The following is a 49,924-nucleotide window of genomic DNA, read 5'->3' as shown; positions in this document are numbered from 1 at the left end:
CGCGCGCGGCGCTCGATTTGCGCACCACCCCATGACTCGAGTCGGGCACCTGGAGGTGTTCACCGTTCATCCGGCACTTGCACCCGGCACGCAGGCAATGCTTGGATGAAAAGAATCCCACCCGACGGTGTAACCCTGGCGGCCGATGCAACGAACTAACTCACAGGACGTGCTGAAAACACGCGAGTCCCAGTTGCAGGCCTTGTTGCTGCAAGGGCTGGCTGGCGACGCCGTTGCCTATCGCCAGTTCCTCACGGCACTGGCGGCCCATGTGCGTGGTTTTCTGCGCCGCCGCCTGCCCCGGCACCCGGCCGAGGTCGAGGACTTGCTGCAGGAGGTGCTGCTGGCGGTGCACAATGCGCGCCACACCTACCAGGCGCAACAGCCGCTCACCGCCTGGGTGCAGGCGATCGCCCGCTACAAGCTGGCCGACCACCTGCGCAGCCATGCCCGCCATGAGGCGCGGCACGATGCGCTGGATGACGACAGCGAACTGTTCGCCCACAGTGACGAAGAACCCGCCCAGGCCAGCCGGGACCTGGGCAAACTGCTCGGGCAACTGCCGGATCGCCAGCGCTTGCCCATCGTGCATGTCAAGCTGGAGGGCTTGTCGGTGGAGGAAACCGCACGCATCACCGGGCTTTCCAGTTCGGCGGTGAAGGTGGGCATACACCGGGGCCTCAAGGCTTTGGGCAGGTTGATTCGAGGTAAAGGCGAAGATGAAGACCGATGAACTGATCAGCCTGCTGGCCACCGCGCAGGGGCCGGTGGACCGCCATGCACTGGCGCGGCGCCTGGGGCTGGCGCTGCTCGCCGGCATGCTGGGCGCGCTGTTGCTGACCGTGGCGCTCTACGGCGTACGGAGCGACCTGGCCGAGGTGGCGCGCACGCCATTGTTCTGGGCCAAGGTGGCCTTGCCCACCAGCCTGGCGCTGCTGGGGCTGGGGTTGACCCAGCGCCTGGCCCGGCCGGGCGTCAGCGGGGGCGCGCTCTGGGGGCTGCTGGGGGCGCCGCTGCTGCTGGTCTGGCTGGGCGCCGCCATCAGCTTGCAGGGCGCCCCGCTGGAGGCTCGGGCCGACCTGATCTTTGGCCGCACCTGGCGCACCTGCGCGCTGAACATCACCTTGCTTTCGACACCCGTGTTCATCGCCGTGTTCTGGGCGCTGCGTGGCCTTGCCCCGACCCGCCTGCGCCAGGCCGGCGCCGCGGGCGGGTTGCTCGCCGGCGCCACCGCGACATTGGTGTACTGCCTGCATTGTCCGGAGATGGGCGTGCCGTTCTGGGGCCTGTGGTACCTGTTGGGCATGCTGGTGCCCACGGTGCTCGGCGCCGCGTTGGGGCCGCGTCTGTTGCGCTGGTGATCCGGGCGCTTCAGCCCACCCGGGCGCGGTGTCGCTTGTTGCGGTACATGTCGCTGTCCGCATGGCTGAGCAAGGTGTCAGCGTCCTCGCCATCCTCGGGGTAGAAGGCCAAGCCGATACTGCAGGACGGCATCCTGACCTCACCGAACCCCGCATCCAGCGGCTCGGCCATGGCCGAGGCGATCTGCTCCACTTTCTCGTGCACGGCGGTATCCGACGGGATATCCGTCAACAACACGATGAACTCGTCCCCACCCATCCGCGCCACCGTGTCCGCCTCGCGCACACAGGCCTGCAAGCGGCGGGCGATCATGCACAGCACGCGATCGCCCGCCGCGTGCCCATGGCCATCATTTATGCCTTTGAAGTCATTGATATCCAGGAACAGCAGCGCCAATCTGCGCTGGTGGCGATGTGCCACGCGCAGGGCCGAGGCCAGCCGGTCATTGAACAGCGAGCGGTTGGTCAGTTGGGTCAGCGGGTCGTGGTGGGCGAGGAAGCGCAGTTCGTGCTCGGCCTGGGCGAGGGCGGTGATGTTGCGCGCGACCCCGATGCGCGCGCCCACCTCGTCGGACCAGAACGCCGCCCAGAGGATATGCACGATGCCGCCATCCTTGCGCACATAGCGGTTGCGAAAATCGAAGTGGGGCGAGCCGTTCATGACCTTGACGATCGAGGCGCGGGTGGCCTCCAGGTCGTCGGGGTGCATGTAGCAGGTGATCGGGGTGCCGGTCAGTTCGTCGGCGCGGTAGCCGAGCAGCGCCTCGCAGGCATTGCTGACGAACACGATGGTGTCGTCCTGGTCGACCACGAACACGGTATCCAGCATCAGGTGGATCAGCTTGGGGTAGAGCGCTTGCAAGTCAACGGGCATAGGGCGGGGCGTCCGTCACAAAGTGCTCGATCATGGCCCGATCGCGTGGGTTGGCTTGAGCGCTCCTGCAGGCCAGCCCGGGATTCCGTTCGCCGCGCGGGGGACAGCATACACAGGGTGGTGCCCGGGCCACCACAGCGGCCCGGATAAAAATGCGCCACCCGCCGCGGGCGCAAGGCCAGGCAACTTCCGCGCTACGGTAACGATACTTATAGGTTACTGCGCGCACCGTTAGCCTGTCAGGCACCGCTGGAAGTTGTGCGGCTTTCGCGGCTATCGGAACTTATCAAATATAAAAACGGAACCGATGTTTCTAAATAATGCTGTGTGGCGAGTGCAGTGCTGCCCAGGGATGTATCTCACCAAGCCACTCGGCATACAGGCAACTTTCCATGTAAGGACGCAAAGGAAACTCATGCCATGGCTGAAGTGCAGGGCAAACAAGAAGATCGGGACCTTGTGGCGGTAGATGAAGTCAGGTCCGCGAAGGACGCGCTGTTGGCGAGCGCGACTTTCAGAAAGTCGCCACGCATGAGTCGCCTGCTGGATTACCTGGTGGAGCAGGCGCTCAAGGAATGCGCCCGCGATACCAGCGAGTACGCCATCGGTATCGGCGTGTTCGACCGCGACCCCCGGTACTACAGCCCGGGAGAGGATCCGGTGGTCCGTGTCCAGGTGGGTCGGTTGCGGGCCAAGCTCAAGCACTACTACGCCGTGGGGAACAACACCGCCGCGCTCGAGATCGTCGTGCCGCTGGGTTGCTACATGCCTGTGTTCCGGCGCCTGCGCCCGGTTACCTGTGGATTTGAGCAAGGCAGTGCCTTTTCCATCTGCCCCTTCAAATGCGTGACGCAAGCCGCCGAGTGGGAGTGCTTCGCCTTGGGGCTGCATGAGGAGCTGACGCACCTGCTGTACAAGAACCTGGGCCGGCGCATCATCGTCGAGCCTGTTGGCATGGCGCCGCAACCGTTGGCCGGCGGGCATCGCCTGGAGGGCAGCGTGCATGTCGATGCGCAACGCATCCGTACCAGCGTTCGCTTGATCGAAACGGCCACCGGTTGCGTGACCTGGTCGGAGCAGTTCAACGGTGAGGCTTATCTGGAAATCACTCACCAGGAAGCCTTGGCGTCCTCCATCTGCGAGGCGCTACAGGCATTTCTCGGCGCGTCGCAGCAGGAGCGGATGTGCTTGAGGTTGTAACTAAGGGCGTGTTGTTAGTTACGGTAACGCTACTTATCGAGTGGCCAGCAGATGTTTACGCTCCTCCCTGAGTCACAAGGAAAGCCAAGGATAGAAAGTTGCTCTTCGGTGACTCAGGTCGTTAGCCGGGAACATAAACGGCTGACATACATCAAGGCGTTAAGGAATGACAGGTGAAACCATGACCACGTTCTCCATGGATTTTGATTTTACTTCGGCCGACCAGAAGGCGGTGCTTAGTGCGTTGCAGGCCCAGGGCTACAGCCTGATGGCCTACAAGGGCGCGGTAGGGCCAAACCAGCTCACCGCCGGTGTGCCCACCTGGTTCTCCGTGCCGTTCGGCTCGATGTTCGGGCTGGTCGATATCGATTACACCCCGCAATACAAGATCTATGTCACCACCCAAGGCAACATCGCTGCCAACACCACGATCCAGATGCAGTCCATCTCCGCGGCGCTGGAGCTCGGCAATGCACAGACCTTCAACCCCGACGGCAGCTTCGTGGCGGGCGGCGTGTCGGGGGTGCCTGCCGACAGCCTGGGCCTGTTCAACAACCGGCCGGCCGGGACGCCGCCCTTGACCGTCGGCCTTGCGGGGCTGGTCAATACACCGAACGGTAGCCAGTACCTGCCATTCTGCGCCTTCACCCTGAACCCACAAGGTTCGATCATGATGAAGCCACTGGACACCATCCTCATGGTGGCGGCGCAACAGAGCCTGCAGTCGGGTAACGTTCAGGCCAGCGTGTCGGCGCCTGGCTGCACCTTCTCCTTCAATGCCAGCACCATCGAATACGATCTGCAGGTGCTGGCAAGTACCTTTGCCATCACCAACCTGCCCGGTACTCCGGCGGTGCAGCCGGTAAGCTCCGGCTCGACGATCGGCACCATCGTCAACTCAGGCAGCTGAAAGCACATCGCTTGATGCCATGACACCCGTATCCGCCCTTGGTGGATACGGGTGTTTTTCTTGGGAGAAGCCAATGAATCGATCCGGATTGATGTGCCTGACCTTCGCTGGGTTGTTGGACATGCTGGCGGCGGCGCCCTGCAGCGCCGGGACGCTGCAGTTGAACCTGAATGTCGACCTTGAGGCCAGGCAGTTCCTGGTCGACAACAACCAGTACATTGTCGTGGTGCTGCCTGACCCTGTTTCCGAGGGCACCAATGTCGTGGTGGCCCACACCCTGCAACCGATTGCCGACCAGACCACGCTGTTGTTCGACACCACCCTCGTGGCCTATGTGTCCCAGGGCGCCGTGGCGTACCCGGGCACCTTGACGCTGGGGCCCTGGTCCGAGGCGCTGGCGGGTAATACCTACAGCTTTGATGGCGTGCAGGTGAACGGCGATGGCACTGGCTTGGCGGGGTACGTCGGCATGTATTACGACGCGCCGCAGAATGCCCAGCCCATCGTCACGGGCGCGGCGAGTTTCATCTACCAGAAGGGTGACGAGAAGCCCGATAACCCTTCGCCCGTCAATTACGACAGCCTCAACCCTTTCCAGACACGTTACACCCAGGTGCTCGCGCCGACGGTCTGGGTGTTCGTGGCCAGCAATGTCCCGTCGGGCACGGTACTGCCCATGAGCGCGCTGCGGCCGGTGGCGCCCCAGACGACGAGCAAGTCGGCGCAGCTTTCGGCCAACGCGACCTTGCAGATTGGCCGTTACACGGTGGTGACCTTGAGTGCATCGAGCCCGCCAAGCGTCTATTTCGATGTGTCGATCAACGCCTTCGTGCCGGGGAATTACCCCCCGCAATCCTGAGTGGTCGGGGTTACGGTATCGATACTTACCGAGGGTCGGTGGGCGAATTACTGTCAGGGCGTGGGCAGCGGTACATCCAGCACCGTCACCTGCATCCATCAATGAGATAGGGAAGGAAACCAACATGACTGATGTTTATAGCGCCTCGCTGAACAAAGTAGTTGCAACCGGTAATGCCTACACAGGGGGTAACCAGAACTATGCGGTACCCAACTGCGTGAACGCGCCTGGACAGACCCTCGTCGTCGACGATCGCTACACCTTGAGAGACGGCAATCGCCCGCAGATTTCCGTCAAGTGCCTCACCTTGGGCGGTGGGGTGGGTGGCGCGGCCGCCACCTTCCAGGAAGTGTGACGCTGTGCAGGCGCCGCCCTCGCGGGCGGCGCCCGTACTCAGCGAGCATGGCGCCGTTTTCCGGCGAACCCGGTTTGCGCTACCTCAAAGCTCGGCCAGCACTTCGGCGGCGGTGGTCACCTGGCCGAAGTGGTGCTTCCACAGGTCGATGCCCAACTGGCCTGAGCGGTCCAACGAGGAGCCGGAGGTCAGGTCGGTCACCAGGGTTGGGTTGAGCCCCGCATCGAACAGGGCGAAGCCCGCCGCCAGTACGCAGGTTTCGGTCTGCAGGCCGCACACCAGCACGCGGTCGACGTTCAGGCCCTTGATGTAGGCGAGGGTTTCGGCGGTCTGCCCATAGCCGTGCTTGATGAACACTTTGTCGGCCTCGACCAGGGCCACGTCCTCGGTGGCCGGGTGCCAGCCGAGCTGGCGCTGGAACGGGGTAGCCTGCTCGTCGTGCAATTCGATGGAGGCGACGGTGGGGATGGTCGCCGACAGCCGGCGGATGCCGTCCACCAGTCGCTCGGACGGGCTGAAGGTGGATTGCACGTCTACGATGAGCAGTACTTGCCGCATTGATTTTTCCCGATCCAGGTACGAAGGGCGCCGAGTATAGCGCCGAGCGCCTCGTGGGGGGCGTTCGTCCTGGGTTTGAACGTGGTGGATACGCCGCAGCGAAGGGGCGCTCATGCAACGGATCGTGATTCTGGGCAACGCGGGCAGCGGCAAGTCGACCCTGGCCAGGGCGATTGGCGCGCGGTTGGGGTTGCCGGTGGTTCACCTGGACCGGTTGTTCTGGGAGCCCGGCTGGGAGGAGGCGGACGACGAGGTGTTTCGCGAGCGGGTGGTGCAGGCGCTCGCGGGCGGCAGTTGGGTCACCGATGGCAATTATTCGCGGCGCACCTTTGATTTGCGCCTGCCCCACGCCGACTTGGTGATCTGGCTGGATACGCCGCGGTTGACTTGCCTGAGGCGGGTCATCCAGCGTTCGTTGCTCAAGCCTGCGCGGCCTGATTTGCCGCAGGGGTGCAACGAGAAGCCGAACAAGGATTTTCTCGAATTTCTCAAGTTTGTCTGGCATTTCGACCGGGTCAGCCGGTTGGGGATCGAGGCGTTGCGGTTGGCCATTGGGGCGCAGGTGCCGGTGGTGCACCTGGGTAATGTGCGGGAGGTGGCGGCTTTTGTTGCACGGTTGCCTGGGGTTACGGCGGGGCGCGATGCGATGGGGTCGAGCGGCGCCTTCTAACGCTCCCTGCTATCGGATCAGCCACGGTTTAACTCCTCATCCGGACGGTTGGGCAACGTTTGATTAGCTTCGATAGCATTAATTGCAGCCTGTTCTCCTCGCTTGCTGAATCGTCCCTGACTTCTTAGACGCCTCCAAGTCCTACTTGCAGCCATAATGATGTGCACTTCATCTACGGTTCAGTGTTGGTCTCTACAAGGCCCAAGCCGTTGATCCATCCTATTCGCACCCGAATGGAAGCTGTTACCATCAGGAGAACGCATCATTTTTGTGTGGTTGGGGTGGGCAGTATGAACACCTAAGCCTTAGACTTAAGGAAATGCTGACACCTTACAGAAGGAGATAGATAAGTGCCTGAAAAGCCTACGTGGTATCAGTTTCAAGAAGACATCTGTTCTTATTTTAGATCCATTGGGGCGAGCGCTGAAACCAATGTCACCATGCAAGGAGTCAGAACTTCGCATGATGTAGATGTTTTGGTGAGGACGAAATATCTTGGCGAGGATTTGGTCTGGATTGTAGAGGCTAAGCAATGGAAAAGTCGAGTCAACAAGCTTCAGGTTTTAGCACTGAGAACCATAGTTGAAGATGTAGGCGCTGATAGAGCGTTTATTATCTCGGAAGTCGGCTTCCAAAGCGGGGCCTACGAAGCGGCAGAAAGCAGCAATGTAAAATTAAAAACTTACGAAGAGCTAAAGATAGATACTCGGCATTTTGTTGAGAGCGAAATAATTAAGGCGTATAAAAAGCGCCTCGAACTGATCGAGGCTCGCTACTGGTCTCATAAAAAATCAATTCGGAAAAAGTATGGTTTAAGGGGAGAGATTTGGGATTTTCCCGTAAATTTTTCAGGCATGGCACTATTGCAAACAGCCCAAGCGGCAATATTTTCAGCAGAAACCAATGATTACCCGATTAATCTGGAGACGTTCTTGGTTGAGAAGAAAGGCGACTTAATTGCGACAAACTTCCAGTAGCTTATAAATTGGCTGAATCTGAATCTTAACTTTATTGATGAGAAAATTTTAGTGGCGGAGATAGAAATGATAAGGCATGGCGACTTTGAACCCGACCTTTGCTTGCGAGATCGTCTCGAGGTTTCTCCGCTAAAGCTCTATGCGGCCGCCATCAAGAAAGAATAGAGGGGAGTAGGCTTTGCTTTAAGTCTTTTAAGTTGATCGCTAAGGCATAAATAAATAGTTTTGCTGTTTTTTTTTGGTTGGAGTGCGCTGGGCACCGGTGGTGGCAGATCAGAAGCGATTCCGCTTTACTGATAAGAAAATGGTGGCTTACGCCTACACTTAACCGTGATGAGGTCAGTGAAAACCAATTTGCCATAGAGTGATGGGTGATTGAAATGGTAAATGGTTCAGGTGGCATGGCAATGATTTAGTGAGCGACTCGAATGTATGCTTGTTATGATTTGGTCTATAAAAAATTATCACTACTAATACAAGGGCGATGGAGATTAACGCTCAAAAAATCACCTGTAAGGTTTTTATCTTACGTGGCCAAGGCTCAGCGGGCTTAGGTCAGCCTTTGCCTTACATAAAGATTATTTTCCCTAAAAAATCTCCTTCGTCATTTTCGGAAATTTCCTTCCCCCGCAACCATTGCGAACTAGTCCGCCCTCGCGATAAATTCTCCAAGCTGCAGCAAAACCTGCGGCCAGGTGTAGGAACCTGCTGGTAAACTTGGCGCACGCACTAGGCGCCCCATCACAACGGCTGGCGCCTTTTTTGCGCTTGCTGCGATGTCATGGCGGCTGTGTGTGGGCAGGCTTCGGCCTGGCCGGGTTCCAAGTTTCCCGGTATTCCTACCCCACGCACAGCTGCCACCCAATCCCGTAGGAAGGATCGTGGTAGCTCCAATCCAAAACTTGGAGTCTCATGCATGCTTATGCGCATTCTGAGCAGGATCCTCGCATCCGCTCTCCGCCGCCCAACCCCTGCGGTTACCCCGTCCCCAACCTTCTACCCGATCGATAGCCAGTCCCTCGCCACCCGCGCCAATCGGGAGGTGTCCCATGACTGACCGCGAACGGCTGTCTTCCCTCCAGAGCTACGTCTGGACCCTCGAACTGCTCGGTGAGGCGCTGGTCCAGCATGACGAGGTGCTGGAATGCGAGTACAACCCGCAACTGAGCTTCCGCAACACGGCGGGGATTCACCAGGCGATCCGGATCATCAGCCGGTTGGCCAGTGAACAGTTCGGCAAGCTGGAGGCGATGAAAGACGAACGTGTTTCTGGAGACTGATACTGCGCATCATTGGGGCCGCTTTGCGGCCCTTTCGCGGCACAAGGCCGCTCCTACAGGGGATCGCGAACTTCTGTAGGAGCGGCCTTGTGCCGCGAAAGGGCTGCGAAGCAGCCCCTCAAGCCGCCAACCGCCCGCTGGCGATGGCCTCCGACGCCGCCAGCATCGCCCGCAGCAACACCGCGCAACCCGCCGCCAGGTCCTGCGGCGTGGCGTTCTCGATCTCGTTGTGGCTGATCCCGCCCTCGCAGGGCACGAAGATCATCCCCGCCGGCCCCAGTTCGGCGAGGAAGATCGCGTCATGCCCGGCACCACTGACGATGTCCATGTGCGGCAAGCCCAGGCTGCGCGCCGAGTCGCGCACGGCATCGACGCAGCCACGGTCGAAGTACAGCGCCGGGAAGTCGGCGGTCGGGGTCAGCTCGAAACTCAGGCCGTGCTTGGCGCAGGTGGCGTCGATCACCGCGCGCACTTCGCTGATCATCGCGTTCAGTTGCTCGCCTTCGAGGTGACGGAAATCCAGGGTCATGCGCACTTCGCCGGGGATCACGTTGCGCGAGCCCGGGTAGGCCTGCAGGCAGCCGACCGTGCCGCAGGCATGGGGCTGGTGGGCGAGGGCGGTGCGGTTGACTGCCTCGACCACGGCGGCGGCGCCAACCAGGGCGTCCTTGCGCAGGTGCATGGGGGTAGGGCCGGCATGGGCCTCGACGCCGCGCAGGGTGAGGTCGAACCATTTCTGGCCGAGGGCCCCGAGCACCACGCCGATGGTCTTGCGCTGGTCCTCGAGGATCGGGCCTTGCTCGATGTGCGCCTCGAAGTAGGCGCCCACCGGATGGCCGAGCACCGCGCGCGGGCCGGCGTAGCCGATGGCGTCCAGCGCCTCGCCGACGCTCACGCCCTGGGCGTCGCGCTTGGCCAGGGTTTCTTCCAGGGTGAATTTGCCGGCGAACACCCCTGAACCCATCATGCACGGGGCGAAGCGCGAGCCTTCTTCGTTGGTCCATACCACCACTTCCAGCGGTGCTTCGGTTTCCACGCCGAGGTCGTTGAGGGTGCGGATCACCTCGAGGCCGGCCATGACCCCGAAGCAGCCGTCGAACTTGCCGCCGGTGGGCTGGGTGTCGATATGGCTGCCGGTCATTACCGGTGGCAGTTTGTCGTTGCGCCCGGGGCGGCGGGCGAAGATATTGCCGACCGCGTCGATGCTGACGCTGCAGCCGGCGGCCTGGGTCCATTGCACGAACAGGTCGCGGGCCTGGCGGTCGAGGTCGGTCAGGGCCAGGCGGCAGACGCCACCTTTCTGGGTGGCGCCGAGGCGGGCGAGGTCCATCAGCGATTGCCACAGGCGGGCGCTGTCGATGTGGTGCTCGGCGGATTGCAGGACTTCCTTGGCGAGGCTGGTCATGGGTGTCTCCTCAGGGCTTTGTTGTTCTGGTAGGAGCGGCTTCAGCCGCGATGCAGGCACCGCGGTATCCGGCACCCGCTGCGCGGGTGGTCGCGGCTGAAGCCGCTCCTACGGACGTCGTGTCAGGTCAATGGGTCAGGTTCTGGTCCAGGCGCGCCGGGCCGCGCAGCGCCAGGCCACCCAGGGCGTAGTAGAGACCGCCACCGAGCAGCGAGCCGGTGAACCAGCCGTAGTCGTAGAACCAGCTGAAGCTGCTGTTGCCGATGGCCATCACGGTCAGCGCCACCGGCACGGCGAAGGCGGCGAACCCGGCCCAGTTCCACGCCGGGTACACGTCGTCGCGGTACAGCCCGGCCAAATCCAGCTGCTGGCGGCGCACCAGGAAGTAGTCCACCACCATGATCCCGGCAATCGGCCCGAGCAGGCTGGAGTAGCCCAGCAGCCAGTTGGAATAGACACTCTCCAGGCTCAGGTCGGAGACGATCCAGCCAAGCTTCTTGAGCAGCTCGTGGCCCATCAGCGCCAAACCGATGAACCCGGTCAGCCACACCGCCCGGCTGCGGCCGATCAGGCGTGGGGCGATGTTCTGGAAGTCGTTGGTCGGCGAGACGATGTTCGCCGCGGTGTTGGTCGACAGGGTGGCGATGATGATCAGCGCCATGGCCAGGGCCACCCAGCCCGGGCTCTGGATATGGCCGATCAGGCTCACCGGGTCGGACACCGTCTGGCCCACCAGCGAGGCCGAGGCGGCGGTCATGATCACCCCCAGCGCGGCGAACAGGAACATGGTCAGCGGCAGGCCGAAGATCTGCCCGAGGATCTGGTCCTTCTGGCTTTTCGCGTAACGGCTGAAGTCGGGAATGTTCAGCGACAGGGTGGCCCAGAACCCGACCATGGCGGTGAGCCCGGCGCAGAAGTAGCTGACCACGCTGGCTCCCTCGGGGCGTTTCGGTGGTTGCGCCAGCAGCTCGGTCATCGACATGTGCGGCAGCGCCCAGAGCAGCAGGCCGACCCCGACCGCCACCAGCAGCGGCGCCGACAGCGTCTCCAGCCATTTGATCGACTCCGCGCCGCGCAACACCACCCACAGGTTCAGCGACCAGAACAGCATGAAGCCGATCACTTCGCCGGTGCCGCCCAGGGCCTTCCACTCGGGGAACAGCGAGCCGAGGAACAGGTGGATGGCCAGGCCGCCGAACATCGTCTGGATCCCGAACCAGCCGCAGGCCACCACGGCGCGGATCAGGCACGGCACGTTGGAGCCGAAGATGCCGAACGATGAACGCAGCAGCACCGGGAAGGGGATGCCGTACTTGGTGCCGGGGAAGGCGTTGAGGGTCAGCGGAATGAGCACGATCAGGTTGGCCAGCAGGATCGCCAGCAGCGCCTCGCCCACGCTCAGGCCGAAGTAGGCGGTGAGCACGCCGCCCAGGGTGTAGGTGGGCACGCAGATGGACATGCCCACCCACAGCGCGGTGATGTGCCACTTGTTCCAGGTGCGCTGGTGCACCTTGGTGGGGGCGATGTCGTGGTTGTAGCGGGGGCTGTCGAGGACGTCGCTGCCGGCGTCGAGCTCGTACAGGCCGTGCTGCTCGACCACTTGCGATCTGCTCTGCTGCATGGGGCTCTCCAGGTTCTTCTTGTCGTTGTTCGCTCATCGGGCTGAGGCGATGGCCGGAGTACACGCAAATATCCAGTACCGCACCTGCGGCCCGGCCAGGTGGTTGTGGCCTGCGTCTTCAACAAACGTGCCGGGTCGGCCAGTGCCTTCCCGGCGGGCCGCCGCCGACCGGAGGTAACTCACTGAGTTGCAACAGCATTCAGCAGCACTGGGGGCGATCACTCGCCGGGTGGTGCGTCGGTGGGTCCACAGACACCGTGATTCAACGCGGTGCAGCCTGGAAATTCGCTGGCGCGGCCTGCGCCTCCCCACCCGGTTTCAAGCAGCTGAATTTGCATAAAAAATCTTGACCAATTTGGCTTCCTGTCAAGTGCGTCAAAATGGTGAAGGGGTGTTCCGTTTTGCTGATTTCAATTAAATAAATATAAAAATCAGTAAGTTATTAGTTTGGTGATTTGCATATATTTTTTCTTGATGAATATTCGATCAGCAACTAGCCTCGATTCTTGTCAGGCCTGACAGGATTGATCCGAGCCCGCAGGCACTGGCCCAAAAAAATTCCAAGAACCGGCCAGAAGACCGGTCAGCCTGCGAGGAAAACGGCATGTCCCTGTTGATCCGTGGCGCCACCGTGGTCACCCACGAAGAGCATTACCCCGCCGATGTCCTGTGTGCCGATGGCCTGATCCGCGCCATCGGTAAAAACCTCGAAGCCCCCACCGACTGCGAGATCCTCGACGGCAGCGGCCGCTACCTGATGCCCGGTGGCATCGACCCGCACACCCACATGCAGTTGCCGTTCATGGGCACCGTGGCCAGCGAGGACTTTTTCAGCGGTACCGCCGCAGGCCTGGCCGGGGGCACCACCTCGATCATCGACTTCGTTATCCCCAACCCGCAGCAATCGCTGCTCGACGCCTTCCACACCTGGCGCGGCTGGGCGCAGAAGAGCGCCAGCGACTACGGCTTCCACGTTGCCATCACCTGGTGGAGCGAGCAGGTCGCCGAAGAAATGGGCGAGCTGGTGGCCAAGCATGGGGTGAACAGCTTCAAGCATTTCATGGCCTACAAGAACGCGATCATGGCCGCCGACGACACCCTGGTCGCCAGTTTCGAGCGTTGCCTGCAACTGGGCGCGGTGCCCACCGTGCACGCCGAGAACGGCGAGCTGGTCTACCACCTGCAGCGCAAGCTGCTGGCCCAGGGGCTGACCGGGCCCGAGGCGCACCCGCTGTCGCGCCCCTCGCAGGTCGAAGGCGAGGCCGCCAGCCGCGCCATCCGCATCGCCGAGACGCTGGGCACGCCGCTGTACCTGGTGCATGTGTCCAGCCGCGAGGCGCTGGACGAGATCAGCTATGCCCGGGCCAAGGGCCAGCCAGTCTACGGCGAGGTGCTGCCCGGCCACCTGCTGCTCGACGACAGTGTCTACCGCGACCCGGACTGGGCCACCGCCGCCGGCTACGTGATGAGCCCGCCGTTCCGCCCGCGCGAGCACCAGGAGGCGCTGTGGCGCGGCTTGCAGTCGGGCAACCTGCACACCACCGCCACCGACCACTGCTGCTTCTGCGCCGAACAGAAAGCCATGGGCCGCGATGACTTCAGCCGCATTCCCAACGGCACCGCCGGCATCGAGGACCGCATGGCGGTGCTGTGGGACGCCGGGGTGAACAGTGGGCGGTTGTCGATGCACGAGTTCGTCGCGCTGACCTCCACCAACACCGCGAAGATCTTCAACCTGTTCCCGCGCAAGGGCGCCATCCGCGTCGGCGCCGACGCCGACCTGGTGCTGTGGGACCCGCAGGGCACGCGGACCATTTCGGCGCAGACCCACCACCAGCGGGTCGACTTCAACATCTTCGAAGGCCGCACCGTGCGCGGCATCCCCAGCCACACCATCAGCCAGGGCAAGGTGCTCTGGGCCGACGGCGACCTGCGCGCCGAGCCCGGGGCGGGGCGCTATGTGGAGCGGCCGGCGTATCCGTCGGTGTACGAGGTGCTGGAGCGCCGGGCCGAGCAATCAAGGCCGACGCCGGTTCAGCGCTGAGGACTTTTGGGGCTGCTGCGCAGCCCTTTCGCGGCACAAGGCCGCTCCTACAGCAGAACGCGATCCCCTGTAGGAGCGGCCTTGTGCCGCGAAAGGGGCGCAAAGCGCCCCCTGATAACAACACACATGTACCTGTTGACTGCCATCCCCAGAACGGACCGATGCCTGACCAGCATCGTGTTCAATAAAAAAGCGAGAGGCTACCCACCGTGATCGACGCCCTGAACCATTTGCCGCGCCCCCGTGCCGGCGCCGACCAACTGGCCGAGCGCTTCACCGACCTCGCGGCCCCGCTCACCGCCCGCCAGGCCGCCCTCGAAAGCGCGCGCTGCCTGTACTGCTACGACGCGCCCTGCGTCAACGCCTGCCCCAGCGACATCGACATCCCCTCGTTCATCCACCGCATCAGCGACGAGAACCTGCAAGGCGCCGCCGAGCGCATCCTCTCGGCCAACATCCTCGGTGGCAGTTGCGCCCGGGTGTGCCCGACCGAGATCCTCTGCCAGCAGGCCTGCGTGCGCAACAATGCCCAGGAATGCGCACCGGTGCTGATCGGCCAACTGCAACGCTACGCCCTGGACAACGCCCAGTTCAGCGAACACCCCTTCAAGCGCGCGCCCGCCACCGGCAAGCGCATCGCCGTGGTCGGCGCCGGGCCTGCGGGGCTGTCCTGCGCCCACCGCCTGGCCATGCATGGCCATGACGTGGTGGTGTTCGAGGCGCGGGAGAAGGCGGGTGGTCTCAACGAATACGGCATCGCCCGCTACAAGCTGGTGGACGACTACGCCCAGCGCGAAGTGGAGTTCCTGCTGGGCATCGGCGGCATCGAGATCCGCCACGGCCAGCGCCTGGGCGACAACCTGGCGCTGGGCGAGCTGCACAGCCAGTACGACGCCGTGTTCCTCGGCCTTGGCCTAAATGCGGTGCGGCAATTGGGATTGCCGGACGAAGAGGCCCCTGGCCTGCTGGCCGCGACCGAATACATCCGCGACCTGCGCCAGGCCGACGACCTGAGCCAGTTGCCATTGGCCGACCGCTGCCTGGTGATCGGCGCCGGCAACACCGCCATCGACATGGCCGTGCAGATGAGCCGCCTGGGCGCCCGCGACGTCAACCTGGTGTACCGCCGTGGCGAGGCCGACATGGGCGCCACCGGCCATGAGCAAGAGATCGCCAAGCACAACCAGGTGCGCCTGCACACCTGGGCGCGGCCCGATGCCGTACTGCTCGATGACCAGGGCCGCGTGCGCGGCATGCGCTTCGTGCGCACACAGCTGGTCGATGGCCGCCTGAAGGATACCGGCGAAACCTTCGAACTGGCCGCCGACGCGATCTTCAAGGCCATCGGCCAACGCTTCGACGACGCAAGCCTCGGCGACCCGCTGGCCGCGCAACTGGCCCGCGATGGCGAACGCATCCGCGTCGACGATCACATGCGCACCAGCCTGCCGGGCATCTACGCCGGCGGCGACTGCACCGCCCTGGGCCAGGACCTCACCGTCCAGGCCGTGCAACATGGCAAGCTGGCCGCCGAAGCCATCCATGCCCAACTCATGCTCAACGTGGAGGCTGCGTAAATGGCCGACCTGTCCATCGTGTTCGCCGGCATCAAGGCGCCCAACCCGTTCTGGCTGGCCTCCGCGCCGCCCACCGACAAGGCCTACAACGTGGTCCGCGCCTTCGAGGCCGGGTGGGGCGGGGTGGTGTGGAAGACCCTGGGCGAGGACCCGGCGGCGGTCAACGTGTCGTCGCGCTACTCGGCGCACTACGGCGCCAACCGCCAGGTCCAGGGCATCAACAACATCGAGCTGATCACCGACCGTTCGCTGGAGATCAACCTGCGCGAGATCACCCAGGTGAAGAAGGACTGGCCCGACCGCGCGCTGATCGTGTCGCTGATGGTGCCGTGCGTGGAGGAATCCTGGAAGTTCATCCTGCCGCTGGTGGAGGCCACCGGCGCCGACGGCATCGAGCTCAACTTCGGCTGCCCCCACGGCATGCCCGAGCGCGGCATGGGCGCCGCGGTCGGCCAGGTGCCGGAGTATGTGGAGAGGGTCACCCGCTGGTGCAAGATCCACTGTTCGCTGCCGGTGATCGTCAAGCTCACCCCCAACATCACCGACATCCGCCAGTCGGCGCGCGCCGCCCACCGCGGCGGGGCCGACGCGGTGTCGCTGATCAACACCATCAACTCGATCACCAGCGTCGACCTGGACCGCATGGTCGCCTACCCCATCGTCGGCGACCAGAGCACCCACGGCGGCTACTGCGGCTCGGCGGTCAAGCCGATCGCCCTGAACATGGTCGCCGAGATTGCCCGCGACCCCGAGACCCGCGGCCTGCCCATCTGTGGCATCGGCGGCATCGGCACCTGGCGCGACGCGGCGGAGTTCGTCGCCCTGGGCAGTGGCGCGGTGCAGGTGTGCACGGCGGCGATGCTGCATGGCTTCCGTATCGTCGACGACATGAAGGACGGCTTGGCGCGCTGGATGGACCAGCATGGGCACGCCAACCTCGAGGCCTTCCGTGGCCAGGCCGTGGGCCACACCACTGATTGGAAGTACCTGGACATCAACTACAAGTCGGTGGCGCAGATCGACCAGGCCGCGTGCATCGGTTGCGGGCGTTGCCACATTGCCTGCGAGGACACCTCGCACCAGGCCATCGCCAGTACCCTCAAGGATGACGGCACCCACATCTACAGCGTGATCGAGGAGGCGTGCGTGGGCTGCAACCTGTGCCAGATCACCTGCCCGGTGGAAAGCTGCATCGAGATGGTCGCGCAGGACACCGGCAAGCCGTACCTGAACTGGACCCAGGATCCGCGCAATCCCTATCGCGAGGTGGGCTGAGAAGGGTGAGGGTGTGATCGGTACCTGGCAATTCTGTCAGTAGACGCTCCACGGGAATGCAAGCAGTCTGCCCCCGTGGGGCGCCGTCTCGAGAGTCCAGGGGATGATGGTGGCGCGCTCCGTCGGCAACCGGCGACAAGCGAGGAGCGTCATGATGCGCGACGACCTGGAGGCAAGATTCCTGGAAACCGAAGGTAGGCTGGAGCAGCTTCGCACCAGTCCACCGCTGGAATTTCGGGTACTGCTTTGGACGCTGCATCAGCAGGCAACGTGCGGCGACCGCGATGACGCCGAGGCGCTGGCCGTTAGCTGTAGCTATGAGGACGACATCAAGAGGCGCGGTTGGGGAGCGCTGAAGGGGACACCCAAGGACGCTGCAATGTGGTTGTACCTTTGTCTGGCCGATCTGATTCGAGATTGACCTTCATGGCGATGTCTGCGCAGTGCCTGGCACCGGCTTTGCCGGTGTTCGCCGGCAAAGCCGGCTCCTACAAGAAGGGCTGATCACTGTGGTATTGCTGTTTCGTGCAGGCAGTGCCATGTCACGGCTTGATTGCTGCACTCGATGATCGCCAATGACCAGCGGGCCTGCTCCACCCCCTGCAAACGATGGGTCTCCTTGTAGCGCACGGCCACATTGTTCCCCGCCTGCCATACCACCCGCACATCGCCGACGACGATCTCAAGCCCCGGCCGGGCACCGGCCGCGCGGTGGAACAACTGCTCCACCTGCTGGCGATCAAACACGCCACCCGCCGTGCCGACCATGCTGAAGTCATCGGCAAACACCGCCATCAACGCTTCAAGCGTTGCCTGGGTCTCGGTGGCCGGGCGGGTGAAGACCTCCTGGATCAGTACATGGACGTGATGGATGCTGTGTGCTGCGTGGAAAAGGGTGTTATCGAGCATCGCGGATGTTCTCCTGGGGTAGTGTGCGTAGTCGTGTGAGGGGCAGCAGCCCGAGCAGCGCCGCCAGGGCGAAGGTCAGGTGATAGGCATCTGCAGGCGGCAGCAGATTGAAGATCATCAGCAACAGCGCCGCGCCGAGGCTGAACGCCATCTGCCGGTTGAGGTTCCATAGCACGCTCGCCTGGTGGGTCTGCGCGCCGGTGAAATCGAGCAGCGCGGTGGCTTGCGCAGTGTTGGCGCCGAGGCCACCGCCGATGCCCATCAGGCCATAGACCGCGATCAGCATTGGGGTATCGGTATTACTGTCGACCAGCACCAGCAGGGCGATACCCAGGCTGTGCAGGAGCATCCCGAGCAGCAACAAGCGCCGCGCCCCGACCTGGTTGTAGACGCGACCGACCAGCAGCATGGCGGTGAAGGCGCCAGCGGCGTAGACGATCATGAACATCCCGGTGGCCCGGGCACTCAGGCTCAACACGTCCTGCAAATAGAAGATGTTCAGCAGGTTCACCCCGGTGAACAGGCCCGGGATCGCATGGTAGACCAGCATCGATACCTGCAACCGTGCATTGGCCAGCAGCTTCAGCTCGACGATGCCATGCCGCGAATGCTGGTAGTGACGTTGGTACCGCAGCGCGCATGCCAGCCCCATTGCCAGGCAAGCCAGGGCCAACCAGGCCGGGTGACCAGCGCCGTAAAGCGACAGGCCCAGCAGCAGGCAGGCGAGGGCGCCGCTGACCAGCAGCAGCCCGTTGAAGTCGGGGCGTGGCACTGCCGTACCGGGCGCTTCGCGGATCCACCACCAGGCCAGTCCGGCCGTCAGCAACGCGAGCGGAATGCTCGCCTGGAACACCCAGGGCCAGTTGCCGCCATCGACGATCAGCCCGCCCAAGGTAGGCGACAGCGCCGGTGCGATCAGCGCCACCGCCATCACCAGCGTCGAAACGCGGGCGCGCTGCGGGCCTTGGAACAGGTTGAAGGTCAGCGCCTGGCCCACCGGGATCAGCAGGCCGCCCGCCAGGCCCTGGGCGAAGCGCCAGGCGACCAACGCCGGGAACGAATCGGCCTGGCCACCGCCCCAGGCGGCCACGGCGAACGCCAGCATCGACAGCGCCAACAAGCGTCGCGCACCCCAGCGGCTCGCCAGCCAGGTGCTGACCGGCATCACCAGCGTCAGCCCGAGGATGTAGGCATTGCCCACCCAGGCACTGTTGGCGCTGGCAATGGAAAATTCGGCCGTGATCCGTGGCAGGGCCACGGCCGGCATGAAAATGTTGATGCAGTCGATGAAGAAGCCCATCAAAAAAACGCTTGCCACGCGGTATCGGTAGGTCATCGCCACTCCTTGTTCGGCGCGCAGCCTAGGTGGCATGGACGCTCCCTGTCGATGTCGCTACCCTTGAAACTCTGTTTGATGGAACTGAACAATGCCGCGCACGGCCCTTCACACCCAGCTCAACCGGGTGCAGACCTTCCTCGCCGTGGTCGATGCCGGCTCGTTTACCAAGGCCGCCGACACCCTGGGCATCAGCAAGGCCATGGTCAGCCAGCACATCAAGGCGTTGGAGGAAGCGCTGGGGGTGACCCTGCTGCTGCGCAGCACCCGCGCCATCGCCCTGACCGAGTCCGGCCAGGCGTTCTACGACGACTTCAAGGTGATCGTCAGCGATGTCGAAAGCGCCTTCGACAACGTCATGCAACGGCACAACGGTGTGGCGGGGCGCCTGCGCATCAGCACCACCGCCGAATATGGCGAGCGCTTCATCCTGCCGCTGCTGCCAGCGTTCGCCGCGCGTTACCCGGCGCTGTCGCTCAGCTATGAAACCGATTCCTCCCTGAGCGACCTGATCGCCGAACGGCTCGACCTGGTGGTGCGCCTTGGCACGTTGCCGGATTCGAACCTGCGCAGTCGCGCGCTGGGTGACTACGCCATCGTGCTGGTGGCCTCGCCGGACTTTCTCGGCAGGCATGCGCTCGGCAAACCCGATGACCTGGCGGGCGTGCCCTGGATTGCCAACAGCAACCTGCACAACCCGACGCGCTGGACGCTGCTGTCGGCCGACGGCGAAAACGTGAGTGTGGGGGGCGTTGCGGCCTACCAGTCCAATGCCGCGCAGGGTGTCCGGGCAATGGCCTTGGCCTCCCTGGGGGTCGCCGTGCTGCCGGCCTGGTTGATCGAGCAGGACCTGGCCACTGGCAGCTTGCGGCGGGTGCTGCCCGGCTACAGCCTGCCGAAGCAGCCGATCAGCGTGGTGTACCCGAACGGCAGCCATGTGCCGCAGCGCACCCGGGTGTTCATCGACTTTCTCTGCGAGCACCTGGGCCGCTGAAGGGGCGGTTCAGGGCTCCAGCCCGATCCCGCGCAGGATGACACCGGTCACCGTCTGCACCGCGCTTTCGAAGGCCGGGTCCGACAGCGGTTCGCCGCCGTTGAGCAGCGTCACCTGGTAGCCGAAGTCGGCGTAGTGCTGGGTCGAGGCCCAGATCATGTACAGCAGCGCCGAGGGCTCGATCGGCAGGATGCGCCGGTCTTCAACCCAGGCGCGGATCTTCGCTTCCTTGAGCTTGGCCCAGGGCACCAGCGAATCGTCCAGGTTCGCCCCCAGCAGCGGCGCGCCGTGCAGCATCTCCTCGGCCCAGATCTTCGAGCCCAGCGGCCGCGAGCGCGAGTGGCCCATCTTGGCGCGGATGTAGCTGGTCAGCACCACGCGCGGGTCGTCGAAGCGCTCGAAGCACAGCGCGTCCTGTTTCCACATGTCCAGCAGGTCTTGCAGCACCGCGCGGTACAGCTCGTCCTTGGTGCTGAAGTAGTAATGCAGGTTGGAGCGCGGCAGTTGCGCCAGTTCGGCGATATCGCCCATGGACGTGCCGCGGTAGCCTTTCTCGGCGAATACCTGCTCGGCGGCGAGCAGGATCTTCTCGATGTTGCGGCGGCGGATCTCGATCTTGTGGTTGGCCATGGGCGGTCCGAAGCGGCAGGGACCGCCCAAGGCTATCAGTTTTGCAGGTGGATACCGAGCCCTTGCTCGCCGGGGGCGAGGTCTTCGCGCAGGGTCAGCGCCGGGATCAGGTAGTCGCCGCCGTTCTGCCGGCGGAAGGGGATCGGGGCATCGTGCCACAAGCCGTCCAGGCGCTGCTCCAGCGCGGTGCACGCGGCGGCGAAGGCCGTAGCGTCGACGCGGCCGGCGCGGTGGATGACGAAGGGTGGCAGCACCTCGAAACCGGGGTAGAACAGGATGCCGTGCTGGATGGGGAAGAGGATGTCGTCCAGTGGGCCGTTGATGCCTCTGGGGGCATAGTGCGAGGCCCAGCCGCCGGTGGTGACCATCAGCATGGCGCGCTTGCCGGCGAAGCTGCCTTCACCGTAACGGTCGCCCCAGTGCTGGTCGGAGTGCTCGCCCACGCCATAGGCGAAACCATAGGCGTACACCCGTTCGACCCAGCCCTTGAGGATCGCCGGCAGGCCGAACCACCACAGCGGGAACTGCAGGATCAGTGCATCGGCCCAGCGCAGTTTTTCCTGCTCGAGGGTGATGTCGGCGCTCTGCGTGCCGTTGGCGAAGGCCTGGCGCGAATGCTCCGAAGGCTGGAATGCCTCGCCCGGTGGCATGGCGGTGTTGTCGGCGGCGTCGAGCACGGCCTTGAAACCCATGGCGTGCAGGTCGGAGACCTGCACGCTGTGGCCCTGGCTTTGCAAATAACGCACGGCATGGTCCTTGAGGGCGCCGTTGAGGGAGCGAGGTTCAGGGTGGGCGTGGACGATCAGCACATTCATGGTGGGGCTCCGGTAAAGGGGGATGGCCGCATCATGGGCTGCATCGAGGTATAGTTAAAATGAATGTCTGATATGCCAGGTATTGCCATGCACAATGATCTGAGGCGCCTTGATCTCAACCTGTTGGTCACCCTCGACGCCTTGCTCACCGAACACAATGTGACCCGCGCCGCCGAGCGCCTGCACCTGGCGCAGCCGACGGTGAGCGTGCAGCTGGCGCGCCTGCGCGAGCTGCTCGACGACCCGTTGCTGCTGCCTGGCCCCCGCGGCATGCGGCCCACGGCCCGTGCCGAAGCCCTGCGCGCGCCGCTGCGCCAGGCGCTGGAAGCACTGCACCAGGCTATCGCGCCGGCCACGCCGTTCGACCCGGCCCAGGCCCGCCAGACCTGGCGCGTGGCCGCCACCGACTACAGTGCCTCGACCTTGCTGCAACCGGCGTTGGCCACCTTGCGCAGCGAGGCGCCGGGCACGCGCCTGGCGGTGCTCGACCTGGTGCCCGGCACGCTGTTGCGCCAGGCCGAGCAGGGCGAGATCGACCTCGCCTTTCATATCGCCGAGCAGGCACCGGCCGGGTTGCGCCAGCGTTCGCTGTTCCATGAGCGCTATGTGCTGGCCGGGCGTGTCGATCACCCGCGTTTGAAGCGCCGGCCGAGCCTGGCGCAGTTCTGCGCGTTGGAGCAGGTGATCGTCTCGCCCGATGGCGGTGGGTTCGCCGGGCCGACCGATGCAGCCCTGGCCGAGCAGGGGCTGGCGCGCAAGGTGGTGTTGTCGGTGCCGCATTTCATGCTGCTGGCTTCGGTACTGGCGGGCAGCGATCTGGTGGCGATGGTGCCTGAGCGCCTGGTAGCCGGTGATGCCCGGCTCAAGGTGGTCGAGGCGCCGCTGGCGGTGGCGGGGTTCGAGATGCTGATGCTGTGGCCGGAGCGGGTGCATCGTGATCCGGGACACCGCTGGTTGCGTGAGCTGATTGGGCGGTGTGGCCAGGTGTTCGCTGGGAAGTTATAGCGCCTTTGAGATCGAGCGCCGCTCCCGCGGCGCATCGCGGATGAATCCGCTCCTACAAATACAAACCTGTAGGAGCGGATTTATCCGCGATGCGCCGCGCGGGCGGCGCTCGATCTGATAGGCGCTGCAACTCCCCCGACGAACCTGCTAACGTCCACCTTTCTCCAGCCGAGGCCACCCCGCCATGCCCTTCGCCGACAACCTGATCGCCTTCACCCTGGCCGCGACCCTGCTCACCATCACCCCCGGCCTGGACACCGCGCTGATCCTGCGCACCGCCGCCGTGGAGAGCCGCCAACAGGCCATGCGCGCGGCGCTGGGCATCAATGCCGGCTGCCTGCTGTGGGGCGCGGCGGTGGCCTTCGGGCTGGGGGCGCTGATTGCGGTGTCGACGCTGGCCTATGACGTGCTCAAGTACTGCGGCGCCGCCTACCTGGCATACCTGGGCCTGAACATGCTGCTGCGCCCGCGCCAGTCGGTGGCCAGCGCCGATGCCCAGGGCAAGCCGGGCACCAACTGGTTCGTCAAGGGCCTGCTGGGCAACCTGCTCAACCCCAAAGTGGGGATCTTCTACGTGTCGTTCCTGCCGCAGTTCATTCCCCAGGGGCAGGCGCTGGTGCCGTGGACCTTTGGCCTGGTCGGCATCCATGTGCTGCTCGGGTTGCTCTGGGCGGTGGCGCTGATCGCCGCGACCCAGCCCTTGGCCGCAGTGTTGCGCCAGGGGCGGGTGGTGAAGTGGATGGATCGGGTAACTGGGGGGGTGTTCGTATTGTTTGCGGTGCGCCTGGCCTTTAGTCGGCGGTAGGGCGGATCGCCGGCAAGCCGGCTTCTACCTGGATCGCGGTAGGAGCCGGCCTTGCCGGCGAATGGGCGGTGCAATCAACCCTGCACCAGCGCCTGGATCACCTGTTCGACACTGGCCTTGAGCCCCGCCACGGTATCTTCCGGATCGCTTTCGACCACCACCAGCTTCACCCCGGCCGCCTGGATCACCTCGGCCACCTTGGCGTCCGGCCGGCGGTGGTGCAGCACCAGCGCCACATCCTGGGCCTTGAGGTTGTCACCCAACGCCTTGAGCGCCGCATCATCCCAGCGGTCATCGGCCGGCAACGGCTGCTCGACCACATCGAGGTTCAACCCGCTGGCCAGATAGCCCAGCCGCTCGGACAGGCTCACCACGCTGAGGTTGTCCACCTCGGCCAGGCGCGTCTGGCTGCTGGCGGTCAGCTCCAGCATCTGCCGCTTGAGACCGGCCAGGTTGGCCTGGATCTTCGCCTTGTCGGCGGGTGCCAGGCGCTCCAGGTCATTGGCCACCACGTCGGCCATGCGCCCCAGGTTGCTCGGGTTGAGCCAGGGGTAGGCGGCGAAAGCCTCCTCGCCCTTGACCGCGATGCCAGGCAGCGCGCCATCCACCGGCCGCGCCGCGTCGATCTCGACGATGCGGATATTGCTGCGCCGGGCCATGGGGTAGAGCGGGTCGTCGCGCCAGATCGAGCGCACGCCGATCACCGCGTCGGCCTGCTGCGCGGCCTTGTGCAGGCTGGCGCCGCCACGGCCGCTGAAGTACGACGGTTGGCGGCTGGCGGGCAGGTTGGCCGGCGCGGCGCGCTCGAGCTTCACCGTGGTGCCGTCGAGCAGGCTCTGCGCCAGGCTGTGGGTCACCGGCAGGGTGGTCAGCACCTGGGTGGCGCTGGACAGGGAGGGCAGGCCGGCCAGGAGCGCGGCCAGGGTCAGGTGCTTGAGGGTCATGCCGGGTTTCCTTGCAGGCGGGGGACGAGGGCACGGGCCAGGGCGGCGAGGGCGAAGCAGATCCCGGCGACCAGGATGATCGCCGCGCCCGAGGGCACCGGCAGGTCGAAGACGATCGGCAGCAGGATGCCCAGCAGGGTGCTCAGGGTGGCGATCAGCACCGAGATGAAGAAGAACCCCTTCAGCGACTGGCTCACCAGCCGCGCCGCGGCGGCCGGGATCACCAGCAGGGCACCGACCAGGATCGCCCCGATCACCTTCACCGAGGCCACGGTCACCAGGGTCACCAGCACCACGAACAGGTAGTCGAGGGTCTTCACCGCCACCCCGCGCACTGCCGCCAGTTGCGGGTTGAAGCTGGCCAGCATGATGCGGTTGTACAGTGGCAGGGCCAGGGCCAGCACCAGCACCGCGACGATGCCCAGCACCAGCAGGTCGTGGCCGCTGACGGTGAGCACCGAGCCGAACAGCACGTTTTCGAGGATGTGCACGTTGATCTTGCCGGCCAGCATCAGCAGCAGGCTCGCGCCCAGCGCCAGGGATACCGAGAGGAACACGCCGATCAGCGTGTCCGGTGACAGCCCGGTGCGGTTGCGCAGGAAATTGAGCAGGATGCCGAACAGCAGGCAGTAGCCGAACAGGCTGCCGTACGGGCCGGTGTAGGGCTCACCCAGCAGGATGCCGATGGCCACGCCGGTGAGCGCGGCATGGCCCACCGCCTCGGAGAAGAAGGCGAAGCGCTTGACCACCACCAGGGTGCCCAGGCCGCCGAGCACCGGGCCGATCATCAGGCCGGCGAGCAGGGCGTTGACCACGAAGCCATAGGCCAGCGCCTCCGGCAGGTAGCCTGCGCTGGCCCATGCCTGGACCGTTTCGCGGAAAGTATCGAAACTCATCGGGCCAGGCCCTCGCTGCGCGGGTGGACGGAGAACAGCCCGAGCAGGCGCTCGGGCGTCAGGGCCTGGGCCGGTGGGGCGTCGAACAGCACCTGGCGGTTCAGCCCGGTGACCCGGTCGGCCAGGCGCAGCACCGCTTCCAGGTCGTGCTCGATCCACAGCACGGTGGTGCCGGCCTGGCGCCAGCCGTGCAGCAGTTGCTCGAACACCTGGATGCCGGCCTCGTCGAGGGCCGACATCGGCTCGTCCAGCACCAGCAGTTGCGGCTCGGGGATCAGCCCCTGGGCCAGCAGCACCCGCTGGCGCTCGCCGCCGGACAGGGCGCCCATGCGCCGCTTGCGCTTGTCGAGCATGCCCACCCGCGCCAGCGCCGCGTCGATGGCCGGTCGCACGCGCCGGGACAGGCCGAGGAACGCCGGGCGCCGCTGGCACATGGCGGCCATGAAGTCATCGACGGTCATCGGCAGGCCACGGTCGAACTCCAGGGCCTGGGGCACGTAGCCGATCACCTCGCGCTCGCCCGGCCAGTGCAGGGTCAGCTGGCCCTGGTGCGGCATCTGCCCGAGCAGGGTCTTGATCAGCGAACTCTTGCCGCCGCCGTTGGGCCCGACGATGGCGTGCACGCTGCCGGGGGCGACGCTGAAACGCACCTGGTCGAGGATGCGCGTGCGGCCGAGGGTGAGGTCGATGCCAGCGAAGTCGATGCGCGGCCCGCTGGCGGCCGTGAGATTGGCGGCGGCGGTCACGCGCGGTTCTCCTGGATGGCCTGGACCACGGTGTCGAGGTTGCGCTTCATCTCCACCTCGTATTTCTCCTGGGTGTACTCGCCATAGGAGATGTGCGTGAGCGGGTAGATGCGCACGCCGGACTCACGGTGGATGGTGTCGACGTAGGCGGACGGGAAATCCATCTCCGAGAAGATCACCTTCACGTCCAGCGCCTTGAGCTGGTCGATGGTCTTCTTCAATTGCGCCGGGCTCGGTTCGATGCCGTGGGCCGGCTCCACCACCGCGGTGACCTCCAGGCCGAAGTCGCGCACCAGGTAGTCGTAGGCGGCGTGGATGGTGGCGACGCGGAAGGTCGCGTCCGGCGCCTGGGTGACCTTGGCCAGGGCTTCGGCGCGCAGGGCACGCAGGCGCTTGGCGTAGGCCCGGGCGTTCTGCGTATAGAACTTGGCGTTGTCCGGGTCGAGCTTGCCCAGCTCGCGGGCGATGTTGTTGACCTGGGCGATGGTGGCGCTGATCGACAGGAAGGTGTGCGGGTTGACCACCTTGCCGGCGCCACGGGCGGCGATGCCGGTGGCGGCCAGCAGCGGCACGTTGGCGTTGGACTCGATGGTCTTGATGTCGGGCTTCTCGCTGGCGGCGATCATGCGGTCGGCGAAGTCGTCGTGGCCGACGCCGTTGAGCACGATCACGTCCAGGCTGCCGATGCGCTTGATGTCCTCGGCGCGCGGCTCGTAGGCGTGGGGGTTGAAGCCGGCCGGAATCAGCGGCACCACCTCGGCCTTGTCGCCGACGATATTGCTCACGTAGCTGTAGTAGGGGTGCAGGGTGATGCCGATGCGCAGGGGCTTGCCGTTGTCGGCAAGGGCCAGGGCCGGCAGGGCGCAAGCTAGCAGCGCCAGGGCGCGGAGGGCGGAGCGGAGCATGGGCGAGTCCTTCGGTTCAGTGACGGTGTTGGCGGGTGACCCCGGCGTCGTAGTGGGTGACCACCTGCTGCCAGCCGGCGGCGATCAGCGCGTCGCGGCCCAGGTCGTCGGGGGCCAGGGCACTGCTGTCGCGGCGCAGCCAGATATCGGGCTGGGCGCCTTCGGCCTGGGCCGGGATCAGCAGGAAGCTGCCGGCCACCTGGGCGTCCTGGCTGCGGCCGAGGTAGGCGCCACTGGCGAGCTTCGACCACTGGTGCAGGCCACGGCTCTGCTGGCTGGCGTCGGCGACGAAGGGCGGCAGGCCTTCCTCGGCCAGCGCCTCGACGGCGGGCGCGGCGCCGCTTTCCTCGCGCAGCAGGCGGATCTCTTCGACGGCCACCCACAGGTCGGTGTGGATGCCCTGTTCGGCGGCGTTGAGGTCGCGCCGGGCGTCGAGCTGGTGGGCGGCGATGGTCACTTCGTCCTCGCGCTCGCCACGCAGCGTCACCACGGTGGCGGCGACGATCAGGATCAACGCGGCGGCCAGCAGCACATACAGCGTTTCATGCCCGGCGCCGGCCGGGCGCACCACCTGGGCGCGGCTCATGGCGCACCGATGTCGGCGTGGTCGACTTCCACCACGTGACCGGGGCCGGCGTCGAACAGCACGTAGAACTTGCCGTCGGGGCGCTTGAAGGTCAGGGTGGAGTCGTCGCCCAGCTTGCTGGCCACCAGCACCTGCTCGTCGTAGCCGATCACGTCCAGGGTCACCCCGGGCGCGCCGCTGCCGTCGGAGAAACCGCCCTTGCAGGTGATCTGTTCGCCGGTTTCGGTGCATTCGCACATCGGGTTGTGCGCCAGGGCCGGCAGGGCGCTGCCCAGCAGCAGTGGCAGGGCGAGCCTGCGCATCAGGTGTTTCATGGTTTGCCTCCTTGTTTCGCGAGCCAGGCCGCGGTGGCCGGCGATGCCTTGGCCAAGGCCACCGAGCCCTGGTGCATGCTGCCGTCCCAGCCTTCGATGGTGATCCAGATCTGCGCGTTGGCGGGGGTGCGTGGCGGAATCGGCAGCGAGGTGCCCATGCGGTACGGCGCGCCGAAGAACAGCGTGCCGGCGGCGCGCAGGCTGCGTGGCTTGCCGATGCGCAGGTAGACCGCCTTGACCGGGCCGATGCAGGCCTTGCACAAGGCCGCGTTGAACACCTTGAAGTAACCGGCCGGGCCATCGGCGCGCGGGGCCTCGTCGCGCAGCTCGGCCAGGTCCAGGCTGTAGGGGCCGACCTGGATGGCATTGACCTGGTTCGCGCCCAGGCCGCTGTCGCCGCGGATCAGCCTGGCGTCGGCGAAGTACTTGGGCATGAAACCCAGGGGGATGAGCAACAGCAGGATGTTCAGGTGGAAGCGCCACTTCAGCCAGAAGCGCTTGAGCGGGCTGTGCGGCAGTGCCTGGGCCTGGTTCATGGCTTGGCCTCCAGTACGCTGGCCGCATGCGCCTTGCGCGGGCGCTCTTCACGCTTGAGCGCCGCCGCGGTGGCCTGGGCGGTGCGCTTGGTCCAGATCAGCAGGCCGCTGAACACCATCAGCGACAGCAGCAAACCGAAGAACGCCCAGATCAGCTTGATCGGCAGGCCGCCGAAGTCGCCGGTGTGCAGCGGGCGCATGGACTCGGTGACGAACTCCAGGGGCGAGCGGTCGCCGAGCAGGAACTGGCTGTCGACGGCGCGGGTGTAGGGGTTGACCGCGGCGGTCTGGATCATCAGCGGGTACCAGCTGCGCCCACCCAGGCTGACATGGCTGTAGGCGGTGGCCGGCACCGAGATGAAGCTCACCTCCAGGCCCGGGATGTTGCCCTGGGCGATGCGCGTGGCCTCGTCCAGGTCGATGCGCGGGGCCGGCGAGCCGTCCGTGGTGAGCGGCACCTGTTCGCGGGCGATGACCGGCACCACGGGCTCGGTGGTGATGCTGATGTGGTTGTCCCCCAGCACCGCCTGGATCAGGAACCAGGTGCCGGTGATCGAGATGGTGGCGACGAACCAGATCGACCACACGCCCGCCAGGCGGTGCAGGTCGCCCCAGAAGATGCGCGGGCCGTGGCTGCGCCGGGGCAGCTTGAAGAAGCCCTTCCAGAACTTCTTGTACACCACCAGCCCGGTCACCAGCGATGCCAGCAGCGGCAGGCCCAGCAGCGAGACCAGGTACCAGCCCCAGCTGTAGCCGTTGGTGAAGGGCACCAGCCACCAGCCGTGCAGGGCGCGGGTGAAGGCCTCGAAGTTGAAGTTCGGGCTCTTGCCCTGGATGGCGCCGGTGTAGGGGTTGACGTACAGCGTCGGCGAGCTGCCGTCGGGGAAGGTCACCCCGGCGTTGAGGGCGAAGTGCGAGCCGTCGGGCTGGTTGAGAAAACGCACGGCCATGTCCGGCTCGGCCTTGTGCAGGGCATCGAGCACCTGCTGGAAGCTCAGGCGTTCGGCGGTGTCGTCGGGCTTGCTGGCGCGCACGTCGGGGTTGGCGAGCCAGACGATCTCCTGGCTGACCACCGCGAGCATGCCGGTGAAGCAGACGATCAGGACGAAGAACCAGATCGGCAGGGCAAGCCAGCTGTGCACCAGGAACCACAGTTTGGACTTGGATTTTTTCGGTTGTCGGGCCATCGGTCGTTCTACTGGGAATATTGGGGTCGAGTCACGGCTCAACCTGGAAGGCTGCAATAGATAGGACGGATGAGAATGAGAAACCCGTCTGTTTAAATGAAAGAAAATGTTTCAAAGCGACCGGCGGGCCGTGCCGGCGCTGGTTAATTTTCCCTCCCTGCCATCCGTTTCCCATGGACGACCGAGCTGTCCCGCTCGTTGCCCCTCTTTACGGATGACCGCCGATGAATGCACAAGACGCCCGCAACCTTGCCCGCCGATTCCTTGAATTGCCGCCGCAAAAGCGCAGGATCTTCTTGCAGGCACTGGCCCGGGAGCAGGTCGACTTCGCCCAGTTCCCCCTTGTCGCCGACGTGCAGGCGCCTGAGCGCGGCCTGCCGTCCTATGCCCAGCAGCGCATGTGGTTCCTCTGGCAGCTGGAGCCCGAGGGCGCGGCCTACAACCTGCCAGGCGCGGTAGCGCTGGACGGGCCGCTGGACCGCGCGGCCATGGAGCAGGCCCTGGGCTGCCTGGGCGAGCGCCACCAGACGCTGTCCAGCGCGTTCCATCTAGATGGCGAGCGCGGGTTGCAGCAGGTGCCGGCGGCGCAGTCGATGCAGGTGGTGTTCGAGGACTTGCGCGAGCTCGACCCTGAGGCCCGCGAGGCCACCGTGCGCGAGCGCGCCCAGGCCCAGGCGCGCGCGCCGTTCGACCTGCAGCAGGGGCCGCTGTGGCGGGTGCGCCTGCTGCAACTGGAGGCGCAGCGCCATGTGCTGCTGCTGACCCTGCACCACATCGTCTCCGATGGCTGGTCGATGAACGTGCTGATCGACGAATTCATCCGTTGCTACGACGCGTTCGCCCGTGGCCAGGCCATGCCGCTGGCGCCCTTGCCGTTGCAGTACGCCGACTACGCGTTGTGGCAGCGCGCCTGGCTCGAGGCCGGCGAGCAGGAGCGCCAGCTTGACTACTGGCAGGCCGCCCTGGGTGACGAGCACCCGGTGCTGGAACTGCCCATCGATTTCCCGCGCCCGGCCACGCCCAGCCATCGCGGCACGCGCCATGGCTTCGCCATCGACGCGGCGCTGGCCGAGCAGTTGCGCAGCTTCGCCCAGCAGCACCAGGCCAGCCTGTTCATGGTCCTGCTGGCGGCGTTCGACGCCTTGCTCCATCGCTACAGCGGCCAGGCCGACCTGCGCGTCGGCGTGCCTATCGCCAACCGCAACCGTGCCGAGGTCGAAGGGCTGATCGGCTTCTTCGTCAACACCCAGGTGCTGCGCTGCCAGCTGGACGCGGATACCACCGTCGCGCAACTGATCGCCCAGGTACGCGACACCGCCCTGGGCGCCCAGGCGCACCAGGAGCTGCCGTTCGAACGCCTGGTCGAGGCGCTGAAGCTTGAGCGCAGCCTGGCGCACAACCCGCTGTTCCAGGTGATGTACAACCACCAGCCGCTGGTCACCGACCTGACGGCCCTGCAGACCGAGTCCGGCATTCGTTTCGGGGTGATCGAGTGGGAAGGGCGTACCACCCAGTTCGACCTGAGCCTGGACACCTGGGAGAAGGGCGGCCGGCTGCACGCGGCGTTGACCTACGCCGACGAACTGTTCGCCCCCGAGACCATCGCACGCATGGCCGAGCACTGGCTCAACCTGCTGCGGGCGATGGTCGCCGACCCGAGCCAGGCCGTTTCGCGTCTGCCGCTGCTGGGCGAGGCGGAGCTTGCGCGTCAGTTGCATGCGTGGAACCCGGCCGGCGATGGCTACGACAGCCTGTCACGCATCGACCAGTGCATTGCCCAACAGGTCCAGGCACGGCCCGAGGCCCTGGCGCTGGTGCACGGCGAGCGCCGCTACAGCCATGCCGAGCTCGACCGCTGGGCCAACCGCCTGGCCCAGCGCCTGGTCGCCGCCGGCGTGGGGCCGGAGGTGCGGGTCGGGGTGGCGTTGCCGCGCACGCCGCAACTGGTGGTGGCGCTGCTGGCGGTGTTCAAGGCCGGTGGCGCCTATGTGCCGCTGGACCCGGACTACCCGGCCGAGCGGGTCGCCTACATGCTCGAGGACAGCGCCGCGCGCCTGGTGCTCAGTGAGGGTGAAGTCGCCGAGCGCCTGGGGTTGCAGGCCTGCTGCGAAGTCTTGTTGGTGGACGGCGACGAGCAGTCCCTCGAAGCCTGGCCGGCCGAACCACCGGTCAACCGTGCTTCGGCGCAGAACCTGGCCTACGTGATCTATACCTCCGGCTCCACCGGCCGCCCGAAAGGGGTCGCCATCGCCCACCGCAACGTCCTGGCCCTGCTGCACTGGTCGCGTCAGGTCTACCGCGACGAGGATATCCAAGGCGTGCTGGCCTCCACCTCGATCTGCTTCGACCTGTCGGTGTGGGAGCTATTCGTCACCTTGGCGGCCGGTGGCTACATCGTCCTGGCGCGCAACGCCCTGGAACTGCCCGAGCTGCCAGCGCGCGACCTGGTGCGCCTGGTCAACACCGTGCCGTCGGCAATCGCCGCGCTGCTGCGTGGCGGGCAACTGCCTGCCAGCGTGCGCATCGTCAACCTGGCCGGCGAGCCGCTCAAGCAGCGCCTGGTCGATGAGCTGTATGCGCTGCCGGGGCTTGAGCACGTCTACGACCTGTACGGCCCTTCCGAGGACACCACCTACTCGACCTGGACCCGCCGCCAGGCCGGTGGCCGCGCCAGCATTGGCCGGCCATTGCCGCATACGGCGGCCTACCTGCTGGACAGCCAGCTGCAGCCGCTGCCCCAGGGCTGCGGCGCCGAGCTGTACCTGGCCGGTGCCGGCATCACCCGGGGCTACCTGGGGCGCCCGGCGCTGACCGCCGAGCGCTTCGTGCCTCACCCGTTCGCCGGCGACGGTGGCCGCCTGTACCGCACGGGCGACCTGGTGCGCTACCGCGAGGATGGCGAGCTGGAGTACATCGGCCGCATCGACCACCAGGTCAAGGTGCGTGGTTTCCGTATCGAGCTGGGCGAGATCGAGGCGCGCTTGCAGGCGCAGGCGAGTGTTCATGAGGTGGCGGTACTGGCCCCGGACGGGCCCAGTGGCCGTCAACTGGTGGCCTACGTGGTGCCGGTCGACGCCCAGCTGGTCGAGGATGGCGCCGCGCAGGACGCCCTGCGTGGCACTCTGCGCGCAGCCCTGGGCGAGCACTTGCCCGACTACATGGTGCCGGCCGCGATGCTGTTCCTTGCACGCCTGCCGCTGACCCCCAACGGCAAGCTCGACCGCAAGGCCCTGCCGGCGCCGGACGCGGTGCAGGCGCAGCGTGAACATGTGCCGCCCAGTGGCGCGCGCGAGCAGGCCCTGGCGCAGATCTGGCAGGCGCTGCTGGGGCTGGAGCAAGTGGGCGCGCTGGACAACTTCTTCGAGCTGGGCGGCGACTCGATCGTCTCCATGCAGGTGGTCAGCCGCGCCCGCGAGGCGGGCCTGGCGCTGACCCCCAAGGATATCTTCCAGTTCCAGACCATCCGTGGCCTGGCCCAGGTCGCCGGGCAGGCCCAGGTGCGGGTGGCGCAGGGGCCGGCCAGCGGCGAGGTGCCGTTGACGCCGATCCAGCATTGGTTCTTCGACCAGGCGATTCCGGCCCGTGGGCACTGGAACCAGTCGCTGCTGCTCGATGCCCAGGCACCGCTGGACGCCGACCTGCTGGCCAACGCCCTGAAGCACCTGCTGGAGCACCATGACAGCTTGCGCCTGCGCTTTGTCGAAGGCGCGCAAGGCTGGCGCCAGCACTACGCCGAACAGGCGGGCGAGGTGCTCTGGCTGCGCCAGGCGCAGGACGCCGCCGAAGCCCTGGCCCATTGCGAGGCGGCCCAGCGCAGCCTGGATCTCGCTACCGGCCCGCTGTTGCGGGTGATGGTGCTGACCCTGCCCGAGGGCCGCCAGCAACTGCTGCTGGTACTGCACCACCTGGTGGTCGATGGTGTGTCCTGGCGCGTGCTGCTCGACGACCTGCAGCAGCTCTACCGCCAGCTACTGGCCGGCCAGCCGGCGCGCCTGCCAATGCGTGGCAGCAGCTACCAGGCCTGGGCCCGCCAGTTGCACGAGGCGCTGCCCCGCTTCAGCGGCCAACTGCCGTGGTGGCAGGCACAGTTGCAGGCCGCGCCGGTGGCCGAGCTGCCCTGCGACAACCGCGCCGGTACCCTGGAAAACCGCCACGAACAGAAGATCGAGAGCCGTTTCGACGCGCAGCTCACCCGTGAACTGCTGCAGGTGGCCCCGGCGGCCTACCGGACCCAGGTCAACGACTTGCTGCTGACCGCCCTGGCCCGAGTGCTGTGCCGCTGGACGGCGGCACCCGGCGCGCTGATCGAGCTGGAGGGGCATGGCCGCGAGGACCTGTTCGACGGCCTCGACCTGTCGCGCAGCATCGGCTGGTTCACCAGCCTGCACCCCCTGCTGCTGGTGCCGGGCGACGAGCCGGGCGCGGCGATCATCGCCGTCAAGGAGCAGTTGCGCGCGGTGCCGGACAAGGGCCTCGGCCATGGCCTGCTGCGCCACCTGGGCGATGCCGCGACGCGTCAGGCCCTGGCGGCGCTGCCGCAGCCACGGGTCACTTTCAACTACCTGGGCCAGTTCGACCGCCAGTTCGACGAGCAGGCGCTGTTGCGCCCCTCCACCAGCAGTGGCGGCCAGGCCCAGGACCCACGGGCACCGCTGGCCAACTGGCTGACGGTGGAAGGGCAGGTGTACGGCGGCGAGCTGGCCCTGCGCTGGGGCTTCAGCCGCGAGATGTTCGCGCCGGCGCGTGTCCAGGCCCTGGCCGATGATTTCAGCGCCGAACTGCGCGCCCTGGTGGCGCACTGCTGCGCCCAGGAGTCGGGCCAGGCCAGTGCCTCGGACTTCCCGCTGGCCGGCCTCGACAGCGCAGGCCTGGCCGGGTTGCCGCTGCCGGTCACCCGGCTGGAAGACCTCTACCCGCTGTCGCCGATGCAGCAGGGCATGCTGTTCCACGGGCTCTACGAATCCGCCGGTGGCGACTACATCAACCAGATGCGTGTGGACGTCGACGGCCTGCAACCGCAACGCCTGCGCCAGGCCTGGCAACAGGCGGTGGACGCCCATGCCATCCTGCGCACCGGTTTCGCCTGGCAGGGCGAGCTGTCGCGCCCCTTGCAGATGGTGGTGCGCCAGGCCGAACTGCCCTGGCGCGAGCTGGACTGGAGCGGCCGCGACGACCTCGACCAGGCGCTGGCGCAGTTGGCCTTGGAAGACCGTGCCGCAGGCTTCGACCTGCATTGCCCGCCGCTGTTGAGGCTGACGTTGGTGCGCACCGGCCCGGACCGGCACCACCTGGTCCAGACCTGCCACCACCTGCTGCTCGACGGCTGGAGTAACTCGCGCCTGCTGGGCGAGGTGCTGCAACGCTACGCCGGGCAAACGCCAGCGCCGGCCCAGGGGCGCTACCGCGACTACATCCAGTGGCTGCAAGGCCAGGACCTGGCGCTCAGCGAGGCGTTCTGGCGCGATCAGCTGGCGCCGTTGGAAACCCCGACCCGGCTCGCCCATGCCTTGCCCGCGCCACAGGCCGAAGCCGGCCATGGCGACCATTACCAGCGCTTCACCCCAGCCTTCAGCGAGCGCCTGGGCGCCTTCGCCCGGCAGCAGAAGGTCACGGTCAACACCCTGGTGCAGGCCGCCTGGCTGCTGCTGTTGCAGCGCTGCACCGGCCAGGACTGCGTGGCGTTCGGCGCCACCGTGGCCGGGCGCCCGGCGCAGTTGCCGGGCATCGAACAGCAGATCGGCCTGTTCATCAACACCTTGCCGGTGATTGCCTGGCCCGGCCTGGCCCAGCGCCTGGGCGACTGGCTGCAGCAGGTGCAGGGCATCAACCTGGCCCTGCGCGAACACGAGCACACGCCGCTGTACGAGATCCAGCGCTGGTCGGGGCAGGGCAGCGACGCGCTGTTCGACACCTTGCTGGTGTTCGAGAACTACCCGCTTTCCGCCGCGCTGGCCGAGTCGGCCCAGGCCGGCGTGCGCTTCGGCAATGTCGGCAACCTCGAGCGCACCAACTACCCGCTGACCCTGGCGGTGACCCTGGGCGAACGCCTGGAGGTGCACTACAGCTACCTGCGTGCGGCCTTCACCGGCCAGTCCGTGGAAGCCCTGGCGGCCCAGCTCGAATGCCTGCTGGCGCAGTTCATCGAAGGTGACGCGCAGGTGCTGGCGGCGCTGGAAACGGTGCCGAACGATGCGCGTCAGGCCTTGCTGGCGATGCCGCCGGCAATCGTCGGTACGCAACCATCGCCGTGGCTTCATCAGCTGATCGAAGCCCAGGCCCAGCGCACACCCGATGCCATCGCCCTGATCGCTGACGGACAGTCGCTGAGCTACGCCTGGTTGAACGGCCGGGCCAACCAGTTGGCGCACCGGCTGGTGGCCGAGGGTGTCGGCCCCGACGTGCTGGTCGGTATCGCCCTGCCACGCGGCGCCGACCTGATCGTCGGCCTGCTGGCGATCCTCAAGGCCGGTGGCGCTTATGTGCCGCTGGACCCTGAATACCCCGCCGAGCGGCTGGGCTACATGCTCGACGACAGCGGCGTGGCCCTGGTGCTGGGCGACGGCCGTGGCGAGGTCCTGCTCGCCGGGCGTCAGGCACGGTTGCTGCGGGTCGACCAGTTGACCTTCGCAGGCGATGACCCAGGCGCGCCGCAAGTGGCGCTCGACGGCCACAACCTGCTGTGCCTGCTGTACACCTCCGGTTCGACCGGGCGCCCCAAGGGCGTGGCGCTCGAACACGGCGCGCTGCTGCGCCACCTGCTGACCATGCAGCGCTTCTACCGCATCGACAGCGCCGACCGCTTCCTGCATTTCGCCTCGCTGAACTTCGACTGGGGCACCGAGCAGTGGCTGTTGCCGCTGATCAGCGGTGCCCGCTGCATCCTGCGCGGCGAGGGGCTGTGGAGCACCGAGCAGGCGCTTGAAGTGATCGAGCGCGAGCAGGCCAGCCTGGTCTATTTCCCCACCCAGTACGCCTGCCAGATGGCCGCGCTGGCCGCAGGCCAGGGGCGGGCGCCGTCGGTGCGTTCGTTCAACGTGGCCGGCGAGGCCTTCCCGCGTGAAGGCTTCGAGCAGATCCAGGCGGTGCTGCGGCCGCGCTACATCGTCAACGGCTACGGCCCCACCGAGACGGTGATCACGCCGTTCCTGTGGGAGGCCAAAGGCGATACCCGTTTCACCTCGGCCTACGCGCCGATCGGCCGGCCGGTGGCCGGGCGCAGCGCCTACCTGCTGGCCGAGGGCCTGGCACTGCAAGGCGATGGCCTGGTGGGCGAGCTCTATATCGGTGGCTGCGCCCTGGCCCGTGGCTACCACGCAAGGCCTTCGATGACCGCCGAACGCTTCGTGCCCGACCCGTTCGCCAGCACCCCTGGCGCGCGCCTGTACCGCAGTGGCGACCTGGTGCGGCGCCTGGCCGACGGCCAGATGGAGTACATCGGCCGGGTCGATCACCAGGTCAAGATCCGTGGCTTCCGGGTCGAGACCGGCGAGATCGAGGCGCGCCTGCTGGCCCGGGACGAGGTCGCCGAGGCAGCGGTGGTCGCGGTGCCGGGGCCGTCCGGCCAGCAACTGGTGGCCTACGTGGTGCCGCGCCAAGGCACTCTGGCCGAACGCGAGGCCCAGGCCAAGCTGTGCGAAGGGCTGCGCGCGGCGCTGGCCGACGACCTGCCGGACTACATGCAGCCGGCCCACTGGCAAGTGCTGGCGGCATTGCCGCTGACACCCAATGGCAAGCTCGACCGCAAGGCCCTGCCGCAGCCTGACACGCGCCTGCTGCAGCAGGCCCATGTGGCCCCGCGCAGCGAGCTGGAGTGCCTGCTGGCGCGCCTGTGGTGCGAGGTGCTGGAGCTGCCGGAGGTCGGCTTGCAGGACAACTTCTTCGACCTGGGTGGCCACTCGTTGCTGGCCACCCAGGTGATCAGCCGCGTACGCCACGCCCTGGGGCTCGACCTGCCGCTGCGGGTGCTGTTCGAGGCCCGCGACCTGGCGCAGTTCGCCGCCGCCGTCGAGCGCGCCGAGGCGCCGGGGCAGGGCGCGCCGGCCCCCGTGCTGCAAGCGCTCGATGCACGCCAGCGCCAGCCGTTGTCGTTCGCCCAGCAGCGCCTGTGGTTCCTCTGGCAATTGGAGCCGCAAAGCTCGATGTACAACATTCCGCGAGCCTTGCAGCTCGATGGCGAGCTGGATGCCGAAGCCGTGCGCCAGGCCTTCCAGGCCCTGCTGGCGCGTCATTCGGTGCTGCGCACCACTTACGTCCAGGAGGGCGGCGACAGCTGGCAGCAGGTGCGGCCGGACATGACGCTGCCGTTCGCCCTGCACGACCTGTGCGAACTGCCCGAGGCGCGGCGCGAGGCGGCCGTGGCCGAGGCGCTGGACCGCGAGGCCCGTGCCCCGTTCGACCTGGTCAACGGCCCGCTGCTGCGCGTGGCCCTGCTGCGCCAGGCCGACCGCCAGCACCTGCTGCTGGTGACCTTGCACCATATCGTCGCCGACCACTGGTCGTTCGGCATCCTGCTGCGCGAGTTCGTCGCCCTCTACGACGCCGCCGTTGCCGCCACGCCGGCAAGCCTGCCGGCGCCGGGCCTGGCTTATCTCGACTTCGCCGTGTGGCAGCGGCAATGGCTGGAGGCCGGGCAGCTGCGCCGCCAGCTGGACTACTGGCAGCGCACCCTGGGCGACGACCATCGCCTCACGCGCCTGCCGGGCACGGCCCAGCCCGGCGTCGCCGGCGGCACCTGCCAGGTGCACGCCTTCGACTTCCCGGCGCCCCTGGCCGAGGCCCTGCGCGCCTGCGCCAAGGCCCGTGGCCTGACCCTGTACATGCTGTTGCTGGCGGGCTTCTCGCTGGTGCTGGCGCAGCGTTGCGACAGCCGCCGCCTGCGCCTGGGCACCGACGTCGCCAACCGCAACCACGCCGGGGTTGAAGAAATGGTCGGCTTCTTCGTTAACCAACTGGTACTGCAGCTCGAGCTGGATGAGCAGGCCAGTGGCGCGCAGTGGCTGGAACGCTGCCGCGACGTGGTGATCGGCGCGTCCGACCACCAGGACCTGCCCTTCGACCGTTTGGTCGAGGCCTTGCGCCTGCCGCGCCAGGCCGGGCGTTCGCCGTTGTTCGCGATCAAGTTCATCTACCAGGAGGGCAGCCTGCCGATGCAGGCGCCGCAGGGCCTGCAAGTGACCAGCCGCGAAGCCGGGCAGGGCGCCACGGAGCTGGACCTGATCGCCGAGTTCGTCAACGGCGCCGACCGCCTCACCGCGGCCTTCAAGTGCGACGCCAGCCTGTTTGCCGCCAGCGACATGGCCGACCTGTTCGCCCAGCTGCAAGGGGTGTTCGAGCGCCTGCTGGCCCAGCCCGAGGCGTCGCTGGCCGAGCTGCTGGCCCACGCCGCGCAGGTTCAGGCCACGGCCACGCAGGCGCGCACCGAGGCGCGCCAGGCGCAGCTCAAGGCCCAGCACCCGATGCGCCGGCGCGCACGCGGGGTCGAGCTGCAGTAGCCACAGTCATCGTCGGCGGCCTGCCTGGCCGCCGGCTTCATCGAACGGGAGAGGGAAATGTCCAAGAGCGAGGCGCAAGCCATACCGATGCTGGCCAAGGGGCGGCGCAAGAGTCTGAGCGTGGACCAGGACAGCCTGGTGGAATTCTCGCCGATGTTCGAAGGCAGCAGCCTGCCGCTGTTGTGCACGCCGAAGGTGCCGGGCGTGGGCCTGGCCCAGTGGGCCGGGCAGAACCGCGAACTGATCGAGCGCAAGCTCGACCAGCACGCCACCATCCTGTTCCGGGGCTTCGCGGTGCAGGACATCAACGAGTTCAACCAGTGCGTCGACGCGATCTCCGGCGGTGCCCTGGAGTACCTGTTCCGCGCATCGCCACGGACCCAGATCACCCGTTCGCTGAACGTCTACAGCTCCACCGACTACCCGTCCGCCGAGCGGATCTTCCCGCACAACGAGCACTCCTACTCGCCGGTGTTCCCGCTGCACCTGTACTTCTACTGCGACCTGCCGTCGCCCACTGGCGGCGAGACACCGTTCGGCGATACCCGGCTGATCCTGCCGCGCATCGACCCCGAGGTGCGCGAGGCGTTCGAGCGCAAGGGCGGGGTGCTGTATGTGCGCAACTATGGTGACGGCATGGGCCTGCCGTGGCAGACCGTGTTCCAGACCGAGGACCGCGCCGAGGTCGAGGCCTACTGCGCGAAGATCGGCATCACCCCGGAATGGAAGTCCGGCAACCGCCTGCGCACGCGGCAGAAAGGCCCGGCCATGGTGCGCCACCCGCGCACCGGCGAAGTGGTGTGGTTCAACCATGCCACCTTCTTCAACGCCCTGACCCTGCCGGAAAGCATCCGCGACAGCCTGCGCGCCGAGTTCGCCGACGACGACCTGCCGCAGAACACCTTCTACGGCGACGGCAGCCCGATCCCCGAGGCGCATATCCGCCACCTGCAGCAGATCTACCGCGACGTCATGGTCGAGTTCCCCTGGCAGAAGGGCGACGTGGTGATCCTCGACAACATCCTCACCATCCACGCGCGCAACGGCTACACCGGGCCGCGAAAAATCCTCACCGCCATGGCCATTCCGTTGAAAAGCCATGAAGTGGCACTGGGCCAAGGAGTCCAAGCATGACCGCCAGCAACCCCGCAGAAATCTTCCAGGCCTCGGCGCAACAGGTGCTGGTGCTCCAGGCCGGGCAGGGCCAGCCACTGGCCGCCAGGCTGCTGATGGAGACCCCCGTCGGGCTCAACCTGCTGGCCCTGGAGCAGGCCCTGCGCACCCTGTGCGAGCGCCACGAGGTGCTGCGTACCCGCTATGTGCAGGTGCCTGGCCTGAAGCTGCCGGCCCAGGAGATCCACCCGCAGGCCAGCCTGCAGGTGCTGGCGGTCGATAGCCTGGAGCAGGCCCGCGATCGGGTGGCCCAGGGCCTGGCGCAGTACCCGCTGGTCGCCGCGCTGTGCCCTGGCCAGCTGCTACTGGGTGTGGCCCTGGCCAGCGCCGACGAACAGGCCCTGCGGCAACTGGCCGATGAGCTCGGGCAGCTGTTGCGCGGCGCGTCGCTGGAACCCTTCGATGCCTTGCAGTACGCCGACTACGCCGCCTGGCAGGGTGACCTGGCGCAGGAGGCCATCGGCCTGGAAGGCCGGGCCTTCTGGCGCAGCCTGCTGGGCAACGTGGCGCACCCGCTGCCGCTGCCGTTCGAGCGGCGCCAGGCGAGCGCACAGGTACCGGTGGCCGAGCAGGCAGGCAATGGCGTGGCAGCGGCCCTGGATGCGCTGGTCGCGGCCGCGCAGGTCGAGCGCGAAGACGCCCTGGCCCTGCTGTGGGGCGCGTTCCTCGCCGAGCTGGGGCAGCAACCCGGGCTGGCACTGGGGCTGGAAGTCGATGGCCGTAATGAACAGCTTGAACAGACCCTGGGGCATTTCGCCCGGCAACTGCCGCTGGTGCTGAATTTCGACAGCAGCCGTGGCCTGGGCGAGCAATTGCCTGGCCTGGCAGGTCAACTGAGCCAGGCCCGTGCCTGGCTGGATTGCCTCGACGAGGCCGACCTTGGCGAGGCTGCCGTGCCGGCCTATGCCTGTGGTCTGCGCAACCAGGCGCCGGACAACCGTGTGCAACTGGAGCTGGACTGCCCGCGCGCGCAGAAGCTGCTGCTGTGGGCCGATGGGCAATGGCTGCGCCTGTCCAGCCCGGCCGGCCGCTACGCCGTCGAGCAACTGGCGGCCTGGCTGGCGCAGTTCGACACCTTCGCCGCTGCGTTGGCCAAGGACCTCGACCGGCCCCTGGCGCGCCTGGCCACGGTTGACGCCGCCCAGCAGGCACAACTGCTCGCGCGCTTCGACCGCAGCGACGCACTGGATACCGTGCCAGGCCAGACCCTGCACGGCCTGTTCGAGCAGGCAGCGGCCGAGCAGCCGCAGCACATCGCCCTGCACGTGGGCGAGCAGACCCTCGACTACGCCACCCTCGACCAGCGCGCCAACGGCCTGGCCGCCGTCCTGCGCCAGCGCGGCGTCGGCGCCGACAGCGTGGTGGCGGTGTATGGCGAGCGTTCGGTGGAAATCGTCGTCACCCTGCTGGCGATCCTCAAGGCCGGTGGCGCCTACCTGCCGCTGGACCCCAGCTACCCGGCCGATCGCCTGTCGTTCATGCTCCACGACGCCAAGGCCCACAGCCTGATCACCCTGCGGCCGCTGGCCGAAGGCATCGAAGTGGCCGATGGCGTCGAGCGCCTGGCCCTGGAAGGCGGCCTGCCGCCGGCCCAGGCCGAGGCGCCGCGGGCGCCCATCAGCGCCGACAACCTGGCCTACGTGATCTACACCTCCGGTTCCACCGGCAAGCCCAAGGGCGTGATGATCAGCCATGCCAACGCCTGCGCCTCGACCCGCGCCCGCGCGGCGTTCTACCAGGCGCCGCTGCGGCGCTTCCTGATGCTGTCGTCGTTCTCCTTCGACAGTTCCGTGGCCGGGATCTTCTGGACCCTGGGGCAGGGCGGCACGCTGTACCTGCCCGAAGAGCAGGCGCACAAGGATCCGGCACGCCTGGCGGCACTGGTCGAAGGCGAGGCGATCAGCCACTTCCTGGCCCTGCCGTCGTTCTACGCGCAGATCCTCGAACACCTGCGCCAGCCTGAGCTGGCCTGCGTGATCGTGGCCGGCGAAGCCTGCCCGCTGGACCTGCCGGCCGCCCATTACCAGCGCCTGCCGAACACCCTGCTGGTCAACGAATACGGGCCGTCGGAAAGCGCGGTGTGGTGCTCGGCCCATGCCGTGGAGCAACAGCCGCCCCACGCGCGCATCTCGATCGGCGGCGCCATCGCCGGTGCGCGTCTGCGGGTGCTGGACCGCGACGGCGAGCTGGTCGGCTTCGGCCGTGAAGGCGAGCTGTACGTCGCTGGCCCGGGCCTGGCCCGGGGCTACCTGCAACGGCCCAGCCTGACCGCCAGCCGCTTCGTGCCCGACCCATTCGCCCGCACGCCGGGCGAGCGCCTGTACCGCACCGGCGACCGGGTCAGCCCGGGCACCGACGCGACCCTGGACTACCTCGGGCGCCTGGATTTCCAGCTCAAGCTGCGCGGTTTCCGCGTCGAGCTGGGCGAGATCGAGGCGCGCCTGGCGCAGTTGCCGGATGTGCGCGAGGCGGCCGTCGTCGTCCGTGAGACCGGTGGCGGCGCCCAGCTGGCGGCGTTCGTGGTGCTGGCCGAAACCGCCGCCGGCGGCGTGGAAATCCAGCTGCTGGAGCGTCTGCGCGAACAGCTGCCGGAGTACATGGTGCCGGCTTACGTGCGGGCGCTTGAGCGCTTGCCGCTGACCCCCAACGGCAAGCTCGACCGCAACGCGCTGGCCGCCCTGCAGGCCGAGAGCCGCGAATACCAGGCGCCGCGCAACGAACTGGAAGCGACCCTGGCGCAGATCTGGCAGGAGGCCCTGCAACTGGAGCGCGTGGGTGTACACGACAACTTCTTCGCCCTGGGCGGCCATTCGCTGCTGGCCACGCGCATCCGCTCGCAAGTGCAGGCCCAGTTGAACCTGGACCTGCCGCTGCGGGTGTTCTTCGAGGGCGAGACCGTGGCGTTGCTGGCCGAGCAGGTCGAGCGACACCGTGGCTCCGGGGCCAGCGATGCCAAGGCCGACGCCCTGGAAGCGCTGTTCGATGCGGTGGAGGACGTATGACCCAGCTGTCCGACCGCATGCAGGCCCTGGCCAGGCGCTTCGCCGCCCTGGCCCCGCAGGAGCAGAAAGCGCTGCAAGGGCGCATGCGTGAACAGGGGCTGTCGTTCGACCTGCTGCCGATCCCGGCACGCGAGGACGACCAGCCGGTGCAGGCGTCGTTCGCCCAGCAACGCCTGTGGCTGCTGTGGCAGCTCGACCCGCAGTCCAGCGCCTACAACCAGCCGGCGTTGCTGCGCGTGCGCGGTGACTTCGACCGCCAGCGCCTGGCGCGCAGCCTGCGGGCGCTGGTGGCGCGCCACGAGGCGCTGCGCACCAACTTCCGCCAGGACGAGCAGCGCGTGCTGCAGGTGATCCATGGCCTGCGCGACGTCCAGGTGGACGAGCAGGACCTGCGCCAGGCCGACGCGCAACAGCTGCAGGAGGTCATCGCCGAGCGCTCGGCGCGGCCGTTCGACCTGGAGCGCGACCTGCTGTTGCGCGCCAGCCTGCTGCGTACCGGCGAGGCGCAATGGGTGCTGGTGTTCTGCACCCACCACATCGTCACCGACGCCTGGTCGATGCCGATCCTGGTCAACGAGGTACTGGGCCACTACCAGTCCCAGGCCGACGTCGCGCCGCTGGCCATCCAGTACGCCGACCATGCCCGCTGGCAGCGCCTGTGGCTGGAGGCCGGCGAGGCCGAGCGCCAGCTGGGCTACTGGCGCGAGCGGCTGGGCACGGCGGACGACGAACTGGAGCTGCCGTTCGATCATCCGCGCCCGGCGCGCCGAGGGCAGCAGGGCGCGCGGGTGGCCGTGGCCTTGCCCGATGGCCTGGGCGCGTCGCTGCGCCGGGTCGCCGCCGAGCATGGCTGCACGCCGTTCATGGTGCTGCTGGCCAGCCTGCAGGTGCTGCTGTTCCGCTACAGCGGCAGCGAAGTGGTGCGGGTCGGCACGCCGGTGGCCAACCGCACCCGCGCCGAAGTCGAGGCGCTGATTGGTTTCTTCGTCAACACCCAGGTGCTGCAGGTCGAGCTGGATGGCCGCCAGCCCTTCAGCACGGTGCTGGCCCAGGTGCGCCAGCGGGTGATGGAGGCCCAGGCCAACCAGGACCTGCCGTTCGAACACCTGGTCGATGCCCTGCAGCCGCAGCGCAGCCTCGACCGCACGCCGCTGTTCCAGGTGCTGTTCAACCACCAGGCAAGCCGTGGCGAAGCGGTGAGCTGGCAGCTGCCCGGCGTCGAGCTGGCGCCGCTGGAGCTGACCACCGAGTTCGCCCGTTTCGACCTGACCCTGAGCACCGAGGAGCAGGGCGAGCAACTCAAGGCTTCGTGGCTGTACGCCTGCGACCTGTTCGAGGCCGCCACCGTCGAACGCCTTGGCCAGCACTGGGCGCGGCTGCTGGAACAGGCCCTGGCCGAACCCGGCCAGGCCATCGAGGCGCTGCGCCTCGAAGCGCCGACTGCGCCCGTTCAGGCCGAACCGGTAATCGCGGCCAGCACCTGGCTGCACCAGCGTTTCGCGGCCCAGGCCGCGGCGCATCCCGAGCGCCTGGCACTGGTCGACGGCCCCCGCTCGCTGAGCTATGCCGCCCTCGAGGCCCGTGCCAATCACTTGGCCGCACGCTTGATCGAGCGCGGTGTGACGCCCCGCTCGCTGGTGGCACTGAGCGCCGAGCGCCGCCTGGAAACCCTGGTCGGCCTGCTCGCTGTGCTCAAGGCCGGCGCCTGCTACGTGGCCCTCGACCCACAGTTCCCGCGCGAACGCCTGGGCCAGATGCTTGAAGACAGCGGCGCGCGGCTGGTCCTGGCGCCCGCCGACCAGCTCGAACGCTTCAGCGGTTTCGACGGTGTCGTCACCTGCCTGCTGGAAGACGCCCTGCAAGCCCCGGAGCGCGTCGAGGCTGCCCCGACCGTCGAAGTGTTCGGCGACGACCTGGCCTATGTGATCTTCACCTCCGGTTCCACCGGGCGACCCAAGGCCGTGGGCGTGGGCCATGGGGCCCTGGCCAACTACCTCGACGGCATCGAACAGCGCCTGCCGCTGGCCGACGTGCGCAGCATGGCGCTGGTCTCGACCCTGGCCGCCGACCTCGGTCACACCGTGCTGTTCGGCGCCCTGGCGGCGGGCCGCACCCTGCACCTGGTGGACGCCGACACGGCGGTCGACGGCCAGGCGTTCGCCACCTACATGAGCGAGCATGCCGTCGACGCGCTGAAGATCGTGCCTTCACACCTGGGCGCGCTGCTGGCCGGCGACAATGCCGCCGTGCTGCCGCGCCGCTGCCTGGTGCTCGGCGGCGAGGCCAGCCCGCCGGCCTTGCTGCAACGTATCCAGGCCCTGGCGCCGCACTGTCGCCTGGCCAACCATTACGGCCCGACCGAGACCACGGTCGGCGCGTTCACCTGCCCGCTCGACGACGTACAGGCCGTGCCGCCCCTGGGCGCGCCGCTGCCCAACCTGCGTGCCCATGTGCTCGACGCCGCCTTGAACGCGGCGCCGGTCGGTGGCCAGGGCGAGCTGTACATCGGTGGCGCCGGCCTGGCCCGGGGCTACCTGGGCCAGCCGGGGCTGACCGCCGAGCGCTTCGTGCCCGACCCGTTCGGCGCGGCCGGGCAACGCCTGTACCGCAGCGGCGACCGCGTGCGCCAGTATGCCGACGGCGCCCTGCGCTACCAGGGGCGCGCCGACCAGCAGCTGAAGATTCGCGGCTACCGGGTCGAGCCCGGTGAGATTGAGCGCCAGCTGCTTGCCCACCCAGCGATAGGCGAGTGCGTGGTGGTCGGCCAGCCCGGCGCCAACGGTCTGCAACTGATCGCCTATGTGGTGGCCAAGGGCGCCGAGGTGGTGGCTGCCGAGGCGCTCAAGGCGTTCCTGCGCGAGCGTGTCTCGGCGCACCAGGTACCGGCCCATGTGCTGGCACTGGCGGCGTTGCCGCTGACCGCCAACGGCAAGCTCGACCGCCGTGCCTTGCCGTTGCCTAAGGCGAACGGCGCCCAGGCGGCCGGCCAGGCGCCGCGCGATGCGCTGCAAGCGCGGCTGCTGGCGGTCTGGCGGCAGGTGCTGGGGCGCGATGACATTGGCGTCGATGACAACTTCTTCGAACTGGGCGGCGACTCGATCATCGCCATCCAGATGGTCAGCCGGGCGCGCAAGGCCGGCCTGAACCTGGCCGCCCGCGATGTGTTCGCCCACCAGACCATTGCCACGCTGGCGCTGGTGACGCGTGAACAGACGCAGCAGGTCATCGACCAGGGGCCGGTGCAGGGCGAGGTGCCGCTGACGCCGATCCAGCACGGTTTCTTCGAAGGCCGCATTCCCCAGCAGCACCACTGGAACCAGGCCGTGCTGTTGCAGCCCGAACGACGGCTCGAAGCGCAATTGCTGGAAGGCGCGTTGCAGTGCCTGGTCCGTCACCATGACGCCCTGCGCCTGCGGTTTGCCGCCGAGGGCGAGGGCTGGCGCCAGTGGCACGGCCCTCTCGACGAGCAAGCGCTGCTGTGGCAGCGCGACGTGGCGGACGACGAGCAGTTGCAGGCCTGTTGCGAACAGGCCCAGGCCAGCCTCGACCTTGGCGAAGGGCCGCTGTTGCGCGCCGTGCTGGCCACGTTGGCCGATGGCAAGCAACGCCTGTTGCTGGTGATCCACCACCTGGTGGTCGACGGCGTCTCCTGGCGGATCCTGCTGGAGGACCTGCAGCAGGCTTATGCGGCGTTGGCCGAGGGCCGCGAAGCCGCGTTGCCGGCCAAGACCAGCGCTTGGCGCGACTGGGCCACGCGCCTGGCGAACCACGCCGCCAGTGAGGCCGTCGAGGGCGAGCTGGCGGGTTGGCTGGCGCGCCTGCAAGGCGCCGATGCCGCGCTGCCGTGCGACGACCCGACCGGCTCGCTGGAGCAACGCCACGCCCAGGTGGTCAATGGGCAACTGCCCCAGGAGCGGACCCGTGAGTTGCTGCAGGCCGCCGGCAGCGCCTACCGCACCCAGATCAACGACCTGCTGCTGGCCGCGCTGGCCCAGGCCGTGAGCCGCTGGAGCGGTCGCCCCGACGTGCTGGTGCGCCTGGAAGGGCATGGTCGCGAGGACCTGTTCGACGATATCGACCTGTCGCGCACCGTGGGCTGGTTCACCAGCCTCTATCCGGTGCGCCTGACGCCGCATATGGCGCCGGGTGAGTGCATCAAGGCGGTCAAGGAGCAGTTGCGCGCCATACCCGGCAATGGCCTGGGCTTCGGCCTGCTGCGCCATCTCGCGCCGCCTGAAACACGCCAGGCGCTGGCAGCCTTGCCGGCGCCGCGCATCACCTTCAACTACCTCGGCCAGCTTGACCAGGGTTTCGACGCCGACGCCTGGCTGCGCCCCTGCGCCGGCCCCAGCGGCGATACCCGCGACGCCGCCGCGCCCCTGGGCAACTGGCTGACGCTCAACGCCCAGGTCTACCAGGGGTGCCTGGGGCTGAGCTGGACGTTCAGCGGGCAGATGTTCACCCGTGAGCGTATCGAACAGCTCAACGGCCTCTACCTCGAAGCCTTGCAGAGCCTGATCCAGCATTGCTGCCTCGACGGCGGCGAGGGTGTCACGCCTTCGGACTTCCCGCTGGCCGGCCTGGCCCAGGCGCAGCTCGATGCCTTGCCGGTGGCGCCTGCGGCCATCGCCGACGTGCTGCCCCTGACGCCGATGCAGCAGGGCATGCTGTTCCACAGCCTGTACCAGCCGGCCGGCAGCGCCTACCTCAACCAGATGCGCCTGCAGGTGCAGGGCCTGGACGTCGAGCGCTTCGTCCAGGCCTGGCAGGCCTGCGTAGACCGGCACGACGTGCTGCGCGCCAGCTTCCACTGGCAGCATGGTCTGGAGCAGCCGCTGCAGGTGGTGCACAAGCACCTGGCGATACCCTGCGAGCGGCACGACTGGCGCGGTCGCAATGATCTGGCCAGTGCCCTGGATGCACTGGCGGCCAGCGACCTCGCTGGCGCCTTCGAACTCGACCACGCGCCGTTGCTGCGTCTTGTCGTGGTGCGCACCGGCGAGGACGACTGGCACCTGATCCAGACCACCCACCATATCCTGCTGGACGGCTGGAGCAGCTCGCGCCTGCTGGGTGAGGTGCTGCAACGTTACGCCGGGCAGGACTGCGCCACACCGGCCAGTAGCTACCGCCCTTACCTGGGGTGGCTGGCGAAGCAACCGGTGGACGCCAGCGAGGCGTTCTGGAAAGCTCGCCTGGCCGAGCTGGCGGAGCCCACCCGGCTGGCCGATGCACTGGCCGATGGCAGCGAGCGAGAGGCCGCGCCGGGCAGCTTCGCCGAGCGCGTCAGCCGCCTGGGCGTGGCCGACACCGTACGGCTGAAAGCCTTCGCCAGGCAGCAGAAGGTCACCGCCAACACGGTGCTGCAGGCTGCCTGGCTGCTGTTGCTGCGCCGCTACACCCAGCAGGACTGCGTGGCCTTCGGCGCCACCGTGTCGGGGCGCCCGGCGGAGCTGCCGGGCATCGAGGAGCAACTGGGGCTGTTCATCAACACCTTGCCGGTGATCGCCCGACCCGAGGCGCAATTGACCGTGGGCCAGTGGGTGCGCCAGGTGCAGGACCTCAACCTGGCCATGCGCGACCACGAGCACACGCCGTTGTACGAGATCCAGCGCTGGGCCGGGCAGGGCGGTGGCGCCTTGTTCGACCACATCCTGATCTTCGAGAACTACCCGGTTTCGGCGGCGCTGGAGCAGGGCGCGCCGGCCGGCCTGCGCTTCAGCGATTCGAGCAAGCGCGAACGCACCAGCTATGCCCTGACCTTGTCGGCGGGGCTGGAAGAAGACCTGGTGCTGCAGTACAGCCATGCGTGCGACGTCTATGGCCGCGCGGCCATCGAGCAGATGGACCGCCACCTGCAAGGCCTGTTGCGGGCGTTCTGCGAGGATGACCAGCGCTGCCTGGGCAGCCTCGGCCTGCTGGCGGCGCACGAGCAGGCGCAGGTGGTCGAGGATTGGAACGCCACGGCGGTGCCATTCGCCGACGACCAGTGCCTGCACGAGCTGATCGAGGCCAGCGCCGCACGCACGCCAATGGCCCCCGCCCTGAGCGCGGCCGGCGACACCCTCGACTACGCCACCCTCAACCGCCGCGCCAACCGCCTGGCCCGGCGCCTGCGTGCGATGGGCGTGGGCCCGGACGTGCTGGTGGGCATCGCCGTGGAGCGCGGCGTAGAGCTGGTGGTGGGCCTGCTGGCGATCCTCAAGGCCGGCGGCGCCTACGTGCCGATGGACCCGGAATACCCGGCCGAGCGCCTGGCGCACATGGTCGCGGACAGCGGCGCGCAACTGGTGCTGACCCAGGCCCACCTGCGCGGCGCGCTGGCACTGCCGGTCGGGGTCGCGGCGCTGGAGCTGCAAGCCGGCGAGGACTGGCTGGCGGAGTTTGACGGCGCCAACCTCGACAACCTGGCCGCGCCCGGCAACCTGGCCTACGTGATCTACACCTCCGGCTCCACCGGCAAGCCCAAGGGCGTGGGCGTGCGCCACGACGGCGTGCTGAACTTCCTGGCCAGCATGCTCAAGCAGCCGGGCATCGCCGCGCACGACCGGGTGCTGTCGCTGACCTCGCTGTCGTTCGACATCGCCGGCCTGGAGCTGTACGGCAGCCTGCTGGCCGGCGCCTGCATCGTGCTGGTGGAGCGGGCCACGGCCCGCGACCCGCAGGCCCTGCTGGCGGCGATCG

General features: G+C 67.1%; 36 protein-coding genes. 20 read left to right on the top strand and 16 right to left on the bottom strand.

All coding sequences use genetic code 11. The features are described 5' to 3' along the window. Positions 1-145: 145 nt before the first annotated feature. Together P5705_RS22055 and P5705_RS22050 are read left to right on the top strand one after the other, a co-directional pair. A complete protein-coding gene (locus P5705_RS22055) occupies positions 146-733 on the top strand; it encodes a sigma-70 family RNA polymerase sigma factor (protein ID WP_277462983.1) in 588 nt (195 codons plus the stop codon). Further along, positions 720-1,361: a DUF1109 domain-containing protein gene (locus tag P5705_RS22050; RefSeq protein ID WP_277462982.1), complete on the top strand. Its 642-nt coding sequence runs from the start codon at positions 720-722 to the stop codon at positions 1,359-1,361. Before P5705_RS22055 ends, P5705_RS22050 begins: the two co-directional genes overlap by 14 nt. 10 nt (positions 1,362-1,371) lie before the next feature. On the opposite strand, the gene P5705_RS22045 is transcribed toward P5705_RS22050, so the two are convergent. Continuing rightward, positions 1,372-2,235, bottom strand: a complete 864-nt coding sequence (locus P5705_RS22045; protein ID WP_277462981.1) for a sensor domain-containing diguanylate cyclase — start codon at positions 2,233-2,235, stop codon at positions 1,372-1,374. Between the two features lie 531 nt (positions 2,236-2,766). On the opposite strand from P5705_RS22045, the gene P5705_RS22040 reads away from it, so the two are divergent. The 4 genes from P5705_RS22040 to P5705_RS22025 all read left to right on the top strand — a co-directional run bounded on the left by P5705_RS22040 (position 2,767) and on the right by P5705_RS22025 (position 5,559). After that, positions 2,767-3,435: a hypothetical protein gene (locus P5705_RS22040; RefSeq protein WP_277462980.1), complete on the top strand. Its 669-nt coding sequence runs from the start codon at positions 2,767-2,769 to the stop codon at positions 3,433-3,435. Between the two features lie 166 nt (positions 3,436-3,601). Then, complete coding sequence (locus P5705_RS22035; RefSeq protein WP_277462979.1) at positions 3,602-4,345, top strand: hypothetical protein; 744 nt, start codon at positions 3,602-3,604, stop codon at positions 4,343-4,345. 73 nt (positions 4,346-4,418) lie between these two features. Beyond that, the gene (locus P5705_RS22030; protein WP_277462978.1) at positions 4,419-5,204 is read left to right on the top strand and encodes a hypothetical protein; all 786 of its coding nucleotides are present in this window, start codon (positions 4,419-4,421) and stop codon (positions 5,202-5,204) included. A gap of 124 nt (positions 5,205-5,328) precedes the next feature. After that, on the top strand, positions 5,329-5,559 hold the full coding sequence (locus tag P5705_RS22025; protein ID WP_277462977.1) for a hypothetical protein: 231 nt from the start codon (positions 5,329-5,331) through the stop codon (positions 5,557-5,559). A gap of 84 nt (positions 5,560-5,643) precedes the next feature. Here the strand turns inward: P5705_RS22025 and P5705_RS22020 are convergent, their stop codons facing one another. Beyond that, positions 5,644-6,117, bottom strand: coding sequence for an isochorismatase family protein (locus P5705_RS22020; RefSeq protein WP_277462976.1), 474 nt, complete (start codon positions 6,115-6,117; stop codon positions 5,644-5,646). A gap of 112 nt (positions 6,118-6,229) precedes the next feature. Between P5705_RS22020 and P5705_RS22015 the strand changes: the two genes are divergently transcribed. The 3 genes from P5705_RS22015 to P5705_RS22005 all read left to right on the top strand — a co-directional run bounded on the left by P5705_RS22015 (position 6,230) and on the right by P5705_RS22005 (position 9,044). Next, the gene (locus P5705_RS22015) at positions 6,230-6,787 is read left to right on the top strand and encodes an AAA family ATPase (protein ID WP_277462975.1); all 558 of its coding nucleotides are present in this window, start codon (positions 6,230-6,232) and stop codon (positions 6,785-6,787) included. Positions 6,788-7,137: 350 nt separating this feature from the next. Next, entirely contained in the window at positions 7,138-7,764 is a 627-nt protein-coding gene (locus P5705_RS22010) for a restriction endonuclease (RefSeq protein ID WP_277462974.1), read from the top strand. 1,049 nt (positions 7,765-8,813) lie between these two features. Next, the gene (locus P5705_RS22005; RefSeq protein WP_277462973.1) at positions 8,814-9,044 is read left to right on the top strand and encodes a hypothetical protein; all 231 of its coding nucleotides are present in this window, start codon (positions 8,814-8,816) and stop codon (positions 9,042-9,044) included. A 118-nt stretch (positions 9,045-9,162) separates the two neighbouring features. Here the strand turns inward: P5705_RS22005 and P5705_RS22000 are convergent, their stop codons facing one another. Beyond that, positions 9,163-10,449 carry a Zn-dependent hydrolase gene (locus P5705_RS22000; protein ID WP_277462971.1) on the bottom strand — a complete coding sequence of 429 codons (1,287 nt, stop codon included), beginning with the start codon at positions 10,447-10,449 and terminating at the stop codon, positions 9,163-9,165. Positions 10,450-10,576: 127 nt separating this feature from the next. After that, complete coding sequence (locus P5705_RS21995) at positions 10,577-12,070, bottom strand: NCS1 family nucleobase:cation symporter-1 (RefSeq protein ID WP_277462970.1); 1,494 nt, start codon at positions 12,068-12,070, stop codon at positions 10,577-10,579. A gap of 604 nt (positions 12,071-12,674) precedes the next feature. On the opposite strand from P5705_RS21995, the gene hydA reads away from it, so the two are divergent. From hydA to P5705_RS21975, 4 genes are all read left to right on the top strand, one after another. Then, positions 12,675-14,114 (top strand): dihydropyrimidinase, encoded by a 1,440-nt coding sequence (gene hydA / locus P5705_RS21990; RefSeq protein WP_277462969.1) that lies wholly within the window; start codon positions 12,675-12,677, stop codon positions 14,112-14,114. Positions 14,115-14,323: 209 nt separating this feature from the next. After that, positions 14,324-15,691: an NAD(P)-dependent oxidoreductase gene (locus P5705_RS21985; protein ID WP_277462968.1), complete on the top strand. Its 1,368-nt coding sequence runs from the start codon at positions 14,324-14,326 to the stop codon at positions 15,689-15,691. Continuing rightward, entirely contained in the window at positions 15,692-16,966 is a 1,275-nt protein-coding gene (gene preA / locus P5705_RS21980) for an NAD-dependent dihydropyrimidine dehydrogenase subunit PreA (RefSeq protein WP_277462967.1), read from the top strand. It begins immediately after the preceding gene. A 151-nt stretch (positions 16,967-17,117) separates the two neighbouring features. Further along, positions 17,118-17,387 carry a hypothetical protein gene (locus tag P5705_RS21975; protein ID WP_277462966.1) on the top strand — a complete coding sequence of 90 codons (270 nt, stop codon included), beginning with the start codon at positions 17,118-17,120 and terminating at the stop codon, positions 17,385-17,387. 83 nt (positions 17,388-17,470) lie between these two features. Here the strand turns inward: P5705_RS21975 and P5705_RS21970 are convergent, their stop codons facing one another. Together P5705_RS21970 and P5705_RS21965 are read right to left on the bottom strand one after the other, a co-directional pair. Beyond that, on the bottom strand, positions 17,471-17,875 hold the full coding sequence (locus P5705_RS21970; RefSeq protein WP_277462965.1) for a nuclear transport factor 2 family protein: 405 nt from the start codon (positions 17,873-17,875) through the stop codon (positions 17,471-17,473). After that, complete coding sequence (locus P5705_RS21965; RefSeq protein WP_277462964.1) at positions 17,865-19,211, bottom strand: MFS transporter; 1,347 nt, start codon at positions 19,209-19,211, stop codon at positions 17,865-17,867. Before P5705_RS21965 ends, P5705_RS21970 begins: the two co-directional genes overlap by 11 nt. Before the next feature lie 91 nt (positions 19,212-19,302). Between P5705_RS21965 and P5705_RS21960 the strand changes: the two genes are divergently transcribed. Next, complete coding sequence (locus P5705_RS21960; protein WP_277462963.1) at positions 19,303-20,205, top strand: LysR family transcriptional regulator; 903 nt, start codon at positions 19,303-19,305, stop codon at positions 20,203-20,205. Between the two features lie 9 nt (positions 20,206-20,214). Here the strand turns inward: P5705_RS21960 and P5705_RS21955 are convergent, their stop codons facing one another. Continuing rightward, the gene (locus tag P5705_RS21955; protein WP_277462962.1) at positions 20,215-20,835 is read right to left on the bottom strand and encodes a TetR/AcrR family transcriptional regulator; all 621 of its coding nucleotides are present in this window, start codon (positions 20,833-20,835) and stop codon (positions 20,215-20,217) included. Between the two features lie 35 nt (positions 20,836-20,870). After that, entirely contained in the window at positions 20,871-21,650 is a 780-nt protein-coding gene (locus P5705_RS21950; protein ID WP_277462961.1) for an NAD(P)H-dependent oxidoreductase, read from the bottom strand. An 87-nt stretch (positions 21,651-21,737) separates the two neighbouring features. Here P5705_RS21950 and P5705_RS21945 point away from each other — a divergent pair, with 87 nt between their 5' ends. Further along, entirely contained in the window at positions 21,738-22,655 is a 918-nt protein-coding gene (locus P5705_RS21945) for a LysR family transcriptional regulator (RefSeq protein WP_277462960.1), read from the top strand. Between the two features lie 184 nt (positions 22,656-22,839). Next, complete coding sequence (locus P5705_RS21940) at positions 22,840-23,460, top strand: LysE family translocator (protein ID WP_277462959.1); 621 nt, start codon at positions 22,840-22,842, stop codon at positions 23,458-23,460. A gap of 74 nt (positions 23,461-23,534) precedes the next feature. Here P5705_RS21940 and P5705_RS21935 read toward each other — a convergent pair whose 3' ends face one another. Genes P5705_RS21935 through P5705_RS21900 form a run of 8 tightly spaced genes read right to left on the bottom strand, consistent with a single transcriptional unit; the run spans position 23,535 to position 29,574 of the window. Beyond that, positions 23,535-24,404, bottom strand: coding sequence for a metal ABC transporter solute-binding protein, Zn/Mn family (locus tag P5705_RS21935; RefSeq protein ID WP_277462958.1), 870 nt, complete (start codon positions 24,402-24,404; stop codon positions 23,535-23,537). After that, complete coding sequence (locus tag P5705_RS21930) at positions 24,401-25,300, bottom strand: metal ABC transporter permease (protein ID WP_248920530.1); 900 nt, start codon at positions 25,298-25,300, stop codon at positions 24,401-24,403. Before P5705_RS21930 ends, P5705_RS21935 begins: the two co-directional genes overlap by 4 nt. Continuing rightward, complete coding sequence (locus P5705_RS21925; protein ID WP_277462957.1) at positions 25,297-26,046, bottom strand: metal ABC transporter ATP-binding protein; 750 nt, start codon at positions 26,044-26,046, stop codon at positions 25,297-25,299. The genes P5705_RS21930 and P5705_RS21925 overlap by 4 nt, the downstream gene beginning before the upstream one ends. Then, positions 26,043-26,951 carry a metal ABC transporter substrate-binding protein gene (locus P5705_RS21920; RefSeq protein WP_277462956.1) on the bottom strand — a complete coding sequence of 303 codons (909 nt, stop codon included), beginning with the start codon at positions 26,949-26,951 and terminating at the stop codon, positions 26,043-26,045. Before P5705_RS21920 ends, P5705_RS21925 begins: the two co-directional genes overlap by 4 nt. A 16-nt stretch (positions 26,952-26,967) precedes the next feature. Next, positions 26,968-27,537 (bottom strand): DUF6162 family protein, encoded by a 570-nt coding sequence (locus P5705_RS21915; protein ID WP_277462955.1) that lies wholly within the window; start codon positions 27,535-27,537, stop codon positions 26,968-26,970. Beyond that, complete coding sequence (locus P5705_RS21910) at positions 27,534-27,851, bottom strand: hypothetical protein (protein WP_277462953.1); 318 nt, start codon at positions 27,849-27,851, stop codon at positions 27,534-27,536. Before P5705_RS21910 ends, P5705_RS21915 begins: the two co-directional genes overlap by 4 nt. Then, positions 27,848-28,387 carry a thiamine pyrophosphate-binding protein gene (locus tag P5705_RS21905; protein ID WP_277462952.1) on the bottom strand — a complete coding sequence of 180 codons (540 nt, stop codon included), beginning with the start codon at positions 28,385-28,387 and terminating at the stop codon, positions 27,848-27,850. The genes P5705_RS21910 and P5705_RS21905 overlap by 4 nt, the downstream gene beginning before the upstream one ends. Continuing rightward, a complete protein-coding gene (locus P5705_RS21900; RefSeq protein WP_277462951.1) occupies positions 28,384-29,574 on the bottom strand; it encodes a PepSY-associated TM helix domain-containing protein in 1,191 nt (396 codons plus the stop codon). The genes P5705_RS21905 and P5705_RS21900 overlap by 4 nt, the downstream gene beginning before the upstream one ends. A 224-nt stretch (positions 29,575-29,798) precedes the next feature. Between P5705_RS21900 and P5705_RS21895 the strand changes: the two genes are divergently transcribed. The 4 genes from P5705_RS21895 to P5705_RS21880 form a co-directional block, all read left to right on the top strand. Further along, a complete protein-coding gene (locus P5705_RS21895; RefSeq protein ID WP_277462950.1) occupies positions 29,799-39,065 on the top strand; it encodes a non-ribosomal peptide synthetase in 9,267 nt (3,088 codons plus the stop codon). A gap of 57 nt (positions 39,066-39,122) precedes the next feature. Next, positions 39,123-40,199, top strand: a complete 1,077-nt coding sequence (locus tag P5705_RS21890) for a TauD/TfdA family dioxygenase (protein ID WP_277462949.1) — start codon at positions 39,123-39,125, stop codon at positions 40,197-40,199. Beyond that, positions 40,196-43,240 (top strand): non-ribosomal peptide synthetase, encoded by a 3,045-nt coding sequence (locus P5705_RS21885; protein WP_277462948.1) that lies wholly within the window; start codon positions 40,196-40,198, stop codon positions 43,238-43,240. Before P5705_RS21890 ends, P5705_RS21885 begins: the two co-directional genes overlap by 4 nt. Further along, positions 43,237-49,924 (top strand): non-ribosomal peptide synthetase (locus P5705_RS21880; RefSeq protein ID WP_277462947.1); only part of this gene is annotated, 6,688 nt, incomplete at its 3' end. The genes P5705_RS21885 and P5705_RS21880, both read left to right, overlap by 4 nt.

The sequence above is a fragment of the Pseudomonas entomophila genome (assembly GCF_029478665.1).
Lineage (GTDB): Bacteria > Pseudomonadota > Gammaproteobacteria > Pseudomonadales > Pseudomonadaceae > Aquipseudomonas > Aquipseudomonas entomophila_F.
The sequence above is the reverse complement of the archived record's forward strand: the minus strand, read 5'-3'. Positions and strand labels throughout refer to the sequence as shown.

Bases quoted from the DNA above. Each gene is read 5' to 3' on its own strand.
- P5705_RS22055 (WP_277462983.1), top strand. From the start codon at position 146: ATGCAACGAACTAACTCACAGGACGTGCTGAAAACACGCGAGTCCCAG.
- P5705_RS22050 (WP_277462982.1), top strand. From the start codon at position 720: ATGAAGACCGATGAACTGATCAGCCTGCTGGCCACCGCGCAGGGGCCG.
- P5705_RS22045 (WP_277462981.1), bottom strand. From the start codon at position 2,235: ATGCCCGTTGACTTGCAAGCGCTCTACCCCAAGCTGATCCACCTGATG.
- P5705_RS22040 (WP_277462980.1), top strand. From the start codon at position 2,767: ATGAGTCGCCTGCTGGATTACCTGGTGGAGCAGGCGCTCAAGGAATGC.
- P5705_RS22035 (WP_277462979.1), top strand. From the start codon at position 3,602: ATGACAGGTGAAACCATGACCACGTTCTCCATGGATTTTGATTTTACT.
- P5705_RS22030 (WP_277462978.1), top strand. From the start codon at position 4,419: ATGAATCGATCCGGATTGATGTGCCTGACCTTCGCTGGGTTGTTGGAC.
- P5705_RS22025 (WP_277462977.1), top strand. From the start codon at position 5,329: ATGACTGATGTTTATAGCGCCTCGCTGAACAAAGTAGTTGCAACCGGT.
- P5705_RS22020 (WP_277462976.1), bottom strand. From the start codon at position 6,117: ATGCGGCAAGTACTGCTCATCGTAGACGTGCAATCCACCTTCAGCCCG.
- P5705_RS22015 (WP_277462975.1), top strand. From the start codon at position 6,230: ATGCAACGGATCGTGATTCTGGGCAACGCGGGCAGCGGCAAGTCGACC.
- P5705_RS22005 (WP_277462973.1), top strand. From the start codon at position 8,814: ATGACTGACCGCGAACGGCTGTCTTCCCTCCAGAGCTACGTCTGGACC.
- P5705_RS22000 (WP_277462971.1), bottom strand. From the start codon at position 10,449: ATGACCAGCCTCGCCAAGGAAGTCCTGCAATCCGCCGAGCACCACATC.
- P5705_RS21995 (WP_277462970.1), bottom strand. From the start codon at position 12,070: ATGCAGCAGAGCAGATCGCAAGTGGTCGAGCAGCACGGCCTGTACGAG.
- hydA (WP_277462969.1), top strand. From the start codon at position 12,675: ATGTCCCTGTTGATCCGTGGCGCCACCGTGGTCACCCACGAAGAGCAT.
- preA (WP_277462967.1), top strand. From the start codon at position 15,692: ATGGCCGACCTGTCCATCGTGTTCGCCGGCATCAAGGCGCCCAACCCG.
- P5705_RS21975 (WP_277462966.1), top strand. From the start codon at position 17,118: ATGATGCGCGACGACCTGGAGGCAAGATTCCTGGAAACCGAAGGTAGG.
- P5705_RS21970 (WP_277462965.1), bottom strand. From the start codon at position 17,875: ATGCTCGATAACACCCTTTTCCACGCAGCACACAGCATCCATCACGTC.
- P5705_RS21965 (WP_277462964.1), bottom strand. From the start codon at position 19,211: ATGACCTACCGATACCGCGTGGCAAGCGTTTTTTTGATGGGCTTCTTC.
- P5705_RS21960 (WP_277462963.1), top strand. From the start codon at position 19,303: ATGCCGCGCACGGCCCTTCACACCCAGCTCAACCGGGTGCAGACCTTC.
- P5705_RS21955 (WP_277462962.1), bottom strand. From the start codon at position 20,835: ATGGCCAACCACAAGATCGAGATCCGCCGCCGCAACATCGAGAAGATC.
- P5705_RS21950 (WP_277462961.1), bottom strand. From the start codon at position 21,650: ATGAATGTGCTGATCGTCCACGCCCACCCTGAACCTCGCTCCCTCAAC.
- P5705_RS21945 (WP_277462960.1), top strand. From the start codon at position 21,738: ATGCACAATGATCTGAGGCGCCTTGATCTCAACCTGTTGGTCACCCTC.
- P5705_RS21940 (WP_277462959.1), top strand. From the start codon at position 22,840: ATGCCCTTCGCCGACAACCTGATCGCCTTCACCCTGGCCGCGACCCTG.
- P5705_RS21935 (WP_277462958.1), bottom strand. From the start codon at position 24,404: ATGACCCTCAAGCACCTGACCCTGGCCGCGCTCCTGGCCGGCCTGCCC.
- P5705_RS21930 (WP_248920530.1), bottom strand. From the start codon at position 25,300: ATGAGTTTCGATACTTTCCGCGAAACGGTCCAGGCATGGGCCAGCGCA.
- P5705_RS21920 (WP_277462956.1), bottom strand. From the start codon at position 26,951: ATGCTCCGCTCCGCCCTCCGCGCCCTGGCGCTGCTAGCTTGCGCCCTG.
- P5705_RS21915 (WP_277462955.1), bottom strand. From the start codon at position 27,537: ATGAGCCGCGCCCAGGTGGTGCGCCCGGCCGGCGCCGGGCATGAAACG.
- P5705_RS21910 (WP_277462953.1), bottom strand. From the start codon at position 27,851: ATGAAACACCTGATGCGCAGGCTCGCCCTGCCACTGCTGCTGGGCAGC.
- P5705_RS21905 (WP_277462952.1), bottom strand. From the start codon at position 28,387: ATGAACCAGGCCCAGGCACTGCCGCACAGCCCGCTCAAGCGCTTCTGG.
- P5705_RS21900 (WP_277462951.1), bottom strand. From the start codon at position 29,574: ATGGCCCGACAACCGAAAAAATCCAAGTCCAAACTGTGGTTCCTGGTG.
- P5705_RS21895 (WP_277462950.1), top strand. From the start codon at position 29,799: ATGAATGCACAAGACGCCCGCAACCTTGCCCGCCGATTCCTTGAATTG.
- P5705_RS21890 (WP_277462949.1), top strand. From the start codon at position 39,123: ATGTCCAAGAGCGAGGCGCAAGCCATACCGATGCTGGCCAAGGGGCGG.
- P5705_RS21885 (WP_277462948.1), top strand. From the start codon at position 40,196: ATGACCGCCAGCAACCCCGCAGAAATCTTCCAGGCCTCGGCGCAACAG.